Origin of the sequence: Streptomyces sp. NPDC089799, assembly GCF_040684755.1 — a bacterium.
Lineage (GTDB): Bacteria > Actinomycetota > Actinomycetes > Streptomycetales > Streptomycetaceae > Streptomyces.
Genome location: NZ_JBFBGR010000024.1, coordinates 1 through 57,072 on the forward strand (window position 1 = coordinate 1; position 57,072 = coordinate 57,072).

50 protein-coding genes and 5 pseudogenes (1 of these 55 only partly in view) are annotated in these 57,072 nt (G+C 69.3%); 16 read left to right on the top strand and 39 right to left on the bottom strand.

What is annotated here, in order from left to right:
• The first annotated feature begins 171 nt into the window (after positions 1 to 171).
• Entirely contained in the window at positions 172 to 1,089 is a 918-nt protein-coding gene (locus tag AB0O36_RS24600; protein ID WP_365114285.1) for a hypothetical protein, read from the top strand.
• Positions 1,090 to 1,280: 191 nt separating this feature from the next.
• Here AB0O36_RS24600 and AB0O36_RS24605 read toward each other — a convergent pair whose 3' ends face one another.
• Positions 1,281 to 1,790: a hypothetical protein gene (locus AB0O36_RS24605; protein WP_365114078.1), complete on the bottom strand. Its 510-nt coding sequence runs from the start codon at positions 1,788 to 1,790 to the stop codon at positions 1,281 to 1,283.
• Positions 1,791 to 2,102: 312 nt separating this feature from the next.
• On the opposite strand from AB0O36_RS24605, the gene AB0O36_RS24610 reads away from it, so the two are divergent.
• The gene (locus AB0O36_RS24610; protein ID WP_365114080.1) at positions 2,103 to 2,630 is read left to right on the top strand and encodes a hypothetical protein; all 528 of its coding nucleotides are present in this window, start codon (positions 2,103 to 2,105) and stop codon (positions 2,628 to 2,630) included.
• Positions 2,631 to 2,679: 49 nt separating this feature from the next.
• On the opposite strand, the gene AB0O36_RS24615 is transcribed toward AB0O36_RS24610, so the two are convergent.
• Positions 2,680 to 3,471, bottom strand: coding sequence for a hypothetical protein (locus AB0O36_RS24615; protein WP_365114082.1), 792 nt, complete (start codon positions 3,469 to 3,471; stop codon positions 2,680 to 2,682).
• Between the two features lie 170 nt (positions 3,472 to 3,641).
• On the opposite strand from AB0O36_RS24615, the pseudogene AB0O36_RS24620 reads away from it, so the two are divergent.
• A pseudogene (locus tag AB0O36_RS24620) lies at positions 3,642 to 4,398 on the top strand (IS5 family transposase).
• A gap of 547 nt (positions 4,399 to 4,945) precedes the next feature.
• Here the strand turns inward: AB0O36_RS24620 and AB0O36_RS24625 are convergent.
• The gene (locus tag AB0O36_RS24625) at positions 4,946 to 5,500 is read right to left on the bottom strand and encodes a hypothetical protein (protein WP_365114084.1); all 555 of its coding nucleotides are present in this window, start codon (positions 5,498 to 5,500) and stop codon (positions 4,946 to 4,948) included.
• Positions 5,501 to 5,802: 302 nt separating this feature from the next.
• Between AB0O36_RS24625 and AB0O36_RS24630 the strand changes: the two genes are divergently transcribed.
• Entirely contained in the window at positions 5,803 to 6,150 is a 348-nt protein-coding gene (locus AB0O36_RS24630; RefSeq protein ID WP_365114085.1) for a hypothetical protein, read from the top strand.
• A gap of 142 nt (positions 6,151 to 6,292) precedes the next feature.
• On the opposite strand, the pseudogene AB0O36_RS24635 reads toward AB0O36_RS24630, so the two are convergent.
• The 16 genes and pseudogenes from AB0O36_RS24635 to AB0O36_RS24710 form a co-directional block, all read right to left on the bottom strand.
• Positions 6,293 to 7,121 (bottom strand): annotated as a pseudogene (locus tag AB0O36_RS24635) (PIG-L family deacetylase).
• A gap of 46 nt (positions 7,122 to 7,167) precedes the next feature.
• Complete coding sequence (locus AB0O36_RS24640) at positions 7,168 to 8,058, bottom strand: hypothetical protein (RefSeq protein ID WP_365114087.1); 891 nt, start codon at positions 8,056 to 8,058, stop codon at positions 7,168 to 7,170.
• Positions 8,055 to 8,786: a hypothetical protein gene (locus AB0O36_RS24645; protein ID WP_365114089.1), complete on the bottom strand. Its 732-nt coding sequence runs from the start codon at positions 8,784 to 8,786 to the stop codon at positions 8,055 to 8,057. Before AB0O36_RS24645 ends, AB0O36_RS24640 begins: the two co-directional genes overlap by 4 nt.
• Before the next feature lie 22 nt (positions 8,787 to 8,808).
• Positions 8,809 to 9,363, bottom strand: coding sequence for an AAA family ATPase (locus AB0O36_RS24650; RefSeq protein ID WP_365114091.1), 555 nt, complete (start codon positions 9,361 to 9,363; stop codon positions 8,809 to 8,811).
• On the bottom strand, positions 9,360 to 11,732 hold the full coding sequence (fxlM, locus tag AB0O36_RS24655; protein WP_365114093.1) for a methyltransferase, FxLD system: 2,373 nt from the start codon (positions 11,730 to 11,732) through the stop codon (positions 9,360 to 9,362). The genes AB0O36_RS24650 and fxlM (AB0O36_RS24655) overlap by 4 nt, the downstream gene beginning before the upstream one ends.
• Positions 11,733 to 11,763: 31 nt before the next feature.
• A complete protein-coding gene (locus AB0O36_RS24660) occupies positions 11,764 to 12,429 on the bottom strand; it encodes a M15 family metallopeptidase (protein ID WP_365114095.1) in 666 nt (221 codons plus the stop codon).
• Positions 12,430 to 12,936, bottom strand: a complete 507-nt coding sequence (locus tag AB0O36_RS24665) for an NUDIX hydrolase (protein ID WP_365114097.1) — start codon at positions 12,934 to 12,936, stop codon at positions 12,430 to 12,432.
• Entirely contained in the window at positions 12,933 to 13,412 is a 480-nt protein-coding gene (locus tag AB0O36_RS24670; protein ID WP_365114099.1) for a GNAT family N-acetyltransferase, read from the bottom strand. The genes AB0O36_RS24665 and AB0O36_RS24670 overlap by 4 nt, the downstream gene beginning before the upstream one ends.
• Before the next feature lie 38 nt (positions 13,413 to 13,450).
• Positions 13,451 to 13,780, bottom strand: a complete 330-nt coding sequence (locus AB0O36_RS24675; protein WP_365114101.1) for a phosphotransferase — start codon at positions 13,778 to 13,780, stop codon at positions 13,451 to 13,453.
• A gap of 34 nt (positions 13,781 to 13,814) precedes the next feature.
• Positions 13,815 to 14,638, bottom strand: a protein-coding gene (locus AB0O36_RS24680) for an IS5 family transposase (protein WP_365114103.1) whose coding sequence is annotated in 2 segments (ribosomal slippage) — positions 13,815 to 14,281 and positions 14,281 to 14,638 — 825 coding nt in all. Because the reading frame shifts where the segments join, the coding sequence is not laid out codon by codon here.
• Positions 14,639 to 14,692: 54 nt separating this feature from the next.
• Positions 14,693 to 15,589 (bottom strand): NUDIX domain-containing protein, encoded by an 897-nt coding sequence (locus AB0O36_RS24685; RefSeq protein ID WP_365114286.1) that lies wholly within the window; start codon positions 15,587 to 15,589, stop codon positions 14,693 to 14,695.
• Positions 15,590 to 15,592: 3 nt separating this feature from the next.
• A complete protein-coding gene (locus AB0O36_RS24690; RefSeq protein ID WP_365114105.1) occupies positions 15,593 to 15,718 on the bottom strand; it encodes a hypothetical protein in 126 nt (41 codons plus the stop codon).
• Positions 15,715 to 16,521 (bottom strand): class I SAM-dependent methyltransferase, encoded by an 807-nt coding sequence (locus AB0O36_RS24695; protein ID WP_365114107.1) that lies wholly within the window; start codon positions 16,519 to 16,521, stop codon positions 15,715 to 15,717. The genes AB0O36_RS24690 and AB0O36_RS24695 overlap by 4 nt, the downstream gene beginning before the upstream one ends.
• 32 nt (positions 16,522 to 16,553) lie before the next feature.
• Positions 16,554 to 16,844: pseudogene (locus tag AB0O36_RS24700) on the bottom strand (GFA family protein); the annotation flags it as partial.
• 392 nt (positions 16,845 to 17,236) lie between these two features.
• On the bottom strand, positions 17,237 to 17,677 hold the full coding sequence (locus AB0O36_RS24705; protein ID WP_365114109.1) for a GFA family protein: 441 nt from the start codon (positions 17,675 to 17,677) through the stop codon (positions 17,237 to 17,239).
• A gap of 544 nt (positions 17,678 to 18,221) precedes the next feature.
• A complete protein-coding gene (locus AB0O36_RS24710) occupies positions 18,222 to 23,030 on the bottom strand; it encodes a hypothetical protein (protein ID WP_365114111.1) in 4,809 nt (1,602 codons plus the stop codon).
• 191 nt (positions 23,031 to 23,221) lie between these two features.
• On the opposite strand from AB0O36_RS24710, the gene AB0O36_RS24715 reads away from it, so the two are divergent.
• The 3 genes from AB0O36_RS24715 to AB0O36_RS24725 all read left to right on the top strand — a co-directional run bounded on the left by AB0O36_RS24715 (position 23,222) and on the right by AB0O36_RS24725 (position 25,240).
• On the top strand, positions 23,222 to 23,800 hold the full coding sequence (locus AB0O36_RS24715) for a hypothetical protein (protein ID WP_365114113.1): 579 nt from the start codon (positions 23,222 to 23,224) through the stop codon (positions 23,798 to 23,800).
• A gap of 406 nt (positions 23,801 to 24,206) precedes the next feature.
• Positions 24,207 to 24,821, top strand: a complete 615-nt coding sequence (locus AB0O36_RS24720; protein ID WP_365114115.1) for a hypothetical protein — start codon at positions 24,207 to 24,209, stop codon at positions 24,819 to 24,821.
• 131 nt (positions 24,822 to 24,952) lie between these two features.
• A complete protein-coding gene (locus tag AB0O36_RS24725; protein WP_365114117.1) occupies positions 24,953 to 25,240 on the top strand; it encodes a hypothetical protein in 288 nt (95 codons plus the stop codon).
• A gap of 13 nt (positions 25,241 to 25,253) precedes the next feature.
• Here AB0O36_RS24725 and AB0O36_RS24730 read toward each other — a convergent pair whose 3' ends face one another.
• The 11 genes and pseudogenes from AB0O36_RS24730 to fxlM (AB0O36_RS24780) form a co-directional block, all read right to left on the bottom strand.
• Complete coding sequence (locus AB0O36_RS24730) at positions 25,254 to 25,661, bottom strand: hypothetical protein (protein WP_365114119.1); 408 nt, start codon at positions 25,659 to 25,661, stop codon at positions 25,254 to 25,256.
• Positions 25,658 to 27,799, bottom strand: a complete 2,142-nt coding sequence (locus AB0O36_RS24735) for an integrase (protein WP_365114121.1) — start codon at positions 27,797 to 27,799, stop codon at positions 25,658 to 25,660. Before AB0O36_RS24735 ends, AB0O36_RS24730 begins: the two co-directional genes overlap by 4 nt.
• A complete protein-coding gene (locus tag AB0O36_RS24740; RefSeq protein ID WP_365114123.1) occupies positions 27,796 to 29,529 on the bottom strand; it encodes a hypothetical protein in 1,734 nt (577 codons plus the stop codon). Before AB0O36_RS24740 ends, AB0O36_RS24735 begins: the two co-directional genes overlap by 4 nt.
• Positions 29,526 to 30,425, bottom strand: coding sequence for a hypothetical protein (locus tag AB0O36_RS24745; protein WP_365114125.1), 900 nt, complete (start codon positions 30,423 to 30,425; stop codon positions 29,526 to 29,528). Before AB0O36_RS24745 ends, AB0O36_RS24740 begins: the two co-directional genes overlap by 4 nt.
• 322 nt (positions 30,426 to 30,747) lie before the next feature.
• Positions 30,748 to 31,080, bottom strand: coding sequence for a helix-hairpin-helix domain-containing protein (locus tag AB0O36_RS24750; RefSeq protein ID WP_365114126.1), 333 nt, complete (start codon positions 31,078 to 31,080; stop codon positions 30,748 to 30,750).
• A 146-nt stretch (positions 31,081 to 31,226) separates the two neighbouring features.
• Positions 31,227 to 32,525, bottom strand: coding sequence for a 50S ribosomal protein L11 methyltransferase (locus tag AB0O36_RS24755; protein WP_365114128.1), 1,299 nt, complete (start codon positions 32,523 to 32,525; stop codon positions 31,227 to 31,229).
• A gap of 53 nt (positions 32,526 to 32,578) precedes the next feature.
• On the bottom strand, positions 32,579 to 33,955 hold the full coding sequence (locus tag AB0O36_RS24760) for an NUDIX domain-containing protein (RefSeq protein ID WP_365114130.1): 1,377 nt from the start codon (positions 33,953 to 33,955) through the stop codon (positions 32,579 to 32,581).
• A gap of 142 nt (positions 33,956 to 34,097) precedes the next feature.
• Positions 34,098 to 35,375 carry an MFS transporter gene (locus AB0O36_RS24765; RefSeq protein WP_365114132.1) on the bottom strand — a complete coding sequence of 426 codons (1,278 nt, stop codon included), beginning with the start codon at positions 35,373 to 35,375 and terminating at the stop codon, positions 34,098 to 34,100.
• 229 nt (positions 35,376 to 35,604) lie between these two features.
• Positions 35,605 to 37,476: an ABC transporter ATP-binding protein gene (locus tag AB0O36_RS24770; protein WP_365114288.1), complete on the bottom strand. Its 1,872-nt coding sequence runs from the start codon at positions 37,474 to 37,476 to the stop codon at positions 35,605 to 35,607.
• A gap of 516 nt (positions 37,477 to 37,992) precedes the next feature.
• Positions 37,993 to 39,093: a hypothetical protein gene (locus AB0O36_RS24775; protein WP_365114134.1), complete on the bottom strand. Its 1,101-nt coding sequence runs from the start codon at positions 39,091 to 39,093 to the stop codon at positions 37,993 to 37,995.
• An 84-nt stretch (positions 39,094 to 39,177) separates the two neighbouring features.
• A pseudogene (gene fxlM / locus AB0O36_RS24780) lies at positions 39,178 to 40,440 on the bottom strand (methyltransferase, FxLD system); the annotation flags it as partial.
• On the opposite strand from fxlM (AB0O36_RS24780), the gene AB0O36_RS24785 reads away from it, so the two are divergent.
• Entirely contained in the window at positions 40,412 to 41,302 is an 891-nt protein-coding gene (locus tag AB0O36_RS24785; protein WP_365114136.1) for a hypothetical protein, read from the top strand. The pseudogene fxlM (AB0O36_RS24780) and the gene AB0O36_RS24785 sit on opposite strands and share 29 nt — an antisense overlap.
• On the opposite strand, the gene AB0O36_RS24790 is transcribed toward AB0O36_RS24785, so the two are convergent.
• Positions 41,292 to 41,666, bottom strand: a complete 375-nt coding sequence (locus tag AB0O36_RS24790) for a hypothetical protein (protein ID WP_365114138.1) — start codon at positions 41,664 to 41,666, stop codon at positions 41,292 to 41,294. The genes AB0O36_RS24785 and AB0O36_RS24790 overlap by 11 nt on opposite strands.
• A 265-nt stretch (positions 41,667 to 41,931) precedes the next feature.
• Complete coding sequence (locus AB0O36_RS24795; protein ID WP_365114140.1) at positions 41,932 to 42,432, bottom strand: hypothetical protein; 501 nt, start codon at positions 42,430 to 42,432, stop codon at positions 41,932 to 41,934.
• A 135-nt stretch (positions 42,433 to 42,567) separates the two neighbouring features.
• Here AB0O36_RS24795 and AB0O36_RS24800 point away from each other — a divergent pair, with 135 nt between their 5' ends.
• Positions 42,568 to 42,846, top strand: a complete 279-nt coding sequence (locus tag AB0O36_RS24800) for a hypothetical protein (RefSeq protein ID WP_365114142.1) — start codon at positions 42,568 to 42,570, stop codon at positions 42,844 to 42,846.
• A 295-nt stretch (positions 42,847 to 43,141) separates the two neighbouring features.
• Here the strand turns inward: AB0O36_RS24800 and AB0O36_RS24805 are convergent, their stop codons facing one another.
• The 7 genes from AB0O36_RS24805 to AB0O36_RS24835 all read right to left on the bottom strand — a co-directional run bounded on the left by AB0O36_RS24805 (position 43,142) and on the right by AB0O36_RS24835 (position 50,089).
• Positions 43,142 to 43,930 (bottom strand): hypothetical protein, encoded by a 789-nt coding sequence (locus AB0O36_RS24805; protein WP_365114144.1) that lies wholly within the window; start codon positions 43,928 to 43,930, stop codon positions 43,142 to 43,144.
• A gap of 116 nt (positions 43,931 to 44,046) precedes the next feature.
• Positions 44,047 to 45,552, bottom strand: a complete 1,506-nt coding sequence (locus tag AB0O36_RS24810) for a zeta toxin family protein (protein WP_365114146.1) — start codon at positions 45,550 to 45,552, stop codon at positions 44,047 to 44,049.
• A complete protein-coding gene (locus AB0O36_RS24815; protein ID WP_365114148.1) occupies positions 45,549 to 45,860 on the bottom strand; it encodes a hypothetical protein in 312 nt (103 codons plus the stop codon). Before AB0O36_RS24815 ends, AB0O36_RS24810 begins: the two co-directional genes overlap by 4 nt.
• Positions 45,857 to 46,399, bottom strand: coding sequence for a hypothetical protein (locus AB0O36_RS24820; RefSeq protein ID WP_365114149.1), 543 nt, complete (start codon positions 46,397 to 46,399; stop codon positions 45,857 to 45,859). The genes AB0O36_RS24815 and AB0O36_RS24820 overlap by 4 nt, the downstream gene beginning before the upstream one ends.
• Positions 46,400 to 46,885: 486 nt before the next feature.
• Positions 46,886 to 47,320 (bottom strand): nuclear transport factor 2 family protein, encoded by a 435-nt coding sequence (locus AB0O36_RS24825; protein ID WP_365114151.1) that lies wholly within the window; start codon positions 47,318 to 47,320, stop codon positions 46,886 to 46,888.
• A gap of 766 nt (positions 47,321 to 48,086) precedes the next feature.
• The gene (locus AB0O36_RS24830) at positions 48,087 to 49,682 is read right to left on the bottom strand and encodes a hypothetical protein (RefSeq protein ID WP_365114152.1); all 1,596 of its coding nucleotides are present in this window, start codon (positions 49,680 to 49,682) and stop codon (positions 48,087 to 48,089) included.
• Positions 49,679 to 50,089, bottom strand: coding sequence for a hypothetical protein (locus tag AB0O36_RS24835; RefSeq protein ID WP_365114154.1), 411 nt, complete (start codon positions 50,087 to 50,089; stop codon positions 49,679 to 49,681). The genes AB0O36_RS24830 and AB0O36_RS24835 overlap by 4 nt, the downstream gene beginning before the upstream one ends.
• Before the next feature lie 493 nt (positions 50,090 to 50,582).
• Here AB0O36_RS24835 and AB0O36_RS24840 point away from each other — a divergent pair, with 493 nt between their 5' ends.
• From AB0O36_RS24840 to AB0O36_RS24870, 7 genes and pseudogenes are all read left to right on the top strand, one after another.
• On the top strand, positions 50,583 to 51,617 hold the full coding sequence (locus AB0O36_RS24840) for a hypothetical protein (protein WP_365114156.1): 1,035 nt from the start codon (positions 50,583 to 50,585) through the stop codon (positions 51,615 to 51,617).
• Positions 51,618 to 51,785: 168 nt separating this feature from the next.
• Complete coding sequence (locus AB0O36_RS24845) at positions 51,786 to 52,094, top strand: hypothetical protein (protein WP_365114158.1); 309 nt, start codon at positions 51,786 to 51,788, stop codon at positions 52,092 to 52,094.
• A 962-nt stretch (positions 52,095 to 53,056) separates the two neighbouring features.
• Positions 53,057 to 53,290, top strand: a pseudogene (locus tag AB0O36_RS24850) (hypothetical protein); the annotation flags it as partial.
• A 4-nt stretch (positions 53,291 to 53,294) separates the two neighbouring features.
• Positions 53,295 to 54,626, top strand: a complete 1,332-nt coding sequence (locus tag AB0O36_RS24855) for a lanthionine synthetase LanC family protein (protein ID WP_365114160.1) — start codon at positions 53,295 to 53,297, stop codon at positions 54,624 to 54,626.
• Between the two features lie 193 nt (positions 54,627 to 54,819).
• A complete protein-coding gene (locus AB0O36_RS24860; RefSeq protein WP_365114162.1) occupies positions 54,820 to 55,392 on the top strand; it encodes an HD domain-containing protein in 573 nt (190 codons plus the stop codon).
• A gap of 149 nt (positions 55,393 to 55,541) precedes the next feature.
• Positions 55,542 to 55,670, top strand: coding sequence for a hypothetical protein (locus AB0O36_RS24865; RefSeq protein WP_365114163.1), 129 nt, complete (start codon positions 55,542 to 55,544; stop codon positions 55,668 to 55,670).
• A 461-nt stretch (positions 55,671 to 56,131) separates the two neighbouring features.
• A protein-coding gene (locus AB0O36_RS24870; RefSeq protein WP_365114165.1) for a VCBS repeat-containing protein crosses the window boundary here: on the top strand, positions 56,132 to 57,072 show its 5' portion. It continues 646 nt past the right edge of the window; only the first 941 of its 1,587 coding nucleotides appear in the window; its start codon is at positions 56,132 to 56,134; the stop codon falls past the right edge of the window.

Here is a 57,072-nt window from a genome sequence, read left to right on the forward strand (position 1 = left end):
GCGGAACCTCGTCCCCCAGGGACAAGAACTCCGCCCGCGTGATGCTCGTCCGGGCTGGTCTCAACCCGGCTAGTGCTGATCTTGTAAGCCCTGCCCCCTGCTAGGAGTCAGGCGAAGTGAGCTAGGAATCCCCTCCCTTCAGGGAGGGGAGGATGTCAACGTGACGGGCAGATCCATGCCTACGTGATCGAATCCGGTGCTCTCGGGACGTTGAAGCCGACCGCGGTGTTCCAGCCTCAGACCGGCGATGAGGTCGTGGAGTCTGTGGTTCGGCCCGATCTGGAGCGGGTCGTGTACACGACGCTGAACCGGGTCATCTGTCTCACGCGCGCCGGCGAGCTCGTATGGGAGTCGGCCTTCGAGCCGCACTCCGACGTGCGCCATGGCCACCGCCCTGGCTGTGCACTCTCCCTGGACGGCCGGACCGTGTGGGTCTACCGGCCGGACGCGATGGCGGGCCGCGGGGGAGGCGACCTGTGGGTCGTGTACGACGCCGACAGCGGGAAGGTGCTCGCCCGCCGGGAGCTGGAGACGGTCGGGCACGGCGCCATCCACCGCGTGCACCCCGTGGACGGCAGCATCTACCTCGACATCGGTGAGGGCCAGGACGGCTCCGTCATCCTCCGGGGAACGATCGGGGCTGACGGCGAGGTGGGGTTCGTGACGTACCCGTGGTCGGACCGCTGTCTGATCGACCTGGCGCCGGGCGGAGAGCAGTTCATGACCGTCGACCACGGGCAGGCGGACGTCGCCTTCCACCGCCACCCCAGCGGCGAGGTTCTCCTCACCCTCCCCGTCGAGGCATTCGGGTACGACCCGGAGGAGAGGTTCGTGGAATGGAGCGGCGGCTACCTGACCCCGGACACGGCTGTGGTCACCCTCGGCGGTGAGACCGAGGACGGCGAGGACTGGTTCCGCTTCCACCTGATCGACGTACGCTCCGGTGCGATCAGCGGAGAGATGGCCGTCGAGGCGGCGGCCCACGCTTACGACCTGGAGCCCCTGGGCGACGGCACTTGGCTCACTGAAGGGCCCGTCCGCTGGTCTCGCGCTCCGCAGCCGTCCACGCCGCCGCACCCGGCAGGCTGAGGGAGGAAGGCCGGACTTTTGTCCGCGGACAAAAGTCCGGGGCCGTGGCTTTGTTCGCGAGAAGCTCTGGAGTCACTTGAGTGAGTCCCGGAATCGAACGTCTTGTGCCTCGTGACAGCACCGAGCAGCATCCTGGGCTTCTCCTCGGCTCAGCCCCGCCAGGGGAGAGGCCTCTTGATGTCATCGAAGGATCACGAGCAGTGCTCGCTCCTATCAAGTGCGGCCGCGATGCCTTCAAGGATCCCGATGAACTCGTCGGCCGGGATCTCGACCACGAAGACCGCACCGGCGTCCTCGGGGTGGCTGAGCAGGTGTTCCTCACGCCAGAACTCCAGCGTGATCACCAGGTCGTCCTTGTTGTGGAACAGATAGGCCATCACGTTGTCGGTGGTGGGCCCCCAGAGCAGGGCCCGAAACCGGCTGCGCAGCTGGTAGTCGGTCTCGTTGTCGTCCCCAGCGTGCTGCCTGAGACGCCGGTGTGTGGCCTCGGCGGAGAAGCCGGCGAACGGCAAGGAAGAACCTTTACCGGACCGCAGCCAGGCGGCAACGTCCAGCACATCGCGGCGGAACTGGGGGACGTACGCCATACTGTCGTCGCAGGTCAGCCACTTTCCAGCCGCCCAGAGGTCGACCCGACACAGTGGACCGGGGTCACCGACCTCTGCGGCGAACCTGGACCTGTCGCCCAGAACCACGTTCATGCAGGTGACCGTCGCAGGTTCAGCCCTTCATGAACAACCGAATACTTCGACGGGCCTCGCTGGCGTGCCTCAGTAGAAATCGAACGGCCGCTGACCCGGGTGACTCCCGAAGGTTCTCGTGAACAAGGCGAGGCCGCTTTGTCGGCCAGCGGCGACAACGTCTGTTGCCCAGGCGCCAGAGCGCCCCGCTGACGGGGAACACGACGTCGCCAAGTTGCGGCAGCGCCCTATCGCTTGACTCGGGACGGTGTCGTGCCCGGTCCCGGCACGGTTGGCCGCCGAGCCTGGCAGCGTGCCGCGTACCGTCAACGCATGAACGATCAGCGAGACCAGGATCAAGGCATCGCCAGCGGAGCTGCAGACGTCGGAGCGGTGGTGTTCGTGTGCGCGGCTTGCGGCATTCCCCTGACGGGGCCACTCACACGGCTGCCCACCGTTCCCGAGGCTCCTTACTACGCATGGTGGGATGCCGATGAGCCCGGCCCGTCGCCGGCGACCGTGCCGTCAGGCTGCTATGCGATCGAGACGGAGCCGTACGGTGCGCCCCTGGTCGTGGCCGAAGTGCCCGGGCCGGTGATGCCGCGCCACGGGGGCCACTGGAACGTGGAGGGAAAGCCGCTGGTGTCGCAGGGCCCGCGAGGCAACATCGTCATCAACCCGGACGATGCCCGCGGCCTGGAGTTGCAGCACGCATCCCCTGCCTGCTGCGGAGCAACCCCGGACGGGGGAATGAACCAGCTGTGCGCCTGCGGAACCCTGGTCGCAACCCTCTGTTCCGACTGCTGTCTGCCGTACGAGCTCCATCTCTCAGCCGACCACGTCCGCGCGGTTCGCCCCTGAGGCAGGTGCGGACCGCTGCCGCGCCTTCGATGGCGCCTTGGACCTTGAGTCAGAACGGCGGGTCTTCGCTGTAGCCGCCTCCCCATGAAGCGCGTGCGGCTCGGAGGAGGGCGCAGTGTTCGCGGGCTGCAATGTCGGACGCGTTCTCCAGGCTGCTGGTGTCGTGACCCCAAGCCTTCAGCGCGTCCAGGACGCGGTCTCGGTGGTGTCGGTCAGTGCTGGTGGCCAGTAGACATCGGGCGTGGCCGGCCAGATCGACCTGGTGGTGGGTGAGGAGCGGGTGTTCTATGAGGGGGATGGCAGCGACGAGGGCGGTGTGTCGCACGTCGGCGTTGTCATGACCGAGGAGGGCCTGCACAGCGGAGAAGAGCGCCGGGCGCGCGTCCCGAAAAGCACGCATGGGCTGGTACTCATCGAGAAATCCCTCACCGTAGAGGCGTTCGTCGATGGCAACGCACTCGTCGTTGGCGTCGTAAGCGGTGTCGCCGAGCCAGTCGAGCAGCTGCACGAGAGTGGGGCGGTTCGGGGGCGTCTTGGCGTCGTGGTTGTCGTCGCCTGCCGTGATGGCCGGGTGGTTGAGGATTGCCGCGACGCAGAGCGACACGGGCACGGTGGCCTCGTAGATGCTGTTCTGGTGGGTCACGGGCCCCAGCGCATCCTGGAGTGCGGACTCCCTGATGAGTGGGTCGGGGCTGGTCAGGAGGGTCAGCGCCGCCGGCAGGGATTCACCCGTGCCGCAGGCCGTGGGGAGCGAAGCCCAGTCTGTACGGTCCAGCAGAGTCTGAAGGAGAGGGAGCTCGGCGGGGTCAGGCTGCTCCGTCTGGCTGCGGCTGTGGGTCACGGGCCGAGGCTATTGCGTCGACAAGCCGGCTGAATCTCCTCCGTGCCCTCAAGTACGGCGAGGACGCGCTGGTCGGGAGTGTTCTCCTCGAACTCCTCGCGCATCAGCGTGGATGTCTCCGAGACGAGGAAGGCCAGAGCCCCACCCTCGCACGTGCGCGGTGGTCGCGGATCCGGTCGCGGATCCAGTCGCCAAGGAAGAAGAGACCGGCGAGGGTGCCGACTGCGCCGAACCGGGTCCGGAGCCGAGGTCACCCAACGTGGCCCCCAACCAGACGGGAGGCTTCGGCTCGGGCATGACCTGCTGGCGCCGTCTGGCGGAGTGGACCGAAGCCGGCGTGTGGGCCCGGCTCCACGAGGTCCTCCTTGCGAAGCTCCGCAGCGTGAACGCCCTGGACTTCTCCCGGGCCGCTGTGGACGGCTCCCACATCCGGGCGCTATAGGGGGATCCAAGACTGGACGAAGCCCTGTCGACCGGGGCAGAACGGGCAGCAAGCATCACCTGATCACGGACGCGACCGGCATCCCGCTCGCCGTCACCCTGACTGGCGGCAACCGCAATGACGTCACCCAGCTGATCCCGCTCCTCCAGGCGGTGCCACCGGTCCGGGGCAAGCGAGGCCGGCCCCGGCGGCGCCCCGATGTGGTGCTGGCCGACCGCGGCTACGACCACGACAAGTACCGCCGCCTGGTCTGGGACCTCGGAGTGAAGCCGCTCATCGCCCGCCGGGGCACCGAGCACGGCTCCGGACTCGGAACTCAGCGGTGGGTCGTGGAACGCGCCTTCGCCCACCTGCACTGGTTCCGCCGCCTGCGCATCCGCTGGGAGATACGTGACGACATCCACGAAGCCTTCCTGAGCCTGGGATGTGCACTCATCTGCTGGCGCCGCCTCTCACGGCTGGCCCGGGACACTCCTGCCCAGTAGCCATTCCCTGACGCTCTGGGAGCTGTCCAGGAGTCGGCCGACCTCCATACCCTCGTCCCGGGAGAGCACTCTCGGCAGAGGGGCGAAGTCATCAGGCAGGACGTCCAGCAAGCTCATCACGCGGTCTCCCGCCTGAAGCGTGATGAGTAGTTCGCACCGCAACTGGCGCGGGATGCCGGGGCGATGGGGCAGGCTGTTCCACAGGGCTGGCCACAGGTAGTGGGTCCCATCAGACGCTGCATTCGCCTGCACCCATGCCGGTTCCAATCGCTGGTTGAGGCGGAGCCTAGATGCCCGCTCCTCAAGCCTGACCAGCGATGCCGTATCGAGAACCTTCAACTCCCGTGGCACCGGCTCATCCGAGTTCATCACCCCATGCTGCCCGACAACACTCCAACACCTGGAACCGGCCCATCAAAGATCATTTCGTTAGGAGTTCTTAGACCGTGGCCTCTCACCACTACAAGGTCTGGCCAGCGGTCTGACCGGCGGCCGCATACGTGAAATCACGGCCTCCGAGCCGGGTGGCGACGTGGGCACCCACCCGTCATGTCCGGGCCTGAACGGCGGCCTCCGGATTCCGTGCCTTGGGCAGGGTGATGCCCTCGCCTTGTGCGACTTGCCCCGGGCGCAACGTCCACGGCACCGTCCCCGTTTCGGTCAGCCACTCGTTCACCAGAAGCCGCCGCACGGCAAAGTTCCGCAACGCGTGATCCACCTGCCAGCCCAGGCCCGAGCCCAGCTGGGCATATGAGGGGCCGTGGCCGTGCTCGCTGCGAAAGCCCACGGTGAACTCGGCCGCCAGCTGGCCCCGGTCCGGGTGCGTGTCCTTCCACGCGCCGTACGCGACCGCAGTGCTCCTGGAGAAGAACTGAGGGCGCCCGGGCACCATAAACGCCTGTGCGACGCGCTCCGGTGTCCGAGCACACACGGTGCAGTACTCAACGGCCTCAACGTGTCGGCGCAAGGCCGGCGTGACCGCGCTCTTCCACCCGGCCCATGCCTCTGCGTCGAACTGGAATCCCGGAGTCGAAGCGAGCGCAACCGCCCTGCCCTCGTCCTTGGCACTCTGTGCCCTCTCCTCTTCGGAGGGCTGACGCATGCCCGACAAGTGACGCACCGCGGGGTCGAGGCGGCAGCGGTCCTCGGATAGCTCAGTGAGGAAGCCCTTCCGCAGAAGGTCGGGCAGGGCGGCCCGGCAAGCGTCGGGAAGGTCAGGGCGGCCCGGCAAGCGTCGGGAAGGTCGGGCGGAATTTGACCGAGGAGCTTGGAGGTGCTGTGCGCGGCAAGAAACAGCCCGGCCAGCCGACCAGCGGGAGGGAGTTTCTTGACCGGCTTGGCGGACAAGGTCCGCGTGGTCCATCCGGATACCCGTGAGCGCGTGTTCTTCCCGAAAGGCAGAGGGTGGCCCGCTTCCCGGGCCAGATCCGGCACGGTGACCGGGACCGGTACTGCCGGATCACCGCCGAAGAGCGCATCATCCACCTGCCAGCCCAACCCACGAAGGGCATCGACGGCTCCGCTCGCATCGCCCAGCCGCAGGGCCGACAGGTCCGCCCCGGTGATGTTGCCCACCCCGCCACGCGCAGCTCGGATCGCCACCACCACGGCAACGAGCTGGGCATCGGCGTCAGGAAGGGCCAGCGAGGCCACGTAGCCGAGCAGCGTGCGCGCTGCTTCACCCTGTGGGGACGTCAAGAGGAAGCCCGGCTGCTGCTCCTTCCGGGCAGGGGCGGCGCTGGCATTGCTTGAGCTGGACGCGGTCTTCGGCACGGTCATTCCAACGTCCACCGGCGTCCGGAGTCACCACCCCTGCTCCGTCTGGAGCAGACAGCACGGGTCCGGGACCAGGCCGGCCTTGCCGGGGCGGACGTACCGCGCGCACTCCGCCCGCTCACACCGGCTTGCCTAGGCGGGCGTGCTCCGTGGCCGTTGCTCGGTGGGCGGGTGCGGGGCGGGTGGCGAGGAGGGTGAAGTGCTCGGTCGAGATGATCGACTCCCGCTCCGCTGCAGGGAGGCGGGAGAGGATGCCGGGAAGCGGCCTCTCCTTGGCGGCTTCACTTCGGTGAGCCGAGATCGCGGCCCACTTCTGCTCGAGCCACTCGCTCACGTCGACCGTCGCGGTGGTGTGCTCGTCTGGGACGCTGAGGATCTTCTTCCCCACCCGCTCCAAGAGCGGGGCGAGCTCGGCCACTCCCGAGACGGGGTGTGTGGCCGCATACAGGGCCGCGGGCTGCCACGGGGTCCCGGCATCCGGGTGGAGGTGCTCAAGACCGGCGGCGTGGAACGCGAGGACGGTCGCTTGGTGGGTGCGGACGTGGTCGGGGTGGCCCGTCAGCTGGCCGTAGGCGTCGTGGGTCACGACAACCTGGGGGTGCACGGCGCGGATGTGCCCGACGAGCAGCTCGACGACCTCGTCGATGGGGGCGTCGCACAGCCGGGCCTGGCCGGGCGCGGAGTCTGGGATGCGGGCATCGGCGTAGCCGAGCATCCTCGGCTTGCCGGCTCCCAGTGCGGCCAGGGCGTCGGCGAGCTCGGGAGCCCGGTGGCTGGTGGGGGACCCAGGTGGCGGTGACGACGTTCGTTGCTGCGCCCGCGGCGGCGTGCTGCGCGAGAACGCCGCCGGCCAAGAGGGCCTCGTCGTCGGGGTGTGCGAAGACGCCGAGCAGGCTGGGAAGCGACACGGCTGCTCCTTCGGTTGGGGTGTCGGTGCCGGCCGTCACGGTTGCGTGCGGGCCGCAGCATCGAGATGTCGGGGGTGGGGTCAGGTCAGAGGTCGGGGTTTCCGGCCGTGCCCGTGGCTGCTGGGACGGGTGTGCCGGTGAGCTGCTGGGCTCTGCGGGCCAGGTGCGGGGCGAGTTCGGGGTGGGCGCCGCGGCCGGTGACCTGGAGAAGCTGAGCGAGGGCGACGAGTTCGCCGATCCGTCCCTCGGGGGTGTCGAGGACGTGGGTGAACTCGCTGCGGATGCGAGCGGCCGTGGCGGGTTGGGGGAGGGTGTAGGCGTGGAGGAGGCCCACGTCGTAGCCGGTGGGGAGCAGGCCCCATCCCTCCCAGTCGAGGATCACGAGGGGCTCGGGCGTGAGGTTGCCCCAGTGGAGGTCCCCGTGCCCCGTGGTCCAGGAAGCGATCGTGGGCACGGGGGCGCCGAGGAAGCGGGTGAAGTTGCGGTCGATCCACTGCTGCCGTACGGCTTGCCGGTCGGTTGGCACCGTCGCAGTGGCAGCGAGCGCGCTGCGCAGGTCTCCCCACCAGGAGCGGGGCAGGTCGACGTCGCCTGTCAGGACCGGTCCGCCGGATTGGAGCGCCGGTTGGGCGATGTACTCGGACAGCTCGGCCCGGTAGACGATGGCGTTGTCGGTCCACTCGGTGACGTCGTGCAGGCGAGGCCGGGGAACGGAGCGGGGCAGGGCGGAGTCCGCGGCGGCAGTGCCCTCCCACAGGCGGGCGTTGCGCTTGTCGGCAGGAGCGCTAACCAGCCGCAGCCACCACCGGCCGGCTCGCCGGCCCAGGGTTCGGCCCTGCCATCCCCAGGCTTCCGGCCCGGACGCGGTCACGGAGAAGGCACGGGCGGCCTGCTGGTGCCGGCTGCGCATCCGCTGCTGGTCGCACGTCTCGGCGGGCGGCGCGAAGACTGCCTGCCGGGCCTTCGAATCGGTCATGCGGACCGTCCGAGAAGACGCTCCGCTCCGGCGTCCAGCAGCTGTTGGCCTGCGTCCTGCCCGACTTCATGGGCTGACGTCGAGGGGCCGGACGCGCAGGCGCGCAGAGGGTCACCGCCGGTCGGGTCGAGAACGGCGGCGTGCACGGTGACGACTCCCGACGCGGCGTCGAGGGTGGCGTGGGCGGAGGCGGCTGTCAGGCACCCGCCGTGCAGCGTGGCGAGCGCGGCTCGCTCGGCGTCGAGCAGGATCCGGGTGGGGCCATGGGTGAGGGGTGCGAGCACCTCCCCGGTGGCAGGGTCGTCGGCACGGTGCTCGACGATCACTCCGACCCTGGTGCCGGGAGGGAGTTCGGCGAGCGTGGTCGCGGGATGGCCTGTGGGGAGGACGAGGGCGTCGCGGGTGTCCTCTCGGGGCAGGACCGCTCCGATGATGACGCCGGGGGACCGGTCGTGCGGGCCGGGCACGTCTTTGGCGCACGCGATCGTGGCCTGGACGAGGCCGTCGAGGAGGTAGCGGTCCGCGTTGCGGGTGAAGGCCCCTTTCCCGCCGATCGCCGAGAGCGGGCCGTGGTGCCGGTCGCCGTCGGAGACGATCTCGACGATGTCGAGGACCGCCTGCGGGTAGCCGGCGCGGAAGGTGTCGGCGAAGCGGGTGGTCTGTTCCAGGGCCATGGGGCTGGGCCGGGTCCCCAGCCGGACGGTGGTGAGGGTGGTGCTGCTGGTCATCAGGGTCGGGCTCCATCGTCGGTTACGGGGTGGCGGGCGAGATACGGCTGAGGGCGGCCTGGAGGACCGCGTGCGCCGGCAGGGCACTGGTGTCGATGACATGGCCGTCGGCGTGCATCCACGCAGTGGCGGCAGCGGCGTAGTCCACCGCCCTTCGCCGCCGGTACGCACGTACGGCCTCGCTGCGGGTCTCGTCTCCCGGAAACTCCTCGCTCGCGTCGATCCGGGCTTTCAGCTCGTCCGGTTCGACGTGGAGGACGAGGTGGACGAGCCCGGGCGAGCGGCGCAAGGGCGTGAACACTTCTGCGGCGTACGCGGGATTGAGCACGGTCATGGGCACGAGGACGTGACCGCTGGTGTGGGCGGCGATCTCGCTGATGTAGGCCGTGGTCAGGTGCCGCCAGGCCGGGTAATCCTGGTAGTCGCGGAGCTTTCCGGGGTGCCCGGTCAGGGTGCGGCGCAGCAGGTCGCCGATCTCCTCCGGGTCGGCCACTACCGAACCGGGCAGTGCCTGATGCAGGCGGGCCGCCAGGGTGCTCTTGCCGCTGCCGAAGGCGCCGTTGATCCAGGTGATCACTGCTCGTCGGACCTCCCTGAGGTTGTGTTCCGTCCAACGGCGGGGCCGGGGGCCTCGTCACGGCCGGGCCAGGAGACCACGATGCGGCAGTCGTTCTTCTCCACGACATCTCCGGCGGGGAGCGCTGAGTCGGGGGTACCTGCGGGCATCACCGTCAGCCGGGGCGCGGCCCGGCCCCGAAGGTCGCGGTCCCAGGTGTGGACGGCGGCGGCCAGGGTGTCGGCGGCGGCCTTGCCGTCCGGCCCGAAGCCCTGGACTCCGAACTCCCAGGTGGACGGGCCGCCGGCCTCGTCGTGCTCACGCCGTTCCGTCATCAGGCAGGCCAGCGAGCGACCGAGGACGACCGCTTCGGCACCTGACCGCTTCGGCAGCTGCACCGGCCCTGGCCGGTCCGGATCCCCCTCCATCCGGCAGAACCCGCTCAGGGAGGTGGCCAGCCACAGCTGCAGGTCCTCGATCGTCTCCCCGCCACGCACCGTCACCCCGGTCCACAGCTCTACGCCACCCGCGGCTAGGGCGCGGTCCAGGCCGTCGAGCGCGGCGGGCGGGGTGTCCTCCCAGCGGATGCCGTAGCCGGTGTCCCCGATCGGGGCCGGGGCCTCGTCCCACCGGCCGGCACCCTGCATGGGGACGAACCCGCACGGGCTGATCTCCGTGGACACCAGTGTCGGGTCCTCGTTGCGCAGGCCGACGGCCCGGGTGAACCCGCCGATCCGCAGGGGCACGACCAGGTGCCCGCCCTGGGCGAGTTGGTTCGTCCAGTACCGCGCAACGTCGTTCGAGGCGACCGTCACGATGATGGCGTCGAAGCCGTCCGCCGGAAGCAGGTCCCCGGGTGCTCCGCCGGTGCCGTCGCCCAGGACGGCCCGGACCCGCTTGGCGTACCCGGTCTCGGCCAGGAACCGCTCCGTACGCGCATGCACGTACGGGTCGATCTCCATGCACACCACCGACCCCTGGGGACCGACGAGTTCGGCGATCAGGCAGGCGTTGTAGCCGCCACCCCCGATCTCCAACACGTGCGCTCCCGGCCGAAGGTTGGCGCGGCGCAGCATGACCGCCTGCATCTCGGGCTGGGACACCGAGCTCATCGACCGCCCGCTGTCCTCGTCGAACACGGTTGCCACCGCCTCGTTGACGTAGGCCCGGGCGAGTGACTGCTCGGGGAGGAACGCCTGCCGGGGCACGACCGAAAACGCCGCCCGCAGCTCCGGGGTGTCGGTCCAGCCGGCCTCGGTGAGGTCTTGGACCAGCTGCTCCCGGAGCCGGAGCGATGCGGCCGGTTCGCCGAACTTCAGCGGCACGTCCCCGGTGGGCCTGGGCGTGTGGTGCGCGGGCGGGACGTCGGGCAGCAGACCCGGCCACACCACGTTCAGGGCCTGAGCGGAAGCCGTGAACAACGGCTGGGGCAGGTTCCGCACCGCGAAGGGGCTGTGCCACTCCCACCGGGTGATCAACTCCGGCTCCCGGACGGTCGGCTCGCCGGTGTAGTCGGTGAGGCGGGCGATCTCGGTGACCCGGGTGAATCCGTGCGTGGAGTCGCACAACGTGCCCAGCAGGAGCACCGACTCCGGCCGGGCCTGCAGACCTGCCTCCTCCGCGAGTTCGCGTACCGCTGTGGCCTCGAAGGCCTCGCCCGGCTCCACCTTGCCGGCAGGGAGTTCCCACACTGCGCGAGAGGGGTTCCAGCCGAGGAGGACCTGCCCGCGCTCGTTGGTGACCACGACAGCGACTCCGGCCATCGCGGACGGCTTCGGGGTCCGCTTCTCGCTGTAGGCGACGGGGTCGGTCTTGGGCCCGCGCAGCAGCAGGACGGTGAGGTCGCCGGCCTCGATGCGCTCGGTGTGCTGCCAGCCGTCGGCGAGGAGGTCGATCTCGGAATCGTCCAGGCAGATCCCGCGCAGCTCCTCGGGGTGGTGGTCGGCGTGCGGGGTGATCACGCACAGGGTGCCGTCCTGGCCGAGGAGGGCGGCGAGTTCGGCGACCGTGCGGGTGCGGTCGGGCAGGTGGGCCAGGGCCCGGCGCATGGTGATCAGCCGATAGCCGTCGGTGCCGGCAGGGGCGAGGGGCGAGAGGTCCCCGCTGGTCAGGTCGAGGCGGTGGCAGCTGACCCCGGCCGAGGCCGCGCTGGTCTTGTCGACGGCGGACTGGGCCCAGTCCACGGCGTCGACCTGGTACCCGGCTGCGGCGAGGAAGCGGGCGAGCTCACCAGTCCCGCAGGCCACATCCAGGGCCCGGGCCGCCTGGGCGTCCTCAGGCAGGGCCAGGTGCTTGGTGAGGATGCTCTTCTCGGTGTCGCTCAGGGGGCGGAAGTCGCGGCCGGCCGCGTAGTGGGCGTGCCAGTCCTGTGCGGTGTGCGTGGTGCTCATGTGCTGCGGGGCTCCCTGTTCGTCGGGTGGCTCAGGAAAGGTCGGAGGGATGCTGGGAGGCGGGTCCGTAGAGGGCTTCCGGCTTGCCGGCCATCAGGGCCCAGTAGCGGTCGCCGAAGGACCAGTGCCACCACTCGGTCGGGTAGTTGACGAGCCCGGCGCCGGTGAGCGCACGGCTGAGGGTGGCGCGGTGCAGCCGGGCCCCGGGGGAGAGGCCGTCGGCGAGGGTGTAGCAGCGCCCCCTGCTCTCCTCCGGGCTGGCGTTGACACGGGTGCCCATGTCGAGCTCGGTGCCGTCCGCGTCGACGAGGGTCAGGTCGACGGCCGCGCCGGCGCTGTGCGGGGCAATCTCGGGCGGTGACACGTACCGGCTCGCCTGCGCCCGCAGCTCCTCCGCCGGCCAGTCGCCATGGCCCGCGCGCAGCTCGGCCGCGTACTCCTCGAAGTACCGCTGCTGCAGTACCGGCGGGCGAAACCCCTCGACGACGAGCAGGCGCAGCCCTTCGGGCAGCAGCAGCTGCGCCTGCAGGAGCCGGTCGAGAACACCGGAGCGCAGGTGCGCGAAGGCGTACGCGGGATCGGCGCGGCGGTCATCGAGGAGGAATTCTCCGCCAGCGCGGACATCGGCCAGGGGTTCACCGTTGTCCGCGACCGAGATGGCGGCGACCCGCGGGTCAGACATGAGGATGATGCTCATCTAGACCTCCCAGTCCCAGGTGTCGAAGTACGCCGGAGTCCCGGACTTGCGGGCGGCCATCACGGCCTCGAGCCGGGCGTGATCGCGTCCCGGCATCAGGCCCTGCCACTCGGGGACGGCCAGGGCGCGGACCTCGTCGTGCTCGTCCGGGTCCAGCACGATCCCCGCAAGCTGCCCGGGGGTGAGCCGGCCGCCGTCGAAAACCCATCCCGCGGTGGCCAGCGGCCAGTCCTTGCCCGGCAGCCCGAACACCGTGGCCAGGAGCTTCGGCGGTCCCTCCACGCGGAGGCCGGTCTCCTCCAGGCACTCCCGCACGGCGGTCTCCCAGGGGCGCTCGCCCGATTCGGCTACGCCGCCCGGCCACTGCCACGGGTGGGTACTGGAGTACGTGGCCCGCAGCTGGACGGGCCGGTCGTCCTCATCGGTGAAGAACACCGCCCCGAAGACCGTGGCCTTCGGCAGCGTCGCCGCGAACTCCTTTGGAGGCAGCCACTTCCGTTCGCTCACGACGCGTTCCCTTCGACGGCGGAGGGGAAGCGCGTCATCCGCATGAGTGCCGGGTCGGCCGCGAAGCCGAGCTGCTCGTACAGCGGGGCGGAGCCCTCGCTGGCGTACAGCTCGTACAGGGTGACCCCGTTGTGCTCCAGGTGGTCGAGGAGGGCGGCGAGCGCGGCCTTGGCGTAGCCGCGGCGCCGGTGGGTGGGGTCGGTGGCGACCGCGTGGATTCGTACGGCCAACCCCTGGGGGTACTTCGGGGCGGGCAGGACGGCGTGGACCAGGCCGAGGGCGCAGGAGGCGAGCCCGCCGGCGGGGGAGTCGATCACGTACGCGCGGGCGTCACCGCCGTCCTGGAGGCGTAAGGCGAGCTGGTCGGCGCACTTGGTGAGCCAGGCTTCGTCGAGGGGTTCGCTCAGGATGTTCTCCGACCGCAGGCGGGCGATCTCGGCGGCATCGGCAGGGGTGGCGAGGCGGGGTTCGGGCACAGGGGTCCTTCCTCGAACGGGTAGAAGATGCAGACGGGCTAGGGATGTTGGGCGCGGAGTCGGCGCAGGGTGCGGTGGCCGCGCTCGGTGACCTCAGGGTCGTCGTGGCTGGTGCCGTAGGCGATGCCGGAAACGGCGTCGAAGGCGGCCTCGCAGTCCAGGCGCAGCTCCTCGGCAGGGGTGAGCGCCATGCCGTAGCCGTTGAGGAACGCGGCGCGCAGGTCAGGCCGGCCGGTCCAGGTGTCGCTCAGCCGCACGATGTCCCGGGTCGCGGTGTTGTACTCGGACCGCTCGAAGTCGAACAGCAGCGGCTCACCGCCGCCGTCCAGCAGGACATTGCGGTACTGCAGGTCCCCGTGCGTGGGCACGAGCGTGGGCTTCGGAAGGTCCGCATAAGAGGTCCTAACAAAGGCGTTGGACGTGGCGGTGGGTGATGAGACAGGTGGCGAGGCCGAGGAAGGCTTCGTGGATGTCGTCGCGTCGTTCCCACCGGACGCGGAGCCGGCGGAAGCCGTGCAGCCAGGCGATGGTCCGCTCGACGACCCACCGGTGGACGCCCAGGCCGGACCCGTGCGGCACTCCGCGGCGGGCGATCACGGGCTTCACCCCGGTCGCCCAGACCAGACGGCGGTACTTGTCGTGGTCGTAGCCGCGGTCGCCCAGAAGTGCGTCGGGTCGTCTGCGCGGCCGGCCGACCAGGCCGGGGACTGGCGGGATTTTCCGCAACAACGGCATCAACTGGGTGACGTCGTTGCGGTTCCCGCCGGTCAGCGAGACGGCCAGTGGGATGCCCTGGCCGTCGACGATCAGGTGGTGCTTGCTGCCCGGCCGTGCGCGGTCGACCGGGCTGGGACCGCTTTTGGGCCCCGCCGAGCGGCCCTGACGTGGGAGGAATCGATCACCGCCCGTGACCAGTCCAGCTTCTTCGCGACCCGCAGCTTCTTCAGCAGCACCACGTGCAGTTGGTCCCACACGCCGGCATCGTTCCACGCGGCCAGACGCCGCCAGCAGGTCATGCCGGAACCGAAGCCCAGCTCCTGCGGCAGGTACTCCCACTGGATCCCGGTATGCAACACGAACAGGATCCCGCAGAGTGCCTGCCGGTCCGGCACCCGAGGGCGCCCCTCCACCTGCTTCGGCGCCGGCTCGGGCAACAACGGCTCGATCAGCGCCCACAGTTCATCCGACACGATCCACGGCCGCGACTCACGTTTCCCCACAGCCAAGCCAACGACCACCCGAACCGAAAGTCACATGATCAACGGCTTCTGTTAGGACCTCTAAGTGCGGACCAGGGCGAGGACTAGATCTTCATCCCCGTCGGCCAGGTACGGGCGGGCCCCGTCCAGATGGCGCTTGATCTTGTCCGCGGCCGTGGCGGCTGCGGCGGGCTGCTCGGGTGCGCTGCGGTGAAGGACGTCCACGAGACGGCCCAGGGCCTGCTGGACGCGCGCCTCGTCGCTGGCGCCGAGGACCATGCCGTGCAGCGGGTGTCCGGGCAGCGCGGTGACGACGACGGCCCGCGCTGCGGTGTCGGCGGCGACGAGACGGGGAGCGCGCGCCCCGAGGGCCGGCACCCAGGACCGGTACGCGGCGACCTCCCGGTCATGGAACTTCGCCCCGCGGTGCCGCTTGAGGTACCAGGTGCCGCCCCCGGGCCCTGCCAGCTGCCACACCCGGCTGCCGGTGCGCACCCAGGACACCTCCGTCGCCTCCACGATCCGGCCGACGGCCTGCTCGGCGAACACCCGCAGCCCGTACGGCACCTCCACCCCACCGACGGGCGGTCCGCTCAGCAGGCGGGTGCGGTCGGGGCCGTCCGACCGGTGCTCGATGGCGTCGCCCGGCTGTTGGAAGTGCACGGCGGCGGGCAGACCGGCGCGGTAGGCGTCCAGACCGGCCCGGCAGTACGCCACCATCGGCGCGGGCAGGGCGTCCAGCGGGTACCAGTCCATGCCGTCGCACCGGTCCGGCTCCATGATCCGGGGCCGGCCCGACCAGCGGCGGACCTCGAAGAAGACGCCGAGACGGGACCGGGATCCCGTCGGTGGGTGGTGGTGGACGGTGACCGCCGCGGTCACGTCCTCCGTCTCGATGCGCACGCCCGTTTCCTCCAGGGCTTCCCGGATGACGGCCTCGACCATGTCCTCGTCGGGGTCGAGGTGCCCGGAAGGCAGATGTCACAGGCCCGACGCATACACCGGTCCGGCCCGGCGGGACAGCAGCACCTCCGGCCCGTGCTCGCCGTCGCGGCGCAGCACGAGGTGGACGTCGACCGGCACCGTGTGCCGGGCCCCGCCGCTCACCGGGCTGCCCCGGGGCGGCGGGCGAGCAGCACGGTGAACACGCCGTCCTCATACAGGACTCCGTCCTGCGCGTGCTGGAGCAGGAGTGTTTGGGCCTGGTCCTCGAATCCGGCGTGGTCGGCGAAGAGGTCGGGCCGGGCGAAGCTGGTGGACCGCAGGTATCCCAGGACGCTGCGGGGGGTCCACGTGCGGGTGAAGGGGATGCGGTGCTCGGCGATATCGCTGAACGCGGATTCGGCGAGGTCGTCTTCGTAGCGTCGGCCGGGCTCGCGGTAGGTGCCGGTGGTGCCGGCGCGGCGGTCTTCTCCGAGGTGGGACTGGATCAGGCCCTGGAGCGCGACGGTCCATTCGGCCTGGTGGGTCCACAGGCTGCCGTCGCCCATGATCGCGACGGCGGCGTGCGGCGAGGCCACCCGGTCGGCCATGGCCAGCACTGCCGGGCGGTCCATCCAGTGGAACGCCCGGCAGCAGGTGACCAGATCCGCCTGGTAGCCGGGTTGGGCGGGGGTGAACTTCTCGGCCGGGACGGCGTGCACGGTGGCGGTGCGCTCGCCCAGTTGGAGGCCGAGCTCGTCGAGCGCGGTGCGGAGCATCCCCTCGTCCTGGTCCACGAGGTCCAGGTGGGAGGCGGGAGGCAAGGTCGGCAGCATGGACAGGGCGACCTGTCCGGTGCCGGCGCCGAGGTCCAGCAGCCTGGGCGCCGCCACGCCGGCCAGTTCCTGGGCCAGGAGCCGGACCACCTCGTCGGGCAGCCGGGGGCGGTGTCGGGCGTAGTAGTGGTCCACTGAGTCGAACAGGGACACGGGTCTCCGATCTCGTGGTGTGGGCGTGGTGTTCAACGGCGGGTGTCGGGGACCTGGGGCAGCCAGGGCACGGCGGTCTCCCGGAAAGACTGGTTGACCGGGACCAGGTCGGGCGGGTTGCCCAGCGCGGAGAGGGTGACTGCGATGCTGGTGGCGCCGTCGTCGAGGGCGTAGATCTGGCTGCCGCAGGACGGGCAGAAGCCGCGCTTGGAGTCCGGCCACGTGTAGTGCCACGACGGCTCGGCGCCAGACCAGGTCAAACCGTCGAGCGGGAAGGAGACCCACGACATCATCGGTGCCCCCGACAGGCCCTGACAGTCCCGGCAACTGCAGGTTTCCCTGTCAAGTGCTTGTGTTCACGTCTTGTGCCCCCTCTTCGTGGTGGCGCCGCGGTAGTGGCCGTCGAAGGACTGGGACAGCCATCTGACGGACGGGATGAGCAGTTCCTGTAAGGCCAATTCTGCCGTGCTTGCGGGTGCGTTGAGGGCCGCTTCGATGATATCGGTAAGCCCATTCGCGAGCGGCTCGCAGTTCATCCACGATGCCCCGATTCTCGGCGCACCCAGATTCCTCGAAACCGGCACCACCCGAAATCTCCAGGCCCTGACTCTCACTTCCGCTTTCGCATCTCTCGGTGGGGGCGGCAGTTCGAATTCGTCGAGGAAGTAGCCCTGTGCGTATTGAAGTGCCCGGAGCGTCCCTGGACTGTCTCAGGTCACCCGGTCGCGCTGGGCTCTGTCTGTGCCACCGAGGGCAGCCAGCGCACGGCGTTGCCATGGAAGGACGCGTGGATCGGCACGAGGTCTTCGCCGCTGGTGTCGTCGAGGGCGGTGACGTTGATGCCGATCTCCGGGATGTCGCTGTCGATCGCCGCGACGCGGCTGCCGCAGGTCGGACAGAAGCCGCGCTTCGCCTCACCGGGGAAGGTCTCGTACCAGGTCGGCTCGCCACCCTCGCCGATCCAGGTGAGCGTCTTGAAGCCCACCCACCACATCACGGGGGTGCCGCCGAGTTTCTGGCAATGTTCACACTCACAGGTGTGGGGGAACACCGCGGGGCCCTGGGCGGTGAAGCGGATGCGACCGCAGAGGCAGCCGCCGGTGCGATCCTCGGCTGGTTCGGAGCGCTTGGCGTCGGCGGTGGGGGTGGCGTTCATCAGGTGATCTCCCAGACGTGATGGGCAAGTTGGGCAGATCAGTGTGCCATCGCTTCCACGATCGCCAGGCAGCTACTGGTGACCTGTCGCAGCGAAGGTTGAGCGTTTCTCACCGAAGGTTGAGCGAGTGCCCCCGACGGATGCCGGGCGTGGGATCGCGGGGCTTGTGGATGAGTTGATCGAGCATGTTGACGAGCGGCACACAGCGGTTGGCCGGGGGAGGCCGTTCGCCATGGCTGGTTGCATCGGATCGCCGTGATGATGTGCCGGGCGGCGAAGCGACGGAAGCCGCGAGGCGGCAGCAGCCTGGTAGCCGCACCCAGCACTCCTGGACGATCCAACCTTACGAATGGCTCGATCAACCCGATCAAGAATGTAGAGCGGCCTGACCTGCGACAGCACGACCGACGGGGCTCGTACAAGGATGGAGTTATGTAGTCGTCGACTCGTCCGTAGATCCATTCCCCGCTGCGTTGAGCCTGCCAGGAGCACTTCTGGCGTTTTTGATCACGCCGCGGATAGCCACCCTGTGAAAGTCTGGGTCTTAAGGAAGGTCGACGTCGAACCCCTGCGGAGTCGGCAGGGTCCTGAAGCCGAGGGTCTCGACGGCGAGCTTGAGTTTTCCCCTCCCCTTCTCTCTGCGGAACCTGTTGTAAGCGTCCATCCCGAACAAGGTCTGCAATGTCTTGCCCAACTCCAACGAGGTTAGACGGCGTTCCTCTCCGCGCGCTTGCTTCAGAAGGTCGTGAATGGCCCCCTGGAAGTCCTCAGCCTCCCCGTGGCCGCGCTGACGGCCGGCGAGCGAACGCAGCACCGCCGGATCGACCCGATAGGGCCCGGGGGCGGGAGCGGGTACCGCGGGCCCGGCTTCCGACTCGCCCGGCTGCGGTTCGGGCACCGGTGCCGTGCCCGTGTGTGCAGGAATAGAGGGGGTGACCAGTCTCGATGTGCCCAGGGGCGCGACCGCCTTGGTCGGCACGGCGTTGATCAGCGCGGCGGGTGTCTCACCGGGATAGGTGGGTTCCCAGGCGCGCAGTTCCTCGTAGCTGAAACCGAGGTAGAACTCAACGGGCTCGTTGATGTCACGGGTCTGCCGGAACTGGTTCCGGGGAGCGAAGAAGGCCGACAACTGGCTGCGGGCGATCCTCAGCCGTCCGGACTGGGGGCTCTTGATTTCCTCGATGATCCCGCTGACGCGTACCAGCTCCTGTGGGTGACTCCAAAAGCCTGTTGGTCCGTGGCGCTGTCGGCCCAATTCGCTGAAGTGCACCAGCGGATGCGGGCGCGAGTTACCTCCGAGCCACTCGAAGCTCCACTGCCTGCGGTGCTGACGGCTCAGACGCTTGCATTCCTCTAGGTGGTAGCGGATGCGCTCCTCGTCCCGCGCGTCGCCCCGGTACCAGATGAGAAAGTGCAGGATGTAGAGATAGTAGTTCGCATCGAGGCTGTTTCGTTCGGAGGCGAACCATGCGAGCCGCTCAAGGGCATGCGTCTCGGAAAACTCGGGAAGTTTCCTGTAGGACTGGAACCATAGCCGTAGGTCGGCGTCGGTGGCCTGGCCGTTGTTGACCCGCCCTTCGGTCATCTCGGAGATGGTCCGCGCCTGCTCCTCAGTCAGCCGCGACCAGTCCCGACCAGCCTTCGCGTACAGGGTGCGGGCGATGGCTAGGTCCACTTCAGAGTTGGCGCCGCGTCGGCGCAACTCCTGCCACTGCTCGACGAGCCTCTCGACGTCTCCGTAGAGCGCGGTCAGCCGCCGATCGAGCTTCCGGTAATACTTGCCTTCGGCGTTGATATTCCGAAGGTTGTCGAGCAGTTCCTCGGCCCGACCGATCTGCTCCGTTACCCATACGGCCGCAGGGTCGTCGCCCTCCATGAAGTCCGCGAGGCTCTCTTCACCCGAGGCCTGCCAGAGGCGTTCCACTACGGTCGCGATGAGTTGGATGGGGGTGGACCAAGTGTAGTCCGTGTTCCTGTACTTGCCCGCGTCGGTGAAGGCTTCCATCGCACGGTCGAACAGCGGCTCGACGGACGCGAGCAGCTCTTCTGGCGTGTGGCGTTCGCCGTCCCGGAGTATCTGGCTGAGCTTGTTCTCGATCCAGAACCGGCGGACCATGCCCAGAGTGTGCAGGTGGGTGGGGTGTCGGCCGTGGGACTTCTCCACGGCCTTGAGGACGAAGCCCTCGGCCCGGGCGAAGTCGGCCTTCACCTTATAGATATCATATCGGCCCCGGTGGTTCCAGAAGTGGGCGTTGTTTGGGCATTGGGTGGTGAGTACCTCGAACACCTCCGCGCCAGCCTCCACAGACATGCTCTCGATCAGCTCCGTGAAGTTGTCCGGCGTCTGCCCGTTCACAGATGAACTGGTGCGCCTGATGAACAGCTCGTTCAGCAGGCGCGCGGTCGTCCTGTTCTCGGAGCCGAGCAGGGAGGTCGTCTTCCTGATGAAATCCACGGAGATCTTGCCGAGGCTGTACCGTTCGCCGTCGATCTCGCCATTCAGAATGTGCTCCGCGATCAGGGGGTGCAGCAGCCTCAGCGCGCCACGCTCCGTAACGACCAGGTGGCGCAAGTCAGGACCGAGGAGCTCGCTGAGCTCTGCGTCGTTCAGGGGTGAGTAGACCGGCCGCTTGCGCCCCATCCAGGACTCGACCATGACGATCGGCAGGCCGAGTTCCTGGCCGTAGCGTGTGAGCAGTGCCAGATGGCGGGCGAGTTCCTTCTGCTCCCGGCTCAGCCCGGCGAAATGGTTGCCTACGTACGAGGCGATGCCTTCGAACTGCTCCTCGTATACGCACAGACCGAAGAAGAATGGCGAGAGTTTCTGCGCGGCCACGACATCGGTGGCCCCCTCGGCCAGGCCGTCCAGGAGCCGACGTGCCCGATCCGTGTCAGCGCGCTCCCGGAACTTGTTGATGAAGTGTTTGCGCTCTGGACCCTGTAGCGGGTCGAGCAGTTGGTGCTTGGTCCCGCTCTGGCCCACGTTCGTGCGGTTCACCCACAGCAACACGGCCCGCGTGTTCCTCTGGGCCAGGAAGTGGATCAGTTCGTCTCGGTCGTTGTCCGGGAGGATCGCCGACTCCGCGATCACGAGCGCGGGATGTCCGGTCTCCTGGTAGATCTCATCGATGCGGTCGGCCGTGGTCTCCGAGTAGTTGCGCAGGAGCACGGTCGGATGGGTGCGGTGCAGGTTCCACGCCACGCGACGGGCGAGCGTCGTGCCGCCGGCTCCCGGGGAATGATCGAGGTGGACGGTGGCAAGCTGGTGGTCGCTGAGGCGCTGGGTAATGTCCTCCAACAGGCCCGGGTAAGCGTCCCGCTGGACGTCGATGGGCACTTCCAGTTCCTGCCAGGTGGGTGGCCGACCACGCCAGAACTCGTCGGTCAGCTGCTGGGCAGACCCGCTGCCGGAGAGGATCTCGGAGTGCAGCACCTCCAGGTCAACCGAGAGCCTCTGGAGATCGGACCACTTGAGTACCCAGCGCCGCCCGTCAAGGCCGGGCAGTGAGGGCGCCGCGACACTCGCGTCCGGCGGCAGGGACTCCGCAACGACGGAAAGGAACGCGTTGATGTCGATCCCGTTGACGGCGGGGGCCTGCGCAAGATCGAGACGTTGGGCGATGCCGTCGTACCGCTCGTCGATGTAGTCGATCACGCGGTCGATCTCCCGGTCGCGCCGTCCAGAGCGCAGCACCAGGACGGCCGCGGACTGGTGCGGGGTGCCGTCGTGGGTCTCGTCGACCAGCTGCCGTACTCGCTGCAGGTGGCCTCGTCGGCGCCATTGGTCGTCGGACTCGGAGGTCGGCTCGTCGTGGGTCGTCCAACCGTTTGCCATCAGCCAGTTCGTTGCGGAGTCGGGCGGGACCAGCCTGCGGTTGTCGCCGAAAACACTGACGTGACGCCGTTCCGCTAGGTCGGGCGCAACGACACTGGACAGGCCAGTGTCGTCGCTGTCCGGATCTAGGTCGATCACAGAAGCCCAGCCGCAGTGCGCGAGCGCAGCCAGTTCGGGACTGGCGGTCACACTGTCGGCGACTAGGAAGACGTCCATCCCCCCATACGTCTGCCGGAACGGCTTCCAGCGGCGCAGGGCTTCCTCTGCGGTGATCGGGGTGGCACTGGTGCTGGCAGCCAGGCCAACTGTGCCGATCCGGTCCTCCTTTGCGATGTTGACCCACACCTCGGGGTGACGCTCGCGTAGGAGAAGGCGGGCCGCCCAGCCCGCGCTGGCGAGGGCGGCGCGACGTTGGGACATGTCGTCGAGCGGCTTCGCGGCCCAGTTGAGGCCGGCGGCGATCCGGGCCATGAGCATCTGGTGCCGCCAGACGTCCACCCGCTTGTGCTCGCGGGTGGCGAGTACGTTCTCCGTCTCGCGGCGGATTCGGCGCAGCAGGTTGACGAGCCCGGAGTCGTTGAAGTCCAGCTCGACGGGGATCGTCAGGCCCTCGTCGTCGAGCCTGGCGAGCAAGGGGAGCACCCGGCCGCTGGTGGACGCGCCCAGCCCGAACAGCAGGGCAGACAGCTCCAGGTACGCGTGGTCGTACAAGAGCGGTGTGGGCGTGCCCCAGTGGACGTCGATTAGCCAATACGTGAGGTTCCTGGTCAGGCGGGAGCCCCGGACTAGGACGTTACGCAGGTGCAGATCGCCGTGGGTCGGCCCACGGAAGCACGCCAGGTCGTGACCGGTCAGGCCGAGGTCGACGTCGAGCAGGACGAGAGGATCCGGCAGGAGTTCGCCTTCGTGGCGGAAGACGCGGCCTGTCGCATGGAGTTGGTCCAGTACCTCGCGGACTCGGGAACCGCGCTGGCCGTCCGGGAAGTCGCTGCCGAGCCATTCACGTAGCACTGTTCCCACGGTGCCCTGGTAGTTCGGCGGGCCCGCGACGGAGAGTTGAGCGCTCAGCAGGTCCCGGGAGACCCGGGCAAGCATCTCCTCGCGGTCCTCGGCATCGACATGATCGGCCGAGCGCAGCCGGTCGAGGCTGAGCCCCGCGATGTCGTAGACGTCGACGCTGGTACCGGGGCCCTGGAGCGACTGAACCAGTTTCGGGACGCGGGCCTGGCCGAACTCCCCGAGTCCCGTGGTGAAGGCATTGTGGGCTGACGACTGGGGGCGGCCGGTGGAGAATCCGACCTTCAGGATGTACTGGCCGTTCAGGACTGCGCCGGGGCCGCAGCCCGACGCATGGCTAATGTCGCACAGCATCACCCGGGCATCCGTGTAGCCGCCCGCAAGCGACTTCACGATCTCTACGGAAGTGCTGCCAGGTAAGCCATTCCGCAGCAGTGCCAGGCCGGACTCCAACAGATCACGGCCGGGTCCCCCGTCGCTCTTCGCCGTGTTGCGGTTCATGGCCGAAGACTACAGATGTGGACCACATATCACACCGAAAGTTCCACCATCTCTCACAACGACCACCCCAACAGGGGCAACTTCCGATGACTTCCTGCTCCAGCGAGGCACAGCGGCCAGCCGGACCGGGCAAGCGGGAGGGGACGGTGGGTAAGCTTCCGGTGGGCACTCGCGGCAGCAAGGAGTCATCGGTGGAGGCACTGATCGCTGCGGTCATCGGCGTATGCGGAACGCTCTGCGCGACTTGGTTGACCCAGCGCAGCGGAGAGCGAGCGCTGGCTGCAGAGCGGCGCAGCGCCGAGCGGCTGCGTCAGCTTGAGGAGAGCACCCGAAGCGAGGAGCGCGTCCTGGATCTGCGCCGCGCGAACTACATCGCCCTGAACCAGGCTGCGCGCCGCTACTTCGGCGCGCTCAACGACGGACTTCATCGGATGCCGTCTGGCCAGGCCACCCAGGATCTGGACGCGCAGGGCGCTGAGCTGGATGAGGTGCGCATCCAGTACCGTGCTTGCTACGCGGAGGCCCAGATGGTCGTGCCCGACGCGGTCCTAGCCGTCGCCTCTCTTGTCAACCGTGAGTTGAACCAGGCGTACGGGATTCTCAAGCGCCTGCACGACCGCACCCCGCGGGAACAGGACAGCCCACAGCGCATTCGCGCGCATCTAGAAGCCGCCCGTGGCCTCCTGCACGATCTCCGCCATGAAATGCGCCTGGACCTCGGGATCACGCACCTTGCGCGCCCAGAGAGGCAGTCGACTCCGTCCGACTGACTATCCGATTCCAGCCTTGGTCCGTGAGCCCCACGGCGTCCCATCCTGCCCGGTCTGCCTCCATGCATCGCGCGATGTGCGCTGCGCCGCACCAGAGACCTGACCGTACTGGCGCGCTATGGCCTGGACCCAATTGATCTGCCCGGTAGGGCCCGGTGAGGCGGGTTGGGTTCTGTTCACCGCGGGCCCCCTTCACCTATCGCAGTCTGACGCGAGTTGCACCGTTGGCCTGGACAGGCCCGGTCCCGAAGCTGTTGGCGCAGGCCATCGGCGAGAGGCTCGGCCGGCCCGTCAACCTCGGCGAGATCGGTATGGGCGAGGCAGAGACAATCGACGCGGATGTGGGGTTGGATTCCCGCGAGACCCCGCCGACGCCGTCCACGTCGCCACTTCGTTCTGGAGCTCCGTGAACCGCCACGACTTTCTGGCCGGATCCGGCTTCACCGCCTCCGCCTTCATCACCCCCGTCCCCCGATGGCTCGTCACCCCCGCCGACGAGACCGCTGACCACAAGGGCGGCGGCCAGGTCGGCCGGGCCGACCTCGACGAACTACGCGAGGCCGCCGACGACGCCCGCCGTTGGGACTCGAAATACGGCGGCGGGAACTGGAAGGCCAACTCCGTCACCGACTGCCTCGACCACCGCGCCGGCCCCCTGCTGCAGGGCTCCTTCTCGGACGAGATCGGCCGTGAACTCTTCTCCGTGACCGCCGAGCTGTCGCGGCTCGCCGGGTGGACGGCCTTCGACGTCGGTCAGCACGATGCCGCCCAGCGGCACTTCATCCAGGCCCTCCGCCTCGCCCGCGCCGGCGGAGACGTGCAGCTCGGCTGCTACGTCCTGACCACGATGGCCATGCAGACGCTCATGCGCGGGTTCGCGTCCGAGGCCGTGGACATGGCCCAAGGCGCCTTCACCCGCGCGAAGGGCCAGGCCGTCCCCCGCGTGCTGGCGTTCACCAAGCTCATCGAGGCCCGAGTGCATGCGCGCGAGAACGACCCCGGGCGGCCTCGAAGGCCCTGAAGGCGTCCGAGGACCTGCTGGATCAGGCGAAGGAAGACAGCGGCGACGAGCCCGCGTGGATCGACTCCTATCACCACGCCCGTCTCTCCGCAGACGCCGCCGAGATCTTCCGCGACCTGAAGAACCCCAAGGTGGCCCTGGCCTGGAACCAGCAGGCCGCCGCCATGCCGACCGGCGTGTTCACCCGCTCCGTCGGCATGCGGCTCGCCATCGTCGGGACCGCCTACCTCCAGGCCCGCGACCTCGACCACGGCCTCGAACTCGGCAACCGCAGCGTCGACATCCTCGATCGCGTCCAGTCCAGCCGGGCCAAGGACTACGTGGCCGAGTTCAACAGGGCCCTCGCCCCCTGGCGGCGCGAGCCAGCCGTCCGCGAGTTCGTCCAGCGGACCCGCAAAGAACTCGGCGTCGCCGCGTGACAGCTCGCTCTCTCTAATCACCGGACGGGCGGAGCGGGATGACGTTGTCGGTAACAAGCTGGTCCTGGCCGTCGGGGTTTTGCAGGAGGAGGACGGCGGCGGCGAGGGCCATCTGCTCCGCTCGATGCCGGGACGTGGCCTCGGCGGCCCGGGAGTCCTTGAGCGCTTCCTTCAGGCGGACGACCTCTTTGCGAAGCCGCCTTTCGACCTCCGGGGTCTGGTGCGTTTCTGCGCGGACTCGCGCGTAGAACTCCTCCTTGAGGTCGGCGTGGCGCTTCTGCAGAGCCATGCGGTGAACACCGGCTTCCGCAGCGAGCGCGACCACGGTGAGGCTGCCATTGGAGCTAGTGGGCTGTCCGGCCAGGAGGCGGTCCATGGCCGCGCGGATGCGGGTGCGTTCGTCAAGGTGCTGTTCGTTCATGCGACGGTTTCCTCGGCGGTCTGGGCGGCGGAGTCGTGGGCGTCGGCGAGTGCACGGAAGCGGTCGGCGGTCCGGCGGAGCCGGTTGCCCAGGGGCTGGGGCACGCTGGCTGTCTTCGCGTCGAGCCGATCGGCGTGCTTTCGTGCCGCGTGTGCGTGGCTGTCGGTGCGGACCGCGTTGCCGCAGCCGAGTTGGCAGGCGAACTGGTTCGGCGCCGTCGCTCCGGGGTCCGGATCGCACAGGGCAGTGTCGCGCTTGAACGCGCAGATGAGGAAGGCGTCCGGGTTGTCGAAGAGGACGAGGCCGTCGCGTTCGAGGAACTTGGCGGCGGCCTTCGGGGTGGTCAGGGCGCCTTCGAAGCTGGGGATCGAGGTCGCTCCGACGATTGCCCGCCGCGCTGCCGGGCCGGAGATCTTCTCGCCGGCCGCCGTGGCATCGCGCAGCCGGGCGGCGGTCTGTGCGGCGGCGAGGGCGGTCTCGACGTCGAGCACCCCGTGGAAGCCTCTGCGCTCGCGGCTGCCGTAGCCGGTGGAGGTGCGGGCGTCCAGGGCGGTGCGCATGTGTCCGTACTGGATGGCGAGGGCGACCAGGCCGCCGGGCCGGCGGGCGATGTGCCAGGCCAGGGTTCTGCGCAGACGGCTCAGTCCAAGGTTGCCGTGCGGGTCCTCCGGTACCCGTTGATCTGGTAGGCCCTGAGCAGTGGCCTCCTGGTTGATCCACGACACGAGGTTCTCGACGCGGCGATCCAGCGTGGCCCGCTTCAGCGCACCGTGGTGCCTTCGCTGGGAGATGATGTCGTGGTGGGTGGAGCTGAACAAGAGCTCGCCCTTGGGGACGATGCGTTCCAGGACGCGGATGGCGTTGACGACCGGAGTGATCGCGACCCATGGGACTGCCCGCTCCTCGCCGGCGGAGACATGGTGCCCGTCGGAGTCACGGACGTTCTTGTAGTGGTGGGAGCGGATCAGATGCCGCGGCATGGAGCCGTCGGGATTCGGTTGCGGGTCGGGGCAGCAGCCGGATCGTAGCGACCGTGCCTCCTGGGAGCGCATCCCGGTCAAATACAAGATCACGATTGCGGCTGCCGTAGCCAGGTGCCGCACCAGGATCGGCGTCTCCTCGTAGTCCATGAACTCGCGCCATGGCCGTCCCTCGATCCGGCCCGTAACCGGCACCTGCATCGGGCTGGGGCCAGGCCGCTGAGCTGCGAGTCGGTAGAGTCCGCGCCGGGCGACGATGGTCTGGACTTGGGTCCGGCTGCACCCGGTGACCGCGGCAACGTAGTGGTGCGCCAGGGTGACACCGTGCATCCGGCTCACGGTGGCGGGCAGCGGTGCACCGGAGTTGATCAGAGGCAGCAGATAGCTCTTGAGAGCTGCCAGGCCCTCGCGGGTGGTCTTGGCGGCTTTCACCTGTGCGTGCATGCGGCGGCGTTCGTCCCAGGCAGCCAGGATGTCGCCGGAGAAGTCCTCGACCAGACGGATCGACCAGGTGAGCAAAGGGCCGATCACGGTCGGATCCAGCGGCTCGGTCTTGTTCTCCCCGCCAGCCTCCGCGGTCGCGGCGGGCAGATAGTCGTCGATGCCCTCGTCCTCCCAGGGAGGACGCGTAATGCCGCAAGGACTGACCGAGAGCTGGTCGAAGGCCCACAGGTCCGAGAGCCAGCGCAGAATCGTCAGGGCATGACCGCGCGTACAGCCGCTGGCGTACTTGGCTGCGTACGCCTTCCAGTGCTCCGTGGTGCAGTCGCTGAGCTGGGACACGCCTTGTCGGTCGAGCCAGCGTACGAACTTCATCCACTGGATGATGTTGTCGCGCATGCTGGTCACGCCGTCGCGTGTCCGGTTCTGAAAGCCGCGTTCCCGTATGTAGGTGGGGCGCAGCTCGCCGTTGATCAGGCCCCAGAGGACACGACGGACCTCGCTCCGCAAGGTGGCCGGGCACTTCCTCAGATTGATCTTGTGGATGCTGTCCCCGGGGTTGTCGGTCAGCGGGCCCAGCGACCAGATGTCGTCGCTGTAGACGGAGTTGGCGTGGGTGTTGCCGGCGCTGATCCACCGTTCCATGACGACCGGCCTGTCTGGTTCCGGCAGCGGCAGGATGTAAGGATCGGCCTCGATGGACAGTGCGGTCGTCACGGGGCCAGGTCTCCCTCGAGCAGGTGGTCGGTGATCATTCGGTCGCGGTCGGTTACCCGGCCCAGTGCGGCATCCCAGGTGCTCTCGTTGACCTTTGACCGCAGGTCATCGAGTCGCTGGAGATGTTCGTCCCAGCGCTCGCGCCAGAGTTTCTTGGGCCAGGCGGAGCGAAGCGAGATCAGCTGCCGGCGCAGAAGCGCGAGGCGCGGGTGGTGGCCGGTGTGGACCCGGGAATTCTCGCAGGACAGGCAGAGCAGGAAGTCGGCGCCGCAGCCCCCGTTCGGGTCCGGCCAGGGGCTGTTGTCCTCATCCGCGCAGTCCGCCGTCGCGGTCTCCTGGTGGGCCTCGTTGGCCGTGTCCGTCAGGCGCCCGTGGAAGGTGTAGTCGCGGGCCTGTTCGAGGGCCTCCTCGGCTCCCGCCGCGATTACGTCCACGGCGGCTTCCTGGACGTTCTCGTCGGGCAGGACGTAGATGCTCTCGTGGGTGCCGGGCTTGTGCTGCAGCGGCTTTCCCGTCGTGGTGACGGTGGTCCTGCGGGCGCGTTGGAAGGGTGAGCCGATGTTGTGGGATCTTGCCCAGACTCGCGCATCGGCCTTGGACACCCCGAAGCACAGCGGGCCGACGTTCCGGGGTCGGTCCAGATTGGAGTCCACGTCCGTACGGCGCCGGTTGCGGGCGACCATCAGCAGGTCGTGGCCCGGTGACAGGGCGGCGGCCAGGGTCCGCCCGTGATTCGTGGCTTCCAGGGCCTGGGTGATGAGCCGGCCTGGCGAGTCCGCGCCGGAGTCGGTGTAGTTCTCCGTGGCGAACCACCGTCCCTCGCCGGAGCGGCGCTTCTCCACCAGGACCTCGTAGGTGACTGTGGTCTTCTCTCCTGCAGATGGGGTGATCACGGGCACGTGCAGACGGTCGTAGACCGACAGGTTCCAGCCGTAGCGGTCGGTCATCATCACAGCCAGCGCCGTCAGCTCCGCCCGGCTGAGGAACAGCCGGCCGGCCGTCTTCCCGCGGTTCTTTCCGCGCAGCAGATGCTCGGCCCGGGTGTAGACCGGCCCCTCCTTGTCCGGGTACCCGGGCAGTTCGCCCGTGGCGGCCAAGCACTCGAGGACGGACGCGACCCTGCACTCACGGCTGGCCGGGTCCAGCGAGCCCGCCCGGTAGCGGTCCAGCAGCGTGGTGTTCTCCCGGATCCGCAGCAGCGCGGCCCGGAACTGCCGTTCGGCGGTCTGCAGCATCTGGTCGCGTTCCGACGGCCGGTAGGACTGCTTGGACGGCTTGCCCTTCTTCGGAACAGGGCGGGCCAGTTCCTCGGCGGCCAGGCCCTCGGACAGCCGCGGCTCCCGCTCGAGCAGCGTACGGACCTTCGCGAGGGCCTCACGCCCGCCGGGGGTGTCCTTGTGATTGTTGCGCCAGAGCCGGAGCGTGGCCGAGGTGAGGTTGCCGAGATCCTCGGCCGGGTGCCCCTGGCCCTTGAGGAACCGGGCGAAAACCTCCACGGACCGCCAATACGACTCGCCGCTTGCGTGGCTGTTCCACCCCATGGACTGCGCGGCGAACGCTCGCGCGAGTGAGGCGCGCATCGGCTGCGGTACGGAGATCTCGGCGAAGTCGAAGACCCGCCTGTAGCCCTCCTTGTTGACCACCGTGACCTGCAGTCCGTCGGCGGCTATTCGCTGGGTCGCCTGGAAGTCAGACGGTGGCAGGACCGCCCGGCGTCCCCGCCCGCTCATGACGCTTCCGCGACGGGCAGGGCGTCAACCAGCACCTCGATGTCCTGGATCCCGGAGGTCTCCCGGGCCAGCCGGGCGAACAGACCGTTCAGATCCTTCGCCTCGTCCGTCTCCTCCCCGTGTCCGTCTTCGGTATCGAAGGCTAGGATCGACTCCAGCTGCAGATGCATGACCGGGCGGAGGTAGTGCTCCTTCGTCGTCTCAACGTCCTTGTGTCCCAACAGGGTCTTCACCAGCCACCACGGGTCGCCGTAGAGCTGGGCGAAGTCGCGCCGGTCCGCAGCGTTCAGCCCGTACTTCTTGTCCATCAACTCGTTGAGCAGGATCAACATGTAGAGCGCCATCGAGTGCCTCATGGAGTGGGGTGTCGCGTACGGGACCTTCCCGCGGATCTCCGCGACCCGCAGCAGCCGGGGCGTCTCTCGTTCCTGCGGGGTCAGCAGAGCCTGTTCGCAACGTTGGTTGGCTTGCCGGAACACGGTGTTCCAGCGGTCCGGCAGCATGGGCAGGCCCTGCTCAGTCAGCCACAACCACGCCGGCTCCGGGCCCTGTGGTCCCTCGACGAACAGCCACTGCCGCTCGCGCCAGTCGAGCAGGTTCAGGTCATGGCGGCCTTGGACGCCGTCGCGGTCGACCCAGTGGACTATCGAGGTGCGGCCCGTCGTGACCTTCGTGATCAGCCGCATCTGCGGCAACTTCTCGTAGCGTCCCTGGGCCTGGGCCCGCTCGACCGCCCAGGCTCGCTCCGACTCCGCGTAGGCGCTGACCTGGCGCAATGAATCGACCGACGCGTAGAAGGTCCGGTCTCGCTTCGACCGGGACAGCGCTCGGGCCATCTGCCCGTGGCAGTAGCGGCCCGAGCGCAGCGGGCGGGACGGCACTTCGAACGTCAACATGGCGCCAGATTCCTGCCGCCGCAGTCCCGAGCTGAGCGTGAACCCGACGAACGAGGTGTTCCGGAGCTCGGTCCGTCCGTCCCAGCCCGGCACCGGTGTCCCGTCGGGACCGAGGCCGCGAAGGCCAACATCCTGCCAAAGACCCCAGGTTCTCGGTGTCAGCCACGACACCCGCGAGCTGCGGGCGTCCGCGGCGCGGTCCGCCCGGCGCCGGCTGTCCACCGGCAACGGCGTGACCTTCGCCCACCGGTAGAGCCGCGTGAAAGCCGGCGCCTCCCGATCCCACTTCGCCCCGCTGATTCGGCTTGGGTTGAGTGGCGAGTCACACCGAAATTCCCGGTACGCGCGCAAGTCGCTCCCGGTCGCCTGCCGCCACGGGATCCCACGTCTCCACAACCAAGTCAGCAACAGTCGGATATCCAGCGCGTAATTTCCGTCGAGTTTCCCGCTCCAGCGGATGGAATTCCGGAGAGAGTACGAATTCCAGCAGCTCGGAATCGACCGCGAAATCAGGCCGTGCAAAGACCGGATCACCCGGCTGAAGCCCCACCGCGGCCACAGCTGCCGGCAAGTCGCGGACCCCCAGCACCCCCTCCTCCGGGAGCGGCCCCCACCGCTCCGGATCTGGCACGAACACCAGCCACCACTCGTCCATCTGCCACCCCTGTGAGTCCCTTGAACTCACTCAATCATCAGGGAAGCACAGGTGGGGGTAATCGGGCTCCCCGGTGACTGTGAACTGGACCTTCCTGCACAGGCAGCCGCCGGACCGGGCAGCGGTGGAAGTGGGGGCGGGTGAGGTCATGAGGTGAACTCCTTCGGCACCAGGGTGGGTTCGGGGGCTTGCGGCGGGACGGTCCCTGCCGACTGGAGGGCGGCGGGCAGTGGCCAGGACAACTCGTTCGGCCCGCTGCCGGCGCTGACCCACTGGGTTCCGTCCGGTTCGAGGTGCAGCCGGTAGGAGGACGGTGTTCCGGCCGCCTGCCATCGGGTGGCGGTGTCCTGGATCTCCGCCCAGATGTCGCGAGGCCCGCAGACCGTGACCGTCCACGTCCCGGAGTCGTCCGGCCGGGCAGTGACCCACGACCCGCAGTCGGGGGCCCCGATGACCAGGTGGTCGGCAGCCCAGTTCCGTACGAGCCCGGGGTGCAGGTGGTCCAGGGCCAGCCACAGACCCCGCGCATCATTCAGCGGCGGGCCGATGTGCGTGGTGAGGGTGCTGCCCCCGTCCGCGGCCTCGATCCGTCCCCGCAGACCGGGCTTCAGGTAGAGCTGGCTCCAGCCGTGGCCCGCCCGGTGCCCGAGGCGCACCGCTTCCAGGCGGGCCCGGACGCGCCCGCTGCCGGTCCTGGTGAGGACGGCCAGGCCCGGCCAGGACGGCGAGGACGTCGACAAGGTCGCCAGCCCCAGCCCGTCGGCGGCCAGTTGCTGCTGCCAGGCATCGGGCACCCGGGTGACCGCGTACGACACGAAGATCCGGTCGTAGCCGGCGCCGGCGGGCCAGCCGTTCTGCCCGTTCCCCGTCACGGCTGTCGGGCGGTGGCCGAGCAACGCCAGCCGCTCGCGGGCGGCGGCGGTGACGTGCTCGTCCCGGTCCACGGTGACCACCCCGGCATCACCTGCGATCACGCACGCGACGGCCGCGGTCACTCCCGCACCGGTCCCGACATCCAGGACCCGCTGCCCCGGCCGCAGATCCAGTTGCTGGAGGCGCGCGACGGTCATGCCGGCCGTGCTGGACATCGCCGTCATCGACCCGCCCGACCGCGGGGTCGGCACCCGGCCCAGGACCGGCTCGCCGTCGTGCTGGACCAGCACGCTCTCTCCTCCGTACAGCAGCCCGAGCAGCTCCTGCCGGTCCGCGGGCACGGCCCAGTCGAGCAGGTCCCAGCGCGGCGGCGTCTCGTCCGGGCCGCTGCGCCTCACGTACGCCTGCGGCATCAGCACCTCCCGCCGCACCGCGAGGAAGGCGTCCCGGACCGGGCCCGCCCGGAGATGGCCGGCCGCTTCCAGCCCGGCGAGCATCTCCGCCCGCGCGACCCTCGCTCGCTCCTCAGGGGAAGTTTCGGTCCGGGCGGGCGGTACGAGGGGATCGGGCACGTACGACTCCTTGGGCAGGGGGACGGGGACTGCGGGCGGGAAGCGCGGGGCGGTCAGGTCCACCCGAGCTCGGTGTAGGGGCGACCGGCTCGGATGCCTTCGATCGCCGCGCGGGTGTAGGGGACGATCGGCTCGGGGAGGGCGTCGGCGGGCCACCAGCCCCAGGAGACGCAACGGTCCGGCTCCCGGACCTCGGGGGTTCCCGTCCACTGCCGGGCGCGGAAGACGAACCCGATTCTTGGTTGGTCTCCGGGCTTGTCGACCATGTGCACCACGTGGGCGAGCTCGACGTCGGCCGGGTCGATGAGCAGTCCGGCCTCTTCCTGCGCCTCGCGGACCAGGCAGGTCACCGCGGACTCCTGCTCGCAGTGCCCGGCGAGGAAGTGGTGGGTGCCGCCGGCGTACGCAGAGCCGGGGTGGCGCAGGCCGAGCAGCACCTCGCCGTCGCGTTCCAGATAGAGGTGAACGCCGACGATGTGCGGAACGCTGGTGCTGCCCGCCTTCGGCCTGTCCGGCCCGAGGGCTCCGCCCTGGGGCGCCGTCGTGCTGCGGGCGGCGTGCTGGGCGTGCCGGCGTACGAGCTCCAGGGTGGAGGGGCTCAGCCTCAGGCGCTCCGTGGCATCGGGGTGGAACCAGGCCAGCATCACGCCCTCGGTGAGCGGCAGTCGGGCGGGGTCGCCGTTCCACTGGGCGGTGAACACCTGCACCGGCACGGTCAGGCCGTTGGTGCCGGTGGCGAGCTCGACGGCGAACGGCTCCAGCCCAGCCGGCTCGAGCCCGGCTTCTTCTCGCAGTTCACGGCGGACGGTGTCGTCGAGCGAGGTGTCGCCGGGTTCGCGGCCGCCGCCGAGCAGCGCCCAGGCCCCGGGCTCCCAGATGCCGGGGATGTCGTCGCGTAGGTGCAGCAGGTAGCGGCCGTGCCCGTCGTGGATCAGCGCCGAGGCGTTGACCGGCTCGATGCGGCCGTCGAGCCCGGATGCGGTGAGCTTCGCCCGCAGCTGCGGGGCCGTGACCTTGTCGAAGGCGGCCCACTGTGGGGCCGAGACCTCCTCCGGCTGCACCGTGACCTTGACGTCCCTGTCCACCAGTTGGAAGACGAAGCGGAAGTCCCAGTGCTGGTGCGCGGCCTCGCCCTTGGCTGGGTTGGCGTCGATGTCGAAGAAGTCGATGTCGATGGGCAGGTCCCCGTAGGCGGCGGTGGCGCACAGGGCGCCGGGCGGGATGCCGGCCTCCTCGTGGATCTCGCGCAGCGCCGTCTCCAGCAGCCAGCGATCCGCGGCCTCGACGTGCCCGCCGGGTGCCAGCAGGAGCCCGAAAGTGTTGTGGTGGACGAGCAGCACCCGGCGATCCTGGTCGACGACGACCGCACTGCACGTGATGTGCCCCGGCATGGTCGAGCGGCTCGTGGGCTCGGCGTCTTCGTCCAGCAACCGCAACAGAGGTGTCAGCAAGGGAACTTCAGCCGGGTGCCTTTCCAGGTAGGCGGTGACGAGATCGCGGATGTGTGCGCGGGCGGGTGGCAAGAGGGCCTCACAGGTCGGTGGGACGGCGGGATGGAGGTGTCGGCGGAGCTCACGGGTGAGGGTCCGCTCCGGCGGCATCAGCGGGTGGACGTGTACCTCGGGCGAGGGCGGAGTCGTCGGGGGGAGGTGCGGGGACGGGCATCACGGTCAGGCGGCTGACCGGGGAGCGCCAGAGCACGATCACCGGCAAGACCAGCACCAGCGTCCCGACGGCCAGAGCGGTACGTGCCCCGAACGAAGTGGCTACGGGCCCGCCGGCCAGGGCCGCGAACGGCTTGCTCCCGGAGACCAGCCAGGTCGACGTCTGCTGCGCCCGCGCCTGCAGGTCAGGTGGGCAGATCTGCTGGCGCACCGACCGCTGGGTGGTACCTGCCACCGCCGCGGCGGCGAGCTGGAGGCCGCCCGCCGCGGCGAGGACGGCGAGCCAGACGGGCCCCGGCCGAGCGAACAGCAGGGGCACGCCCGCCACTGGGCAGGTCGCGAAGCCGGCGAGCAGGGTGGGGCCGGGGCCGAACCGGGCCACGATCCGCGGCGCTGCCAGGGCGCCGGCGAGCGCGCCGGTGCCGGAGACGCCCATCACGATCCCCAGGCCGGTTGGTCCCGCCTCGAGTGCGGTCAGCAGGTAGTACGCGAAGAGCGCGCCAGTCACACCGACGCCCACACCGGTCAGGGTCAGCGCGAGCACGAGGTCCCGGACCAGCGGAGTCCGCGCGGTGTAGGCCAGGCCTTCCCAGATCTCCCCGGTCAACCGGCGCCTGGGCCGCTCCTCGCCCGTTGCCGGCTGACCGGGCTCCGGAAGGCGGGCTGTGCAGCAGGCGGACACCAGGTATGACAGGGCGTCCAGCCAGAAGGCCTTGGCCGCGCCCGCGGCCGCGACGACCGCGGTGCCGAGGTAGGTTCCGGCCGTGTCCGCGGCCCCGAACGCGGCACCCACCCGGGCGTTGGCCCGGTGCAGCAGGGCGGGTTCGACGAGCTGCGGGACGATCGCGATGGCCGCCGCCTGGTGCAGCACGGTCACCGCACCTAGGACCAGCGCGACCGCGTACAGCACTGACATCGACAGCACCCCGGCCAGCGCCGTCACGGGAACCATCGTGACGACGATGGCCCCCGCCAGGTCCGTCCCCACCAGCAGAGCCCGTTTGGCGTACCGGTCGACGATGCCGCCGGCAGGGAGGGCCAGGAGGAAGGTCGGCAGGTGGGCCAGGGAGGCGAGCGCAGCGGCCTGCCCGGCCGTCGCATGCAGTTCGAGGACGGCCAGGGTGGGCAGCGCCACCAGGTGCACCGACGTCCCGACCAGGCCAGCGGACTCCCCTCCGAGGTACAACCGGAACCCCGTCCCAAGGACCGGTGCCCTCTTGCGGACGGAAGGCCGTGGGCGGGGCAGCGTCACCACAGGACGGCCTCCGTCAGTAGCCCGCCCGCGGGCAGGGCAGCGGCAACGGGGGCAGGCGGACGGCACTCGGTCTGCGAGTTGGTCTGCGGTCGGGCCTCGTCCCGTCCCGACGTCGGGCGGACGTTCGCCCCGCCAGCCTGTTCCTGGCGCGCGGCGGCGGTCATGCGTTGTCCTGGGGGTGCAGAGTGTCGTGGTCGCCGGCTGACTGGGTGGGGATCGTGGCATCGAAGGCTGAGGCCTGGACGAGGTAGGCGTCGCGGAAGTCTCCTGTGCCTGTAGCCGGGTCCATCAGTTCCTCCCAGGTGCCCGACTCGGCGACCCGGCCGTCCTTCAAGACGTGGATCAGGTCTGCATGGCGCACGGAGTGCAGGCGGTGGGTGATGAGCACGATCGTCTGCCCGGTGGTCGCGGCCAGCGCCCTGATCTGGTCGAAGACCCGCTGCTCCGCGACCGCGTCAAGGGCGCTGGTGGGCTCGTCCACGATCAGGATCTCGGCCTGCCGGTACTTGGCCCGCGCGATGCCGATGCGCTGCCACTGCCCGCCGGAGATCTGGTGCCCGCCGCGGTAGCCGCGAGCCAGCAGCGTGCCGAGCCCGCGAGGCAGGCCGCCCAGGACCTCGTCGGCACCGGAGAATCCGGAGGCCTCCTCGACCGCCCGGTCGTCGATGGCCTGACCGGGCTGGCCGATACCGACGTTCACCCGGAACGTGAAAGGCCAGTGATAGAAGTCCTGCGACATCAACGCGACGCGGCCGAAGACCTGGTCGCGGTCGGCATTTCGGGCGTCGACGTCGTCCCACCAGATCGTGCCACTGCCCTCGTCCGGAAGGTAGAGGCCGGCGAGGAGCCTGACCAGGGTGGACTTGCCGGAGCCGTTCTCGCCCACCAGCGCGATGATCTTCCCCGTCGGGAACGCCAGGGACACCTCGCGCAGCGTGGGCTCGGGCAGGGTCTGGCCGCTGCCCGGGTACGTGAAGGTGACCTTCTCGAACCGGATCTCCCGCAGCCGCTCGGGCAGCGGGTGCCCGCCCCTCGGGATGGCCCGGGTCTTCGCCTCCCGGCACAGCCGCTCGAAATCAGCGACGAACAAGGACTCCTGGTGTAGTTCGGTGACCTGGAGCACCAGGCTGTCGAGGCTGGCGGCGCCGGTGCGGATGGCCAGGACCGCCGTACCGGCGACGGCGAGTTCCATCGCGCCGCCCCACAGCAGGGCGCCCAGGGCGCCGTAGGTGAGGAGGGTGGCGAGACCGCCGGCGCCGTCGGCGGCGAGCCCGATCCGGGCGGCGCGCCGGGCCAGCCGGGTCTGCTCGCGCTCGCTGGTCTCGGCCATGGTCCGGAAGTGCCCGAGCAGGAACGGCCCGACGCCGTGGACGCGCACCTCCGCAGCGGCTTCCTTCTGGGTCAGCAGCTGGCCGAGCAGGTGCCCGGCGCGGGCGTGCTGGACGAAGGCGTGGAAGGAGATGTACCGCTGGCGGGAGATCATCAGCGAACTCCAGGCGCTCGGCAGGGTCATCAGGACCAGGAGCGGCAGCAGCACCGGGTGCAGGACGGTGAGCACGCCGGCCGCTGCGATCAGCGACACTGCGGAGTTCAGGGTGTTGGTGCAGTACCGGATCATCCGCCGGGCCGAGTCGGCGCCGTAGCGGGCCGCGTCCAACAGCCGGTGGAACTCGTCGTCCTCGATCGCCGACAGCTCCGTGCGGTGCACCAACGCGAGGTACTGCTCGGTGGCGACTCGCTGCACCTTCGGCTCCAGCGCCCCGGTGGCCGCCGTCGAGGCCGAGCGCAGGAGCGACGCGAAGAACGCCGTGATGGCCACGACCGCGAGCGCGGGCAGCGCCTGGGTCAGGCGCTCGTTGGTGCTGCCCGCCGCGAGGACGTGGCCGAGCACGCTGTTGACCGCGACCAGGCCGACCGCCTGCGCGACGCCCCGCCCGGCCTCCGAGGCCAAGACCACCCGCAGGGACCGTGCGTCGGCGAGGTGGGCGAGCCGCAGGCCGGTCCCCGCCAGACGCGGGAGCTGGCGCGCCATCGTCCAGAGCCCGAGCCCCAGCCAGGCGCCCTCGTGTTGGTCCCACCCGATGTCGTACGCCAGCTCGCCGCCGAAGAGCAGCCGCTCGGAATCCGACACCCCCGCGGCGCCGGATCCACTCGCCGAGTCCTTGCTCACGCAGCCCTCCCGAAAACCGTTCGTGAGCCGCGGCAGCAGGCAGATGCGGCGTCAACACGACTCCCATCCGCAGGGCGCAGGCCTGAGGCGGGCTCGCCGTGTTCGATTAATGGGAGGGTGTTGAGGTGTTTCGGTAGGAGATTCACGGGGTCCTCCGGATGGGCGCACGACTGGTACTGGTGCTCTAAGAACGGCTCCGATCCGGGTCCGTCACGGCCGAATTAGAGGCAAAAGGGGAACGAATGTTCTCGTCTGGCTGGGTGGGCTTGGCGCGTCTGGGTCTACGGCGTTGAAACTCGCTCGAACAGGGGCGTGTCACCCGGGCGGAGGATTGCCGACCGAGTACGTAAGCCAGACCGGCTCGGACACTTGGGCGACTCAGGGGGCCGACAGGCTGTCTCTGATCACGCGGTCGCTCCGATGCAGTGCCGCGTCCAAGGCACTACGCAGGCGCGCGGGCACGGCGCCGGAGCTCAGAGCACAAGCTGCGACGAGGTCGTGGCAGTCCTGGAGCTGTCTCGGGGCGGCGAGCTCGGTGAACAGCGAGTCGTCCAGGACCTCGCGGGCGGCGAAGCCGTCACGTGTACCGACGATGCCCCGGTGCAACTCGTTCGTGATGCGGTATGCGGCCGGGCTCGCGGGGGAGGTGATGGTGTCCAGGGCTGTGAGGCGCAGGCGGGTGTCGAAGACCGTCATGCCCTGCTCGGCGGGGACGGCGCGAAGCGCGGCTTCGAGTTCGTTCTCCTGGGTGCGGTTCAAGTCTGCGCGGGCACGGAGGCATAGGGCGTGGAGGCAGGCGGTGACGGCGTGTTCCCACGGCTCGCCGGCGGCGGTGTCGGCGATGAGTACGGCTGCGTGCTCGGTGTCGCCGCTGGTGAGGGCGGCGACGACGGCGATCTGTCGGCCGTCGAACATCCGCTTGCCGATGCCCTGGTGTTCGCGGGTGTGCGCGAGGGCTTCGGCCCACCGGCCGCTGCCGGTGAGGGTGCGTGAGCCGTCGGCGAGGAGGACTCGCCACAGCCAGGCGCGTACTTCCTGCCGGCCGTCTTCGGACTGGACCAGGGCGGGTGGGATGTGCACGTCGTCGAATTGGTCGGCGGTGCCGTTTGTGACGACGTCGAAGAGGCGCAGTAGACGGTTGCGTCCTTCGTCGGGGTGTCCGGCGCGGATCTGCAGGCGAGCCAGGTTGACGACGGGCTCGAGGGCCCGGATCGCGGCCGTGGCGGTGAGTGGGGGGGCGTGCAGGTAGGCGTCGGCGTGCTGGTGGCATAGCTGGCGGGCTAGATCGGGCAGTCCGACGTCGCTGGCGATCAGGGCGGCCTGGTTGTAGACGGCCGAGGCGAGTCCTTGGTCCGCGCGGGCGGCAGCGGTCTCGGAGAGAGTTGCGAGGGCCTGGACGCGGTCGGGGAGGGGAAGGCAGGCGGGCCGGAACCGTGAGACGAGGGGGAAGCGTCGGGCTAACTGGCCGTGCGGGTCCATGAAGTTCTCCGAGAGGTCGGCCCGACGTGTGGTGCCCGCTGCCGGAGATGGGGCAGCGGGCACCGCACGGTCATGGGCGTACGGTCAGTTGAAGTCGATGACGATCCGGTTCAGGGGCGTGTCGACGGCGAACTGGCCAGGACCTACCTTGGGGGCCGGCGCCTGGAGGGACTGGAGCTCGAAGCTGGCTTCCCGGCCGCGGTAGTTGTTGTCCCAGGTCCGGATGGCCTCAGCGACCTCGGTGGCGAGCTCGTCACTGCCGGGGCCGTGGCCGATGACGCCGAACTCCCACAGCTTGCCGCCCTCGTGGGTGGTCTGGTCTGAGAGGTGCCGGGCGAGGTAGGTCAGGGCACCCTTGTCGATCACCGCGGTGGAGGAGGGGTAGGGGTCCTCGGTGAGGGTGGTGCCCTTTGCAGCGGCCGGGAACAGCATCCTGATCAGGCCGGAGTCGAAGGAGCAGCTGACGAAGAGCTCCATCCACTCGGGAGATTCCATGGCGCGGACCGTCATCCCGGTCCACTCCTCGACCCGCGGTTCTTCGAGCACTCGGGTCAGCGCCTGGGCGTCGCTGGGCGTTCCGGCCGGCGCCTGCAGGCGTACGGTCCCGTCCGTGACGAGGGAGATGATCCGCCGGTCGTCGTCCGCGATGCCGCGGCGCAGGGGCATGAAGGTGTTCATCTTGCTGTCGAGGGAGACCCATCGGTCGCCTCGGCGTTCGTAGACGATGGAGCGGGAGACGCTGCCCTTGATGCGCTGGGGAACGACGAGCCGTCCGCCCGGGGCGAGTTGGTCGAGCCAGGCGTGGGGGATGCCGTGGGCGCCGACGGTGGCGATGATCCGGTCGTACGGCGCCCCGTCGGCGTAGCCGACGGCGCCGTCGCTGGTCAGGGCTTCGACGTTCGGGTACCCGGCGGCGGCCAGGTGCGCGCGGGCGCCGTCGACGAGGTCGTCGTCGACGTCGATGGTGGTGACGTGACCGGTGTCTCCGACGACGTGTGCGATGAGGGCGGCGTTGTACCCGGTGCCGGCGCCGAGTTCGAGGATGCGCTCGCCGGGCTGGGCGTCGAGCTGGTCGAGCATGAGGGCGACCACGCCGGGCTGGGAGGCGCAGGAGATGGACGTGCCGTCGGTGTCGTACTTCACGTGGACCGGCTGGTTGGCGTAGGCCTCCTGGAGCGAGGCGTCGGGCACGAACAGGTGCCGTGGCACGGTGCGCAGCGCGGTCTCGGCGGCCGGATTGGCGGCGTGGCCCTCCTGGCGGATCTGGTCGACGAGGGCGTTGCGGAGCTGTTCCGCGGTCGGGTCGGGGGTGGTGAGTGTGTCGGTGTTCACCGATCCGACGCTATCGGCGGGCGGGGTGCCGTTGGGGGTGGTTGCGGGGGTGTCACTCGCCCACTCGGAGACCCTTCAGAACCATCCGGAGTGGCAGAAGATCAAGACCATCCGCGGTGCCCTGAGCAACGTCTGGGAGGTGATGAGGGACAAGGCCGGCCCTGCCTGGGACAGCTTCCGTGCAGACGCCCGCGTCCAAGGGTGGTGGAGGACCACCTCGATCCGCGCCTGCGAGGCCATCTCGATCGCGGCCGCAGCACTGGCCAAGCGTCTCGGTCCCGCACTGCCCACCGCCGACGCCCTGCTGAAGCTCTCGGATGCCACCATCACCTACAGCACGGTGGCAACGGCGGCGGCAACGTCGACCACCCCACGGACCGCCGCCGCACCGGTCACGCCAACACCACCCATGCAGCGACTCGTCGACCAGCCCACCCCAAAGGCATACGCCACCCGAGACGACGCCCTACGGGCCGCCCACGAAGTCACCGAGCGGTTCCGGCACTGGATGCAGAGCCCCATGGGACAAGCGGTCGCCGAATCCACCCACCCGCGAGTGGCGGCATTCCGAGAGGCGTGGCGAAGCCTGCCGCCCGCGCGGGAGGCCGCATCCGGCCCGGCCGTCGGCGCGTACGGCAACGTGGCCGAGCGAGCACAGTCCCTGGTCAATCTTGCCGTACGGTCCGCCCGCCACGCACCGGCGGAAATCCAGGCCCCTCCAGGCCTTGGCGCAAGTGGCGGAGAACCACGCAGCCCGCCTCGCGGTGACCCTGCCCCCCCCCGGAACCGCGACCTCGGCACCGGCGCAGGCCGTGCCGCCGCTCCCTCCGCCCCGCCCGCACTGCCCGGACCTCCGTGTAGATCACTCAGGCGGTGAGGCGCTGGACCTGGGGGTCGAAACAAACGAGACCGAGTGTCCGGGCGAGATCTGCGGCAAACGCCGCTGCCTCCTGGTACCTGCTGAAGACCATGCCGAAGTAGAACAGCGGGCCGCTGGCGTTGTTAATCAACGGGCCGTCGGACCACGGGCTGGCGTCCTCGTCCTCTTCGTCGTCATCGGGACTCAGATCGGGCCAGCGTGCCACCAGCGCCTCGACGTACTGCCTGATCAAATGGGCCGGGCGAGTCTTCTGGCCCCCCATGTGCTGCATGTGCTCGCGGTAAAGGTCTTCGAAGACCGCCGTCGCCGCCGCATCGTCGGCGGGCCGGACGCCTTCCCAAACAGCCAAGTCGTAACTCATGGCCGCAGTGTGCTTGGCGCTACTGACAATCCCACTGGTGTTAATCCTCCAGTGCGAGCCGGGACGCGCTCAGCTGGAGGTCGCGTCGGGCCGGCTTCGCAGGCTCGATCGGCTACGACGTCGCAGGGGAGCGGACCTCCTTGCGGATGATCGCAGTCTTGGCTGCGAAGGCTTCCAGATCGAATTCGGTAGGGGGTTTGGTGAAGTCCACGGTCTGGGTGACGTCGACAACGGCTGATGCGTCCGCCCAGGAGCAGTCCGGACCCTAGGTCGTTCCGAATTGATCGGTCTCCTGAACGATGCGGCACGAGACAGGCTCAGAGAAGCCCTTGGGCGTGATCGTGCGGGGACCGATGATCACCGTGGACTGCGTGGGGACGCTGTTCCGGCCGTCGAGGTACTTCAGAAGCTCGTCTCGGGCCGTGACGGGGCTGAGGACGGTTCCGTACACGCCGGTCACTGCCAGTACGGGACCCGAAGTTTCCGGCTTTCGGTCGGCGGGACGATAGGTGGCGAACGCGGGGACCCCGTTCTCGATCTGACCGGAGAGGATCAACGGGATGTTCCGATCGGGCAGGGCGTGATCGGACTCCTCGAACGTTCCCTCAAGCACCACCTTGGGCATCTTCAAGCGGTACGGCCCCGAGAGGGGGACAGCCTGTGCCGGACCGCTCGCCCATGGGCCTTCGCCTTCTTTACCGTTGCCACAGCCGGCGAGCGCCACCATGGCCATCGCAACCGCCACCGAACCGATATACCGATTCATGTCTCTTCCCCCAGTAGACAGCCGAACATGATCACTTTGCCACGAGGTGGAACCACGAGAGAACGGGGCCAGGTTCGGACCGCTCTTCGTTAGCTATGCCTGGAGACGGAGGCAGGGCTGAGGTTGGATGACCAGATGGAACGTATCGAGGTTGAGCTGTTCACAGAGCCAGGGAACGGCGCGGTCGTCCGCCTGCCCTTGCGAAATTTTCCGGGTGTCCTGATCCAGGGAGACTCCCTGTCGATCATCCGCGCAGATGTCGCCGAGATCGTGGAAGCCTGCGACCGCGGGGACGCGGATGAAGCACGCGAGGCGGCGACCATCCTCCTCTCCAGCCTTGACGAGCTGCTGGCCCGCTACACGGATGCTCTGAAGGCGCACGACATACCCACTCCCTTCTACGTGGGTCCCTGACCGCCCAGCTGCAGCAGCCCGCCGCTCCTGCGTGCGGCACCTGGACCGTTCCGTCAGGAGTTCACGTCGCCATGAAGGTGGAGATGCTCAAGGACGTCCTGCCCCCGGCTTGGACGCCGTGGTGCAACAAGTGTTCGCGGAGGGCATGATGATTGACGTGCCTGGCTGCAGGCCGCCCGGAGCCGTCGGCATCACCAGCGCCTGCCCGAGCGTCAGGTCGATCGGCACCGGCGCCGGCGGGTGGTTCCGCGGTGGCGCCGGGGCACGCCGGGCAGCGGACGAGCCTCACCCGGCCTCAGCCACCGTTCGGGTAGGCCAGGAGCCGACCGTCAACGAGGACCAGGCCGAAGTACTCGTTGACCGCGACCGGCGCGGCCTCCGGCCGCGTGGGCATGTCCTTCCCCGTCAGCGCATCCAGGGTTACTGCCTCCTTGGATACCTTGCCATACACGCGGCCGTGCCAGGCCGTGGTGACCGTGGGGGCGATGCGTCCGGATCCCATTCGCAGGTCCCAGATCTGGCTGCCGGAGGCCGCATCCAGAGCGACGACCGAGAAGCCGTCCACGCAGACCAGGGTCGCCGCGGCGTCGTGCATGCAGCTCATCCCACGCATCTGCGGTCCCAGGCTCTGGCGGACTTGCCCTGAGTCGCCGACGAGGAGGTCGTCGAAGCGGGTGGGTCCCAGGTAGCCCCGGACCCGGGTGAGGGAAGGGCCTGCCGGCTGTACGGAGACATCAGTACTGGGTTCGCCGCGCCATCGCTCGGTGCCGCGGCCGACCTCCCATCCGGCAATGACCTGCTTGTCGCTCTCGGCCGGGGCCAGTCCCACGGCCGTGCCGGCGGCCACGGCCCCGATGACGACGTCCGGTAGCGTCCACCGCAGCTGATGGGTGGTGAGATCGATGCCGTACGAGACGGAGTACTGCTCGTTGTACACGCTGAACACCGCCACGCCGGCGTGCGCCCCGACCCCGGATACCTTCACGGCATCGTCAAATTGCTGTCCCTCGTTCGACGCGCATCCCGCCGTACCGAAGGCGGCCAGGAGCGCCACGAGTGCTAACCGTCGCCGGACCTGTTGCATGTCTACTCCTTGTCCTGCGCCCGCACACCGATGATCTTGTGGCAGCATCGCACGCCCCGCGCCGTCGGAGACCGGCTTTGCCAGGGCGCCCTCCATTGACCCCGGTCGGTGGTCGGCTATGCCCCCAGGTGTGGGGGACGGGGGGTATCCGTCGGAGGCGTCGCGGCGCGCGGTGTCGAGGCCGCCGCCTGTGGTGCTCGTTGGCCGCTGGTGGCTGAGCCAGGCTGGGTCGCTGCGAGACGTGTGGAGTTGGCATGGGCTGCCTGGGCAACGGCCTGCAGGGTTTTCACATCTGCCGGATCGAAGCGGTTCGCCATCACAGCGGCGGTAGCCGCCGCCTGGGCCCGCTCGGCCACGGCCCGGTACGGTGTCGCGGCCGAGCCAGGACCGTGAGGCAGGTCGTGCGGGGGCAGCTGCTGCCACGCCTCACGCAGGGCGTTGATCCGTGGGTGGCTGGAGGAAGCCAGCTCTCGGCCCATGTTGCTCTGCATCCATGTCCGGAAGGACCGGGTGACCTCCTCGCCTGCCTGTCGCGCGGCTGAGAGCGTGGCGTATGCGGTCGGAGCGGCGCGGTCGGCATCGGTCTGGTCCGGTACTGGGTGGCGAGACTCTGCCTCCGCAGTGGGGACATGACGTTCAGTCCGGACGCCAGGTGCCGGAGGCTCTGACGATTCTGAGGAGAGGGCAGCCGTAGCCGTGCTGGCTGCATTGGCTTCGCCGGGCCGAGCCGGCTGGAGTTGTTGTGCGGCGGATGGAGTCAGCAGAGAGGCGGCCTGTTGTTCGATCAAGGTGAGCCGCTCGGGCCATTCGGGTCCCTGACCGCCGATCGCCCCGCGGAGCCGTTTCTGCGTGGCGACGAACGCTTCGCTCTCGATGACCGTCCAGGGCCGGTTTCGCTCGGTCTCGAGGGCCTCCCGTAGTGCCGCCGGGGTTGCCCAGTCGCCGCCGGCCACGGTGTTGCTGTATCGCGGCTTGCTCTCGCCACGCCGGTAGACGCCGACCAGGTCGACCAGCACACCGTCGTCGATGCCCTCGGCCAGATCGAGGATGCCGCGGTAGGACTCGTCGGCGTTGGCCTGCACGGTGAGCCGTCCCTGCCCCCGGTCGGCCAGCTGCTCGAAGTAGCGGCTGACGATGCCCTGGTTGCTCATGGCTTGCGGGACGCCCATGAACAGGGCTTCCAGGCGCGCCCCTGACTGCCGGTAGGCCAGCATCTTGTCTTCCACGGCCGACGCCTTCTGGGAGGTTTCCTGGATGATCGCGTGCAGCTTGTTGGCGCGGGCGTACTCTTCGGCCTGTGCCATCCACGCGCGACCGTCGGCCCGGGTGTAGGCGGCCATGAGGGTGTCGTCCTGCGCCATCAGGGTGTCGTACGCAGGGTGGTAGGGCTTGTAGAGGTCGCTGTCGACATCGACGAAGCCACCGTGCTGATTGAGGACGTTGGCGACCATCTCGGTCACCCGACTCTTGCCGGCGCCGGGCTGTCCGACCAGGAAGACCACTGTGGGCTTCTGCTGGGGTGCGCGCCCTTCCAGTAGCTCCGGGACAATCTCCTCTTGGAAGATCTGCCGGTTCTCCTCCGGGGTTAACCGGTATCGCTCAACCTCGGCAGGGTCGATCACGCTCTGCCTTCCCGGACGTCGCGAGCGACCTGCGCGTAGTGCCTGCGGGCCTCGGCGATCTGCTCGCGGTCGTTCGAACACAAACCCTCACGCTCCCGGGCCAGCTGAGAACGTGCGGCGCGAGCACGCCGGATCACTTCCTGGTCGGGGTTGGCCTTGGCCTTCTCTGCGGCGATCCGGGCGCTGTAGGCGCCGACAGCACCGTTCACCGCTTCGATGGCTGCTTCATAGGCCGCCGTCTCTTCGTTCGACCAGTCGTGTTGCTCCAGCTGGTGCGTGATGGAGATGCCGTTCTCGGGGCCGGTCATCTACTTCCCTTCTTGATGGATGAGGGTGTGACTTCGCCCGTAGGCTCCGCGTCAGCGCGCCGCACAGTGCGCCCACCGAACGCCTCAGCCGTCAGGAAGCGGCGCGCGGTGCCGTCCGCCAGCTGCTCGAAGGCGGCACGGAAGACGGGCAGGTCCTCGCCGCCCATCGTGTAGGCGATGGCCTTCTGCCAGGACGGGTGGTCGGGGTCGTACTGGGGGGAGATGGGAGCCGGGGTTCCCTCGGGCCACCAGCCCATGCGTACGCCCCTCGGCACCGCTCGGGACAGTGCGATGGTCGGCCCGCGCAGTTCACCCTGGAAGTAATCGCGCAGCTCCTGAGCGGGCTTGGTCCCGTTGGCCTGCACGACGAGTTCGGCGAACTGACGTGCGTTGGCCGGCAGGGACGTCAGGTACCGCACCGCCCGCTCGACGCCCCACTCGGTACCGGCGGCGAGGACCAGCTCGTGGCGGTGGTCCTCGATGAGCGCAAGGAACTTCCGCTCGAACTCCGGGGAGGCGCCCTCGATGGTGATCTTCACGACGCCTCCCGGTGAATTCTCGCCCGGTTCTGCTTGTTCTGCATGCACCCAGCATGCCCGAGGGCAGCTTCTCTCGTCTGGAGCCTCGGAGACTCTGGCCGGAATCTGCACATGATCGCCGGAACCGGTGTGCGGCCTGTGTTGCAGGTGTTGTCCGCGTACTCATCAGAGTGCTCACCACACCTACAGCTGGCACACGCTGCACCCCCACTGGATGTTAGCCGTCACTGAAAATGCTGACATGTCTGGTAATTGGGGTGCCGATGAGTGAGAACGGGATCGCCCCGCTGGGCTGGCCCCAGCGGGGTGACGGTGGGCGAGGTGTCGGTCTCTTCGGCAAGGTGGCGGGAGGTCCAGGGCTGTTGCGAAAGTGGATCTTGGTCGCAAATGATCACTTTTTGTGAGGCGTGGTGATCTGACGAACGGCCAGTGGCCTGGCTGTAACCGTTGGCTTCGCAGATGCCTCAGTGAGCCTCGCTCGTCTCATCAATTATCGAATGCCTGGGCGACGGCAAGGCTGTCTTCGTAGACATGGTGTCGGGTGACAAGGCCGTCTTCGACGGTGAGGTGCAAGGCGCACCGGGCACGATAAGCGCGTCCGGTGGAGCGGGCGGTCTGACGGATTTCGCCTAGCACGACCGCGTCGTGGCCGTCGACGAGGACGCGCTCGATCTTGGTCGCCGCCTGCCCAGGCACGTGGTGCTCGGCGAGGTCGCGGTAGTGGGCGGCGTCGGCGCGGGTGGAACGGTGCCGGATCCATGGGGTGGCGGTTCGACCGTGCTCGGCATCCGGCCAGTCCAGCTTCCAGTCGCCCTGCTCGGCATACATCTCTGCGATGTGCTCGGGATCGTGGCCCTCGCCGATCCGGCGTAACAGCTCGTCCACGACAGCGCGAGTGGTCACGGGTGCGGCTATGGACATGACTCATCACTCCGATCCGAATCCGCATCCGACTGACGCGGTGAGGTCGACATTCTTGCCAGCGCCGACAGAACGGCGCCATTACCTCCCAGGTAAAACGGGGAGAAGCGCCAAGATCCACTTTCGTAACAGGTCGCGCTGGCATCGGTCAGGGCGTCCGGGTGGCGCTCCGGCGGGGCTGGGGGATCGGCCGTGGAGGTTCCGGGGCGGCAGCGCCGACGCGGAGAGTCGCGATGTACTTGGTGAACACGGCGCGACTGCCGGGGCAGCCGCGTTCCGGATCTCGCGGAAGAGGGTGGCGGCGTTGGTGGCGCCGCCGCAGTAGCGGTGTTGCAGGCTGCGCGGAGAAGCGGGCTTCCTCGGTTTGGAAGTCCTTCATGTCCTCGAACAGGTCCACGGGCACTCGAAGCTGGGCAGGCTCTCACTCTCATCGTCAGCCACGTCGAGCTGCCTTCCGCTCCCCGTCGAATGGCCCGAATAGCGGCAGGCCACCCCAGGCCCTCGTGGACCGCCCCGCGGACCCCCTGCTCGTCGACTGCCGTACCGCGATCGATCCCGAGCCCTGGCGCTGGGCGGGCTGGATCGTCCACCAGCTCGGACGCCCTGGCAAGTAGAACAGCGGAGGCCACTCGGTCGCCGCCTTCCCTCGCACCCTGCGAAGCTGCCGCTCGTACCGCCCGAGCGTCGGGGCCGCCGGTCGTGTCGGGCGGTCCCGACACGACGGCTGAGGACTACGCGGCGGAGCCTGGCCCTCGTGGGGACGCCCTCATCGGCGCATTCCCGGGCGGCGCCCCACCACCAGGTCGATCGGCACGTGCGCCCGCGGGAGGTCGCGCGGCGGGCCCTGGGTCGGCTGCGCGGTCACCCACTTCTGCTCCTGGGCGATCGTCCGGTGAGCGGCAGCATCCAACGCGGCCCGCGGCACGGCGGTACCCGCGCTCTGCGCGACCGAGAGCAGAGCGGCCGCGCTCTTCTGTTCGGCACCCATCACCGCTGAGTAGGCCACGGTCAGCGCCTCGAGCTGGCGGGGATGTACGGGGTAGAAGCGCCGGGCCTCGTCCAGGTCGGCAGGCCGGTAGCGGTCGGCGTTGGTCACCAGCCCGGCCCGCCGGGCCGCCCATGGGGCGGCGGCCGCCATCTGCCACCCGGTGGCAGACAGACGGTAGGTCGAGACCGCCAGACGGCCCACTCCGCCGGAGTCCGAGAGGACATCGACCGCCGGCCGGGTTGCCCCCGGTGGCTGTTCAGGCGTCCACTGCGGACCGAACACCAGCTGGCCCAGCCGCACGACGCTGGTACGGGAGATCACCGCAGCGGGGTGAGGGTCGACCGAGGGCATCTTGGCGACCTTCCCCTGCCGGACCTGCGGATAGCCCGGCGGCGGCACGGGAGGGTGTTCCCGGGGATCGCCCGGGTCGGCGATGTGTTCCCAGACCGCGGCTGCCGCCTTCCAGGCATGGGACGACTCCCGCAGTGCCGCTGCCGCGCTCTTGAGACCGTCCCGTACCGGCCCCTCCTCCAAGTTCTCGGACACGTGCAGCAGCGCTCGCCCTGCGAGCAGTCGGCCCAGGCCGTTCCAGCGGGACATCTGCTTCAGGTCGGAGCCGCTCAGCCGATGGTCGGATCGGTCGTGCAGGGCAACGTAGGCGGCCCGGGAGAGCCGCTCGCAGTCGTCGGCGAGATGAGCGGTGACAGCCCTGGTGGGGTCGGCCGCCGTGGCCTGCACAGGCTCGACGGGCAGCGCCGCCGGAAAGGCGGCCAAAGCATGGTCGGCATCCCTGGCCGTCGCCCGGGCGTAGACGGACGCGTGATCGAGGGATGTCCTGGCCTTGGCAAAGGCATCGACGGCGCCGGGGTGTTCAGCCCCTTGGGCCAGACGGTGCACGACCTGGCCGGCCGCCCGGGCGATTTCGGAGTAGCGGTGGGCGAGGTAGTCGAAGGCGGTCTGGTGCCGCACGAGGTAGGCGTACGGAGTCAGCGGAGCACGGTCGGGGCTGAGATGGCCGTTGATCATGTCACGGACGGCGCCCACGGCCTGCACGGCGGAGGTGATCCGCCCGTCGGCCCGCACGCCGTCGGCCTCGCGGGGTGACAGATATCTGCGAGCGGTCACCAGATGCTCCCGGGCCTGCCCGATGCAGTCGTCGAGGTTCCGCTCGGCGACCGTCAGGGGCCGCTCCTCAGCCGTGGCAACGGGGGTGTATGCCTGAGGTCCGAGACTCTTCTGTACCTGTAACAGCAGGCTGTCGACCGCTCCGGCCAAAGCGGCGCGATCGACGGCCGAGTCGGGCGCGAGCGGTCCCCTGGCCACATCGGTCAGGCTATCGACCGCGACGTCGAACAGCTCCCCGAGTGTCGTCATGAACGCTCCCTGACCGCGGTCAGCGCCGCGGCCGCGCCGACAGCCAGATCGGCGACCTGAAGCAGGCGGCGCGCGGAGTCCTCGTCAGCGGCTGCGGTCGACGACAAGCGCGTCAGTGCCGCGCCGACATGCTCCAGCAGGCGCACGTACGGGACGAGGGCGGCCGCTCCGGGTGCCAGAGGCGGCGCCTGCACCGTCCGCCCGGTCTCCGGCAGCGGAAGCCTGTCCCGCCCTTCGGAACACTTCTGCGCGGCGATCATCGCCTGCAGCTCGTCGCTGTCCTCGTCGGTGATGCCGTCGCACAACGCGGTGCTCGTGCTCAGGATGTCCCACGCCGCCGCGAGAACCGCATCCGGGTCCTCGGCATCCAACTGCGCGTCGAGCCCCAGCAACGCCGGTGTAGTCATCAACATCCCCTCCTTCGTATCGGAACAGGGTGATCGTCCCATTCATGGCACGACTGACGATCCGCCCTGTGGACAGGCCCCGCCCTGTGGACAACGACCGGGCGGGGCGACCCCCGCTCATCCGGTGGCCGTACACCTGCCACCCCTGGGACGATGGTGCGCCCATTTGATGGGGTGTGAGATTCTTGCTCTTGATCATTTAGTGGGGGCGGGGCGCGTCGGTCCGCCGGAATCAGGGGAGGACGCCATGAGGACGTCTCTACGACTGGTCCTGCTCACGGCTGCCCTTGCGGTCGTCACGGGCTGTGGCTCACCCCAAGGCGGAAAGCCCGCAGAACCGTCCGCCCCGCCTTCCGCCCCGGGCCGCCCGACGGCGGATGCGAAGGGACCGGTCCGTACGCCGCACGACCCTCCCGGCTGGTTCGACGCCCGGGGCGCGGTCGCGCTGCCCCGGGAAGCGACCGAAGGCCGCGTGAGCATGGGCGGCACCCTGATGAGTGATCTGTCGGTGGCACTGCACCGGACCTCCGCGTACATCGCCACCTCCGAGGAGCTGCAGACGGTGGACCTGACCACCGGGGAGGTACGCGCGACCGCCAGGCCAAGAGGAAGCGCGAAGAGCAGCGACGTCACCAAGCCAGTCGCGCCGCTGGTCGTGGCCGGCGCCGGCAGCACTTCGGTTCTCGCGCCGTTCCTGGTCACCGAGGCCGGATCCGGGACGCAGTCCGCGTCGACGGTGCTGGACGTCGTCTCGGTCTCCGCGCAGTCCGGCGAGGAGGAATGGCATACGACGATCAGGCTTCCCCAGTGGGCGCACACCGGCCTCAGGGTGCAACCGGCCGTCGTCGCTGCCGGGGACGGTGTCGTGGTGGTGACGGTGAAGAGCGCGTACGAGGTGGTCTCATACGGAATTGACCTGGCCACCCACCAGCTGCGGTGGACGGCGCCCGGCGTGACTGCCGGAGCGGTTGCGGCCGGTAGCGCCGTGGGCTGGGCCACCGAAGGCCAGTACAGCGCGGCAGTCGGCCTTGCCCTCACAGACGGCAAGGAGAAGTGGCGGGGCACTCCGAGCTGGAACGTGGACCTCGACCCCGCAGGCCCTTCCGTCGTCCGCACCTACGCGCAGGGCACCTCCGGGGGCAAGGGCTATGACCGACTGGTGAAGGCCGACACCGGGGAGGAGGTGGCCGACCTGTCCGGCGCCGGCCTGCGCGGTGCCAGGTGCTCCCACGACGCGTCGGAGACACTGGTCTGCTCCAACGGGTCTGTCATCACCGGCATCGACACCACGACCGGAAGGGTCCTGTGGACCTTGAAGGACGGCCAGGAAGACGGGCGGAATGCCCCTGAGATCAGCTCCGTCTGGCACGGAAGGGTCTACGCCAAGAGCGAGAACGGACCCGTCGCACTCGACGCCCGCACCGGCCGCGACGTACCCACCAGGCCCGAGGCGGCGCCGGTCCTCGTCAACGAGTTCGGCGGCCTGGTCCTCGACAACGGCCTCCAGAGCTATCCGGCCGGAGGCTGACTCCGGTAGTCCATGGTCGGGCGACCGGATCCCGACCGAGTCCCGGCCGAGGGGCGGGTGCCCGCCCGGAGGCTGTTACAACCCGTGCCCGCCCGGCGGGTGCCGGTGATATCACCGGCATACCTGTCCCACATTCCGTACCCCCCGACCCCGAGGGAACACACCAGCATGCCCGCGCCCTACGCCACCACCGTCACCTTCACCACCGCCACAGGCGAGCACAACATGACCCGCGCACAGGTCGAAGCCGCCGCGTCACGCCTGACCCCCGCCCATGGCAACACCGCCCTGGACTACTCCTGGTACGCCCTCGCCGGAACCGGCCTCCACTACGTCGGCGCGCTGGTGAAGGAAGCCAGCAACGTGGACGTGAAGGTGGGCGAAGCCCGCACCCTGCTGCATGACCTCGGCTTCCAGATCATGGCGTTCATGTTCACGCGGGAATCGGTATCGGCCCCCCACCCCTGCCACCAGTAGCCGCAGGCCGTACCGTCACGCACAACGGGGCTCCCCCTCCCACGCGTTGGATGGGAGGGGGAGCCCCGTTGTTGTGCGTACTGCCTCCAGGCTGAAGGCAATGAGGCAGTCGACGGACAGGCGGGCCAGGACGGCGGCTTCCCGAGCGGTGATCTCCTGGCCCAGGCCGTGCCCGATCTTGACGGCCGCGACCCCGGCCGGGCCGGTGGCCTTCCACACGCGGACCCGCAGCGGTCGGTGACCTCACCAGGAGACCACCGGCGCCGGCGCGGGCGACCCCGACCGTCCAGGTGATCGGAGCGCCGCAGTGCGCGGCAGCGGCGGGCAGGTGGGCGGGGGCGGGAATGGGCGGCGGGGTGGCCACGGCAGGGGATCCGATCGTGAGGGTGCTCGGATGGCTGGCGATCGCTCCTGGACAATGGCCGGGAGCGTCAGGCCCTGATACGGGACATCGAGAAGGTGACGGCGTGAGCCGCCGAGCCCGTTCCCGGTTACCGCGGGACCGGGTCGAGACAGTGCTGGCGGGCGTGTGGGCGGCCGGCCCTGCCGTTGCGCCGCCCGCCCCACCTTGTAGAGCCCCCGGCCCGCAGCCCCCGCCTTCCCCGCGTACCGGGGGTGGCGGGCCGGACACAGACGGCCCCGCGCCCCGGGGACGACCGCCGACCGACCGTCCCCCATGGCAACGGCACCCCCGGGCCGTGGGGCCCACCAGCCAAGGAGTGATCGCGTGTCCGCGTCCACCTTCGAACGCCGGCCGTTGCCTCTGCTCACCACCGAGCAGATCGGCACGCTGAAGCCGGAACTGGCCGAGGGCATCGAAGGTGCCTGCTCGATTGCTCGTACTGTGTGCGGCACCTGTTCGACAACTTCGCCCCTCACCTGTCGGGGGCAGGGCGTCGATCCCGACGCACGGGTCCGCTACCGGACGGACCGGGACCGTCATCCACGCGCCGCTGCGCACCATCTGGAACTTCACCGAGGCCAAGGGCGGTGTCCTCGTACGCACGGAAGAGACCCACACCGGCGCGCAGGTCGACGCAGGCGTTCCCACCGCGACCAAGATCCTGCGCGACGGCCTCGAAACAGGGCTGCGTGACCTGAAGGCAGCCGCGGAAGCCGGTACCCAGGACCGCCGGAACCGACAGACCGGCGACACCCCGCCGAACAGGCCTGCTGATCGGAGGGTTATAGCGTGACCGGATGAGGAGCGACGTATATCGGGACGTGGGCGAGGCCGCCTGGTCGTGGGTGCTGGACCACGTGCGCGAGGCCGAGGGCCCATGGCTCGTGCAGGCGGTGGTGGAGGGCGGTCCGGAAACCGTGTCGCCGCCACAGGACCGCGATTCGCTGTACGCGGGGATCGCCGGCTTGGCCCCGGTGCTGGCCGAGATCGCGCAGTACCGGGAGCTGAGCGCGCGAGAAGCGGCACTGGCGACCGGCATCGTGACCAGGCTGTCGGCACAGGCCGGGCAGCGAACGGAACCCTCGCTGTACGACGGCCTCGCAGGCGACGCGACGGCGCTCAGACTGCTCGCCCCGGGCGAGGAAGCGGTGGCACTGCGGCGGCTGGCCGCCCTGGCGACCGGCGACGGATGGAAGACCACCCTCGATTTCGAACCGGGCTCCGACGCGCCCCTCACCGACGTCATCATGGGGACCGCGGGCGTCGTGATGACGGCGGTCTGGGCGAAGAGCGAGTTCGCAGAGGCGATCGCGACGACGGGAGGCGAGGCGCTGCTGCGGGCGGCGGACCGTACGGAAGCGGGCCTCGACTGGGGCATGACGCCGGGGAGGCCGTCGAGGGCACCGAACTACTCGCACGGAACCGCCGGCATCGCGGCCGCACTGGCGGTCGCGGGCACCGCCCTGGACCGTCAGGACTTCATCGAGGCCGCGGTGGAAGGCGCCCGGCACGTCCTCTCGGTGGGGTCCTTGGAAGACGCCGGTTTCGTCGTCCCGCACACGATCCCGCCGTCGAAACGGGAGGTGGAACCGGTGACGTACACGTGGTGCCACGGCCCGGCGGGCACCTCGCACCTGTTCACCGCACTGGCGCACGCAGGGGTCGCCGAGGTGGCGGGCCATGACGTCGACGAACTGCGGCACCGCTGTATGACCTCGATCCTCACGTCGGGCCTGCCGCAACGCCTCCGTCCCGGCTTCTGGGACAACGACGGCCGCTGCTGCGGAACGGCAGGCGTCGGAGACGTCCTGCTGGACGCCGCCCAGGACTGCCGTGCGCCGCAACGGAGGCAGACCCTGCTGCGGGCCGCGCACCGGATGGGCGATGCGCTGGTCGACCGGGTCATCAGGGATGATGCGGGCGCCCGTTGGCGCTTTCTGGAACACCGCGAGGACCCGCCGCTGCTGCCGCCCCAGACGACGTGGATGCAGGGCGCGGCAGGCATCGCGGCCTACCTTCTGCGCCTCGCTCGGTACGGCGAGAGCGGCCCCGACGCCCCGGTCGTGGACCGCCCGGACCAGTGGTGGGCCGTGCCGGCGCACCTGCGGAGTACTCGCACGGACTCATGAGCGGATTCACTTCCGATACACGGCCCAACGGCTCGGCCGTGGCTGCCGCAGGCATCGGAGGCGCTGGCCCGGGATCTGGCGGAACGCACGCAGCGGCTGCTGGACGGGCGGGGCATCGCCGAAAGGTCCCGGCACGAACTCACCACCGTGCATTACGTTCTTCGTGGTCGCACCTGGGAGCGGAGGTCACCCCATGGCAGACGAGACGGCGAGGGGTACGGCCGGGTTCATCTTCGAGATGGGCGTCATGAAGCAGGCCAAGCGGACCGGGTGGTGGTTCACCGGCAACAACAACCCCGAGTCGATCGCCGACCACTCGTTTCGTGTCGGGATCATCGGCTCCGTCCTGGCCATGATGGAAGGCGTCGATCCGGCGAAGGTTGCCCTGATGTGCCTCTTCCACGACACGCAGGAGACCCGGATCGGGGACATCCCGCACATCGGCCGCCGCTACATCGACGTCGCCGGCAACGAGACCGTCACCGCCGACCAGGTAGCGCGCGCCCACCCGGCGGTCAAGGCCGGTGTGCAGCGGGTGGTGGCGGAGTACGAGGCCAACGACACCCCGGAGGCGATCGTGGCGAAGGACGCGGACAAGCTGGAGTGTCTGGTGCAGGCGGTGGAGTACCGGGCCCAGGGCAACACGCTCGTTCAGGACTGGATCGACACATCCCTGAACAGCCTCAAGTCGGCGTCCGCGAGGGAACTGGCCGAGGCCGCGCTCACGATGTCCCCGCTGGAGTGGCGGCAGACCTTCCTGGGCTGAGCCCGGAAACGACGAAGCCCCCGCGGACCGGCGGTGTGCCGGAGCGGGGGCCTCTGCACCAGGAGGCGTGTTGGTCGATGCCCGATTCGATCCGCCTTGATCGAGGTCTCGCAGCTGTGCAGCCACCGCCACGAGGAAGCCGTGGGCCTATGGGCGTGCGCCACGCCCGCACCGGACGCGACGTACCCACCACGCCCGAGGCGGCGCCGGTCCTCGTCAACGAGTTCGGCGGCCCGGTCCTCGACAACGGTCTCCAGAGCTATCCGGTCGGAGGCTGACGACGACCGTCCATCCAACGCGGCACCGGATCAGGCTTGAGTCGGCAGATCGGCAGATCGGCAGATCGGCAGATCGGCAGCATTGGCTGGCCAGGTGTATGCCGCGAGGTTCCACAGACGCCTGACCAGCCGAAAGGTTGCCCCGGGTCGATCTTCCTTTACGAAAATCGTGAGGGTTATTCTTCGGTTGCTCAAGTACTCGAGCAGTTCTCGGAGTTTTCTCCGTGAGGGAACGCGTTCACGGGACGTGCCCGTCAAAGCCCCCGGCAGTCGGCTCCAGCCACGGCACCGCACAGCTTCCTGACCGGACCGGATCCCCGATTCAGGCCCGTACGCGTTGCCTTGTCCGTCCCACGACTGTCCCAGGAGAGACTGTGTCCCGCATGCACCACCGGCACGTGAACCGGGTGGCGGCCTGCACCGCTCTTGCGCTCAGCGCGGGGCTTGTGTCGGCTGCCCCGGTGTCCGCCACCGATTCCCCGGCCGCGGGCCACTACGCCGCCGCCCGCGCCAAGGCACGCTTCGACCTCGACGGCGACGGGCGCAGCGACCGGCTGTACCGCTCGGCGCTGACCGGCAAGCTGACCGTCATCCTGTCCAAGACGGGCACCTCCGCGCCGTTCAGCGTGGGCGCCGACGACCTCGACGGCAGTGTCGCCAAGGAGATACTTCCCGCAGACAGCTACCCGGGCACCGCGGGTGCGAAGCTCCTGACCTTGCGCTCCGACGGGCAGCTCCGCCTGACCACTGCCCTGAGCACCACGGACACCAGCAAGTACACCCTCTGGACGGGAACCGGCTGGCAGATCTACAACAAGGTGCTCGCACCCGGCGATCTGACCAAGGACGGCCGCCAGGACCTGCTGGCCCGCACCCCGGGCGGCACCCTCTACCTGTACTCCGGTACCGGCAACGCCGACGTGTACAAGGGCGGCCCGTTCAAGGCGCGCGTCAAGGTCGGCGACGGCTGGCAGGCGTACGACCAGCTCGTCGGCACGAATGACCTCGACGGCGACACCATCGCCGACCTCGTGGCCAGGACGCTCTCGGGCGACCTCTACTTCTACAAGGGGACGGGCTCGGCCACGGCGCCGTTCAAGACCCGCGTCAAGGTCGGCGGCGGCTGGAACGTCTACAACCAGATCATCGGTACCGACGACGTCAACAACGACGGCAAGGCCGACCTGCTGGCCCGCACCTACGACGGTGCGTTCTACAAGTACCTCTCCACCGGCGGCGGCAAGTTCGCGGCCCGGACGTACGACAGTGGCGGCGGCCAGAATATCTCCCACTACATCAACCAGGGCGGGGTGCCGGACTACGGAAAGCACGGTCTCTTCGCCGTCGACAAGGGCTTCACCGCCTTCACGTACGGCACGCTGGCCAACGGCAAGCTGACCGC

Excerpts from the sequence above, each read along its gene's own strand:
- AB0O36_RS24865 (WP_365114163.1), top strand. The coding sequence starts at position 55,542 with ATGGGCGTGCGCCACGCCCGCACCGGACGCGACGTACCCACCACGCCC.
- AB0O36_RS24830 (WP_365114152.1), bottom strand. The coding sequence starts at position 49,682 with ATGACGACACTCGGGGAGCTGTTCGACGTCGCGGTCGATAGCCTGACC.
- AB0O36_RS24775 (WP_365114134.1), bottom strand. The coding sequence starts at position 39,093 with ATGGACCCGCACGGCCAGTTAGCCCGACGCTTCCCCCTCGTCTCACGG.
- AB0O36_RS24770 (WP_365114288.1), bottom strand. The coding sequence starts at position 37,476 with ATGGCGCGCCAGCTCCCGCGTCTGGCGGGGACCGGCCTGCGGCTCGCC.
- AB0O36_RS24800 (WP_365114142.1), top strand. The coding sequence starts at position 42,568 with ATGGAACGTATCGAGGTTGAGCTGTTCACAGAGCCAGGGAACGGCGCG.
- AB0O36_RS24835 (WP_365114154.1), bottom strand. The coding sequence starts at position 50,089 with ATGACTACACCGGCGTTGCTGGGGCTCGACGCGCAGTTGGATGCCGAG.
- AB0O36_RS24625 (WP_365114084.1), bottom strand. The coding sequence starts at position 5,500 with ATGCGTCAGCCCTCCGAAGAGGAGAGGGCACAGAGTGCCAAGGACGAG.
- AB0O36_RS24840 (WP_365114156.1), top strand. The coding sequence starts at position 50,583 with ATGAGTGATCTGTCGGTGGCACTGCACCGGACCTCCGCGTACATCGCC.
- AB0O36_RS24825 (WP_365114151.1), bottom strand. The coding sequence starts at position 47,320 with ATGTCCATAGCCGCACCCGTGACCACTCGCGCTGTCGTGGACGAGCTG.
- AB0O36_RS24740 (WP_365114123.1), bottom strand. The coding sequence starts at position 29,529 with ATGAGCGGGCGGGGACGCCGGGCGGTCCTGCCACCGTCTGACTTCCAG.
- AB0O36_RS24815 (WP_365114148.1), bottom strand. The coding sequence starts at position 45,860 with ATGACCGGCCCCGAGAACGGCATCTCCATCACGCACCAGCTGGAGCAA.
- AB0O36_RS24705 (WP_365114109.1), bottom strand. The coding sequence starts at position 17,677 with ATGAACGCCACCCCCACCGCCGACGCCAAGCGCTCCGAACCAGCCGAG.
- AB0O36_RS24795 (WP_365114140.1), bottom strand. The coding sequence starts at position 42,432 with ATGAATCGGTATATCGGTTCGGTGGCGGTTGCGATGGCCATGGTGGCG.
- AB0O36_RS24660 (WP_365114095.1), bottom strand. The coding sequence starts at position 12,429 with ATGAGCATCATCCTCATGTCTGACCCGCGGGTCGCCGCCATCTCGGTC.
- AB0O36_RS24805 (WP_365114144.1), bottom strand. The coding sequence starts at position 43,930 with ATGCAACAGGTCCGGCGACGGTTAGCACTCGTGGCGCTCCTGGCCGCC.
- AB0O36_RS24710 (WP_365114111.1), bottom strand. The coding sequence starts at position 23,030 with ATGAACCGCAACACGGCGAAGAGCGACGGGGGACCCGGCCGTGATCTG.
- AB0O36_RS24860 (WP_365114162.1), top strand. The coding sequence starts at position 54,820 with ATGGCAGACGAGACGGCGAGGGGTACGGCCGGGTTCATCTTCGAGATG.
- AB0O36_RS24790 (WP_365114138.1), bottom strand. The coding sequence starts at position 41,666 with ATGAGTTACGACTTGGCTGTTTGGGAAGGCGTCCGGCCCGCCGACGAT.
- AB0O36_RS24855 (WP_365114160.1), top strand. The coding sequence starts at position 53,295 with ATGAGGAGCGACGTATATCGGGACGTGGGCGAGGCCGCCTGGTCGTGG.
- AB0O36_RS24640 (WP_365114087.1), bottom strand. The coding sequence starts at position 8,058 with ATGACCGATTCGAAGGCCCGGCAGGCAGTCTTCGCGCCGCCCGCCGAG.
- AB0O36_RS24750 (WP_365114126.1), bottom strand. The coding sequence starts at position 31,080 with ATGGACGAGTGGTGGCTGGTGTTCGTGCCAGATCCGGAGCGGTGGGGG.
- AB0O36_RS24730 (WP_365114119.1), bottom strand. The coding sequence starts at position 25,661 with ATGAACGAACAGCACCTTGACGAACGCACCCGCATCCGCGCGGCCATG.
- AB0O36_RS24645 (WP_365114089.1), bottom strand. The coding sequence starts at position 8,786 with ATGACCAGCAGCACCACCCTCACCACCGTCCGGCTGGGGACCCGGCCC.
- AB0O36_RS24605 (WP_365114078.1), bottom strand. The coding sequence starts at position 1,790 with ATGAACGTGGTTCTGGGCGACAGGTCCAGGTTCGCCGCAGAGGTCGGT.
- fxlM (WP_365114093.1), bottom strand. The coding sequence starts at position 11,732 with ATGAGCACCACGCACACCGCACAGGACTGGCACGCCCACTACGCGGCC.
- AB0O36_RS24845 (WP_365114158.1), top strand. The coding sequence starts at position 51,786 with ATGCCCGCGCCCTACGCCACCACCGTCACCTTCACCACCGCCACAGGC.
- AB0O36_RS24745 (WP_365114125.1), bottom strand. The coding sequence starts at position 30,425 with ATGTTGACGTTCGAAGTGCCGTCCCGCCCGCTGCGCTCGGGCCGCTAC.
- AB0O36_RS24610 (WP_365114080.1), top strand. The coding sequence starts at position 2,103 with ATGAACGATCAGCGAGACCAGGATCAAGGCATCGCCAGCGGAGCTGCA.